We start from the raw sequence: 57,671 nt of genomic DNA, 5'->3' as shown, positions 1-57,671 counted from the left end.
TATGTAATCCGCCTCTATAGTCTATGTATTTGGATGTTAGGAGTATTAATTATTTAAACTTTTAAAATTATGAGAAAAATCATTATTGCAGCAGTTTGCGCATTTTGCGCTCTTACAACTTCAGCACAGCGTGCAAGTAGCTCATCTTCTTCTTTCTTCTCTACAGAGAAGGCTGAGAGCGGCGTTCAGTTTGGTATCCGTGCCGGTCTTAACGTTGCAGGTATGGACTATAAAGAGGACAATGTAACCGTTTCTACAGACAATAGAGCTAATTGGCATGTAGGCGTTATTGCTGATATTCCTTTGATGCAGAGTCTCTATGTTCAGACTGGTCTTTATCTCCAGAACAAGGGTTACAAGGAGAAAGAGGGAGACTATGAGTTGACAGCAAATCCAATGTACTTGGAAATTCCTGTATTGGCTTCTTATCGATACAACTTCGGCGATGCAGCACAGTTGCAGTTCAATGTTGGTCCTTACTTCGCTTATGGTGTAGGTGGTAAGATTAAGGAAACAGAGGATGGCGACGAGGACAAGTGGGATTGCTTCGGCGATAAAGGTGCAGATTGGAAACGTTTCGATTGTGGTCTTCAGATTGGTGCAGGTTTGACAGTTGCTAAGCACTATTACATTGGTGCTGCTTATGAGTTTGGTTTCTCTAATATTGCCAAGAATTCTGGCGATGGTAAGTTGAAGAACAGAAACTTGATGATTAGTGTAGGTTATAATTTCTAATAAAGTTTTTAAATACTATTTAAATTGCAAGGAGGCACAATTGACAAAGAGTCGTTGTGCCTTTCTTCGTGGTAGAATGTAAATCTATACCAAAAGATGCACTTTTTTGTTGGTAAGTTGTTTTTTTGGCAAGGGAAAATTGCATATTTGTGGCAAAATGCTTATTTTTGCAGTTGTGAGTATTAGCTATAGTGAAATATGAAGAAGAACTTGATTTTGTTTTGTCTGTTAGTTGGATTGATAGTAGCTTGTCAGCGTCCGTCGAACACCCAAAAAACGGAAGAGGAACTAAAAGCCTTATCCTGCATCGATGATTCGGTGGAGGCCTTATCGCCCCATGCCTTTCACATGATAGAGAAAGGCATGAAATCGGCTCAAGACAGTCTGGCTTATTACGAATATTACATCAGAAAGGCAAAAGTATATGAGCTTTCTACCACTCCCGATTCTTCTGTTCCTATTGTGGCCAATACCATCGCTTTTGCCAATAGGCAACCTGCGTCGCCACGTCGCAATTCACTTCTGGCTTTCGCCTATAATCTAAAAGCGGTGGGTCTGCATAATTTCCGTCAGAACCCCGATGAGGTTATAAGGCTCTACAAAGAGGCCACCGTCTTGTTGGCCAACAGCGATGCTAAAGATCAGTTGCCTAAAGTTTGTGCCAATCTTGGTGATGCTTACATCTTCAAGAGTCAGTTGCCGGAGGCGGCGGCATGGTATCGACGTGCCCTGTTCCTTGTTGACTCGCTCAAGTTGCCATCCCAGGAAAACATTACTCTCTACCTAGGACTTGCCACCATTTATCTGCAACTCAACGATTTCGATACTTCGTTGAAATATTATCAACAAACAGAGAAGTATTTCTCTCTGATGTCGGTGAGCATGCAGGCTTATTATCTAAATAATTATGGCAATTACTATTATTATACCAGGGACTACAAAGCTTCCCTCCAGAAGTTTTTAACCTTGAAGGCTTTTCTGGAAAAGCACCATAAAACGGAAACCTTCGACATGTATCTCTGCAAGCTCAACCTCGCAGATGTGTATCTCAATCTGGGCGATGTAGTTAGGTCGGAAAAATGCCTCGAAGAGATAGAGCCATGGTTTGCCAAGAATGGCAACGATGTGGCGATTTACTATGTCAACTCCATCCGTATCGGACAAGCTGTGAAACGAGGAAACATGGCAAAGGTAAAAGATATATTGCAACATGAGAAGAAACTGGACAATATGGAGTTCAATCTTCGCCAAATTCGCAATCGTTATCTTCGCAAGTATTATGAGTCAATAGGCGACTATCGGGGAGCGTATGAAAATCTTAGGTCGGATGCACAAATGGATGATTCTCTGGCACATAACCGACTTAATATGCGTGCCTCTGAAATCATGAACCGTTTTGCGCAAGATACCATTCGTTTACACCATAGACTGGAAATGGAGCATAAAAATGCAGTTGTCCAAAGTGCCAACACCATCACGGTGGCCGCTGTGTTGCTGGTCGTGGTCATCATTCTGATGTTTGCACTTCTTTTCATGCGCTCTCGCAAGCAATATGCACAAGATAAGATGCGCATCATGCAACTGAGGTTAGCAAGTGTGCGCAACCGCATCTCCCCACACTTTGTATTTAACGTCCTCAATGGTAAAATCTTGAAGTCGAATGAGCAGGATGCCAATGAATTGCTCGACTTGACAAAATTGATAAGGGCGAACCTTGACTTGTCGTGCCGCCTGGATGTGACGTTACGAGAAGAGTTGGATTTTGTGGAGCGGTACGTCCATGTGGAGAAACAAATGGTGGGCGATGACTTCGAGTTCCGCATCGACCAGGCCAAAGCGGTGGATGCCGATAGGGTGCGCATTCCTTCCATGTTTGTTCAGATACTTGTGGAGAATGCCTTCGTGCATGGGCTGAAGGGATGGGATGGTCATAAGTCTATTCACATCGAGATAGACAAGAAAGAAAAAGCAACCAGCATCAAGGTCAAGGACAATGGTCCTGGATTTGATATCCGTAGCGTAGGAAAGAAGCGTACAGGACTGAGTGTTGTCACCCAAACCATAGCCATCGTCAACGAGCGAAACAAAAGCAAAATGACTTTCTCGCTCAGTAATGAGCAAAAGTGCGGAAAAAACGTAGGATGCGTTGCTACGATAGTTATTCCTGATAATATCAAACTTTTTATTTGACAGAAGAACCGCAAGATGAAGACAATCATTATAGATGACAATAAGCAGGCTGCCGAAAATCTGAAAGAAAAGTTGGGCAGATACCCTGAGATAGAAGTGGTCGCCATAGAGCACTCTGGATTAGATGGGCTGGCGAGCGTGAGTGAGTTTCAACCAGACTTGCTCTTTCTCGACGTGCAGTTGCCAGACATTTCGGGAATAGATTTCCTGGAACGAGTCGATTCTTTTACTTATGGTCGCAGTAGAGTAGTGATGTATACTGCTTACGATGAGTTTGTGTTGCCAGCTTTCAGGAAGAAAGCCTTTGACGTGCTATTGAAACCTATCGATGACAAGGAATTGGACATCATCATGCAGCGACTAACCGAACAGCCCCTTTTGCCAACCCTGCAATCAGATGGACGGGATCAGGAAGAAATAGTGTCGGACAATGGTAAGTTTCTCCTCTATACAAATACTATAGACTTCAAACTGGTGGACAAGCGTGACATCGTTCTCTTCCAGTATAATCATGAAGTGCGTTGTTGGGAGGCTGTGGTGGCTGGTAGCAAGGCGCCTGTTCGCCTGAAGCGGACCATCAAGAGTAATGACCTGTTGGGAGTGGACAAGCAATTTATGCAAGTAAACCAGAAATTTATTATCAATATGAATTATCTGATAGAGGTGATCGATAATGTTTGCCACTTCTATCCGCCGTTTGATGGCATAAGCTATGTCAAAGTGGGACGCCTGTATCGTAAAAAACTGGTGGAACGCTTTTATTGTCTATAATTTCTATGCCATAAAAGCGATTTTTCTGTTAAAATCCGTATAAATACTATCAAAAAGCACGAAAATTGCAAAATAATCGTGCTTTTTGTTGTTTATATCAATAGTTTTTCCTAATTTTGCTATCTGGTATAAGATGATACCATCAAAGATACAATAACATAAAACAACAGAAATGGAGAAAATAGACAATCTTGACAGAAAGATATTGGGTATCTTGTCTAAGAATGCCCGCATTCCTTTCAAGGATGTTGCGGCAGAGTGTGGCGTATCCCGTGCAGCTATCCACCAGCGTGTGCAGCATTTGATGGAAGCAGGATTTATCACGGGTAGTGGATTCGACGTAAACCCTAAGAGTTTGGGATATTCTACCTGTACATACGTGGGTCTGAATCTGGAACGTGGTAATATGTATAAGAAGGTGGTAGAACGCCTTCAGAATATACCGGAAATCGTGGAGTGCCACTTTACTACTGGTTCTTACACCATGCTTCTTAAACTTTATGCGCGCGACAATGAGCAGCTGATGGATTTGCTCAACAATAAGTTGCAGGCTATTCCAGGTGTGGTTTCTACGGAGACCCTGATTTCTCTTGAGCAGAGTATCAAGCGAGAAATTCCTGTTATTTTGGAAGAAGAATAAGTATTCAACGTAAATATGAATGGTAAGGTTGTTTCACATGGGTGTTGCAACTTATGACCGGGGAGAGGCATAGGTTAAGACTTAAGTCGGTCGTGAGTGGTTCCTTTGTGAAACATCCTTTTTTTATGTAAATAAGCAGATGGAAACATTTGATTTGGATTCACACTTGCAAGGTGTATATTCTGTTTTTCCCGAGGCTCCTCATCAGCCGGTAATTGGTATTACTGCCAACTACGAGGGCATAGATGCTACGCTTCGTGACCGATATTATAAACAAGTGATAGCTGCGGGCGGTACTCCTGTTATCATTCCTCCTGTTGCCGATACAGATGTTATCGTCAATACGCTCCAGCATCTGGACGGATTGATTCTTACTGGTGGCGGCGACCACAACCCTCTCTGGATGGGTGAGGAGCCTTCTCCTAAGCTCCATCATATCAATCGGGAGCGTGATCTTGCTGAGTTCCTCCTGGTTCGCCTGGCTTATAATCGACAGATTCCGATGTTGGGTATCTGTCGTGGCATTCAGACTTTGGCTATAGCTTTGGGGGGAAAGGTGGAGCAGGACATCAGACAGGGAGTGAAGCATTCGCAGGATGCAGAGCGTGAGGAACCTACCCATAGTGTGCAGATAGTGAAGGATTCCACCTTATTTAATATATATAATAGTGAGAAGATTTTTGTCAACTCCTTCCATCATCAGGCTGTGAGTGTGCCGGGAAATAAACTGCGCTGCATCGCCAAATCTACTGATGGCATCATAGAGGCTGTGGAAAGTAGCGAGTACAAGTCTATCCTCGGTGTGCAATGGCATCCGGAATGGTTGGAGAAAGACGGACTGAAGATTTTCCAATGGCTTACTGCTCAGGCTGCCGAGTTTTATCAGGCAAAGCAGTTGCATCAGCGCATCCTTATTCTTGATACACATTGCGATACGCCGATGTTCTTCCCGCAGGGTATCTGTTTCGACCATCGCGACTCCCGTATTCTGGTAGATTTGCATAAAATGACCGACGGTCATCAGGATGCAACGACGATGGTGGCTTACCTGCCGCAGCCTAAGTTGGGTGAGACCTTCAGCAGCAAGGTAGATTTTGATGTGGCAGGTCCTACCCAGTATGCCGACTTGATCTTTGACAAGATAGAGGCTATTGTGAGCAAGAACAGCAATTACCTGAGTATCGCCCGTACGCCTGCCGACCTCTATAGCGACAAGCGGAAGGGAAGAAAGAGTATCATGCTCGGTATAGAGAACGGACTGGCGCTTGGACACGACCTTGCCAACGTGAAGCATTTTGCCCAGCGTGGCATCGTCTATATTACGCTCTGCCATAATGGGGATAATGATATTTGCGATAGTGCCCGTGGCTGCAATACTCACAATGGTGTGAGCAGTTTTGGCGAGAAGGTCATCCAGGAGATGAACCGCCTGGGCATCATGGTAGATTTGAGTCATGCTGGCGAGAAGAGCTTCTATGATGCTTTGGAAATCAGCAAGATGCCTATCGTCTGCAGTCATAGTAGCAGTAAGGCGCTCTGTGATGTGCCTCGCAATCTGACCGATGACCAGATGCGTGCGCTTGCTGCCAGAGGAGGTGTAGCCCATACCACACTTTATCATGGTTTCCTTCGCAAAGAGGGTGAGGCTGACATCATGGATGCTATTGCCCATCTGGAACATGCTATCGACATCATGGGTATCGATCATGTGGGTCTTGGTACTGATTTTGATGGTGATGGTGGAATCTGCGGATTAGCCGACTCTTCTGAACTCATCAACTTTACCATCCAGTTGCTCCGTCGCAGGTATAGCGAACAGGATATCGCCAAGATATGGGGTGGCAACTGGCTCAGAGTAATGGCGCAGGTACAGGCTGTTAGGTAAGTGAAGAATTCAAATATTACCGGTGAGTTGAAAGGTATTTCTATAGAGAAAAGATAATCATAAAGTTCAAATCTGAAAGTTCAAAATAAACAAGATGACGAAGAAAATGAAAATCATATTGGGTGTTGTGGCTGCTGCGGCTATTGTGGCAGGTGCATATACTTACAAATCTACTCATGGCACAAGTTCGCCTGAGGCACAGGAAGTGGAAGAAGCAGAGAAACTGAATCCAGTAGGTCCAGCTTTCAATGCGGATTCAGCCTTTGCTTATTGTCAGGCTCAATGCGACTTCGGTCCTCGCACGATGAATAGCGAGGCGCACGATCTGTGTGGCGAATGGATTGTAAGGAAGTTCAAGCAGTTCGGATGTGAGGTAGAGGAGCAGAAAGCAGACCTTAAGGGATATGATGGCACGATATTGAAGAATACCAATATCATCGCTCATTATAATCCGAAGGCTACCACCCGTATCCTGCTCTGTGCCCATTGGGACAGTCGTCCTTGGGCAGATAATGATCCCGACAGTACCAACTGGCGCAAGCCTGTGATGGCAGCCAATGATGGTGCAAGTGGTGTGGCAGTCATGCTGGAAATCGCCCGCCAGTTGCAGGCTGACAAAAAGTTGAATCCTGCTATCGGAGTAGATTTTGTATGTTTCGATACAGAGGATTGGGGAACTCCTCAATGGGCTGATGTTCAGGATAGTGGAGATACCTGGGCTTTGGGCGCTCAGTATTGGAGTGAGAATAAGCCAGACGGTTATTCCCCTCGTTATGGAATCCTTCTCGACATGGTAGGTGGACAGGGTGCCAAGTTCTATCGTGAGGGAATGTCTATGCAGTATGCTTCTGCCATTGTCAAGAAGGTTTGGGCAGCAGCCCGTCAGGCTGGTTATGGCAGTTTCTTCCCTAAGAGTGATGGCGGTATGATAACAGATGATCATATCCCGGTAAATGAAAAGGCGAAGATTCCTACGATTGATGTAATAGCCTATTATCCTGACTGCCAGCAGAGCAGTTTTGGGCCTACCTGGCATACGGTAAGTGATGATATGGCTCATTTGGATAAAAATGTTCTGAAGGCTGTGGGTCAGACGATGATTCAGGTGCTTTATACAGAGGAATAGATAGACACCGCATTTGGGTATAAAAGGAAGTGTTCCTAAGGAAAGTTGTTGCTTTCTTTGGGAACACTTCTTTTTTAGCCCTGTTGAAATCTCCGTTCATAGTCGTTGAATGTCCGTTCGACGTCTTTGAACCGACATTCAACGTCTTTGAACCGCGGTTCAACGTCTTTGAACGGAAATTATATCTGCCCAGACTCAACTTGTCTTACCACTCTCTCTGTTAATCTATCTACTCCGTTCGGATCATACTTCTTGGTAAGGCTCGCACCGAAAGCCCAAGCGAAGGCCTGATAGAAGCCAGCTCTCACTGGACCCAGGAAAGCCTGTATCAGTTGGTAAGAGGAAGAATTGCATTCGCGGTAAACTAACTTGATGCAGAGTTTACCCTGTGCGTATGTCAGTTTTTTCATTCTTGGCGTGTATTCCTCCTTGATACCTTTCTCTACCAGTTTCATGTGTGCATCCTTTGCTCTCTTATTAGGCAGAGTTTCCAGATATTCACCGGTTTCGATGATGATTTTTCTTACCTCTTTTGCAATAGGCAGCACCTTCTTTACATTATATACCAGTCGGTTGTAAGCCATGCGCTGCTTAGCATCCTTGAATACAGGTTCTGGATATACATAGACATTGTTGACCTCCACATATTGTATGCTGTCCTTTCCCTGCAATACCTTGCCGACTTTCACCATCGGCTCGAAGGTAGGGCTGTCCATATCCACATCCCTGTTTTCCGGATGGGTCTCATCATTCTGTGCAGCCATTCTCAGAGTCGTACCTAACATCAGGCATATTAAAAAAAGTATTTTGTATTTCATCTTTCTGTCCTCATTTTAGTCTCTAAATTTTTTCTCATTTTAGTCTCTAAATCAATCAGATGGCAAAATTACACAAATAATTTGTATGCAGATATTTTTTTCGTCTTTTTTATGAAAAAGTGGATTGAAATACTTCAAAATACGGCTCAGATACCCTTAAATACGGATAATGTTACCCTTTTATTGTTAAAATAATAAATTTTAAAGCAATAACTTGTAATAAGTGAGAATTTATTAGTAATTTTGCACCGCTTTTAATCAAATAGCTATACTTACGTTTGTTATTTGTGAAAAATTGTACCGAGTGAGAGAACGGTGGGTTTGTCTGGCGTGCAACATATTTAATATATGCAACCGTTTATTCCAACGAGAAAAAAATAATTATTAATAATTTATAAACAACAATTGAAACAAACAAGAATGAGAAGAATTTCCCTATTGCTTGTCTCTCTGATTGTGTTGACTGTCCAAACAGCCTTGGCGCAAACCTTTAGCGTCAAGGGAACGGTTATGTCTGGTGATGACAATGAACCGCTGATTGGTGCAACCATCCTTCAAGAGGGTACAACGAATGGTGTCGTGACCGATGTGGACGGTAACTATACCATCGAGGTGAAGGATGCTTCTAAGGCTACGCTGGTGATTTCATACATCGGTATGGTGACTCAGAAACATCCTGTCAATGCACAGACGAAAACGCTGAACATTACGCTTACTTCTGATTCCAAAGTGATGGATGAAGTCGTGGTTGTGGCGTATGGTGTTCGTAAGAAAGGAACCATTGCGGGTTCCGTGTCTGCTGTGAAAGCTGAAAAAATTGAAAATGTCCCTGCGGCAAGCTTCGACCAGGCTTTGCAAGGACAGAGTACTGGTTTGCAGGTTATCAGCTCTTCTGGTGAACCAAGCAAGGCTGCTACTTTCCAAATCCGTGGTACTAACTCCATCAATTCAGGTAAGTCACCACTTTTTATCCTGGATGGTGTGCCAATCTCCAGTTCTGATTTCAATACCTTGAGTCCTAACGACATCGAAAGTATTTCTGTATTGAAAGATGCGTCTTCTACTTCTATCTATGGTGCCCGTGCTGCTAATGGTGTGGTTGTAATCACATCTAAGCGTGGTCTTTCTATGGATAAGGCAAAGGTTACCCTCCGTGCTCAGTATGGTTTCTCACAGTTGGCGCAGACCAACTGGTCTATGATGAATACTGATGAGCGTATCCAGTTTGAGAAAGAAGTAGGACTGGATGCTGGTAAGGATTACAATCTCCTCTCTAAGGTAAATGTCAACTGGCTTGATGAGGTGTTCAATGATGCGGCTCCTTTGCAGAGCTATGAACTTTCCGTGAATCGTGCTACTGACCGTTTGAACTACTATGTTTCTGGTGGTTTTTATGATCAGGACGGTATTGCGCAGAATTCTACCTTCCGCCGTTACAACATCCGTACCAATGCAGATGTGAAGGCGAGCAACTGGTTGAAGATCGGTACCAACACGATGGCAGCTTACGAGGAAGCCCAGCAGGCAGATGATGGTTCTTATACCACCGTTACCCCAATTTCAGCTTGCCGTTTCATGCTTCCATATTGGAATCCATATGCAAAGGATGGCAGCTTAGCTTCTCTTGCAGCAGGCAACTGGGCAGGTACGAGCGAGAACCCTATCGTATATATGGCAAAGAATCCTATCAAGAACAAGAAGTATAAGATTCTCTCTACTATGTATGCAGAGATTTATCCTATTGAGAATCTGACTATCCGCACGCAGTTTGGTGCAGATTTCTCTCACTCTACCGCATTCATGCAGTCTTTCCCAAGTCTCTCTTCTAACAACGGACAGGGTCTTGCGGCTCGCCAGAGCAGCGATATGCTCAATTTGACTGAGACTACAACAGCCAACTATCGTTTCACCTTGAAGGATATCCATTCTTTCAACGTGATGCTGGGTCAGGAGGCTGTCGATTATCATTCAGAGGGATTCAATGTTTATTCCAGAGGTCAGAACAATGACTTGCTGACCAATATTTCGTCTGGTACACGTGCCAGCCGCTGGTCTGACTCTTCTTCTGATTATTCTTACTTGTCATTCTTCATGCGTGGCGAGTACAACTATAAGGAACTTTATTATGCAGACTTCTCTCTCCGTACCGATGCTTCTTCCCGATTTGGTAAGGATCATCGCTGGGGTACTTTCTGGTCTGTAGGTTTCATGTGGAATGTGAAGCAGACTGAATGGCTCAAGAAGTATAACTGGCTGAGCAACGCACAGTTGGCTGTCAGCACAGGTACTTCCGGTAACTCAGAGATTCCTAATTATTATCACCTCGCATTGGTGAGCGGTGACGCCAACTATGACGATACAGCTGGTCTCTATCCTTCACAGAGTGGTAATGAGGAATTGGGTTGGGAGTCCACTTGGGCAAGCAACTTTGCTTTGCGTCTTGGTTTCTTCGACCGTATTAACTTCAGTTTTGAGGCTTATTACAAGCGCACTTCCAACATGCTGATGCGTGTGCCAGAGTCTTACACCGTAACTGGTGAGGGCTATCGCTGGAAGAACGTGGGTGTGATGGCTAATAAGGGTATTGAGTTGAGTGCTGACGGCGATGTAATCCGCACCAAGGACTTTACCTGGAATGTAAGTGCCAACGTATCTTACAATCAGAACCGATTGAAGGAACTCTATAATGGTGTGACTGAGTATGTGAACTCAACTACTGGTTTGAAATATGTAGTAGGTCACTCAGTAAGCGAGTTCTTCCTGAACCGTTATGCAGGTGTGAACCCAGCGAATGGTGAACAGCTCTGGTATGACAAGGATGGTAACGTGACCAACGAGTTCCGTGAGAGCGACAAGGTGATGATGGGCAAGACCTACGATGTACCTTGGATGGGCGGTTTCGGTACCAGCTTGCGCTGGAAGGGCTTGCAGTTGTCTGCTCAGTTCAGCTGGATCGGTACACGTTATGTTATCAATAACGACCGTTTCTTCGAGGAGAGTGGTGTAACCTTCGGTACAGCTTACAACCAGTCTAACCGCTTGTTGTATGACCGCTGGAAGAATCCAGGTGATATTACCGATATCCCTCGCTGGGGTGAGGTTAACCAGTTGGATGACCGTTACTTAGAGAACGCTTCTTTCTTGCGTATGAAGAACCTCAGTTTGTCATACTCTTTGCCACAGAGTCTGTTGAGCAAGACCAAGTTCTTCTCTTTGGTAAGAGTCTATGCTCAGGCACAGAACCTCTTCACCATCACAGGCTTCAATGGTCTTGACCCAGAGGTTTCATCCAATGTTTATCAGGCACAGTATCCAGCATCACGCCAGTTTACGCTTGGTGTAGAACTGTCATTCTAAACAAAGAAAGGAGATAATAATAATGAAGATTAAACATATTAAGACATATATACTGTCAGCTGTCCTGACCTTGTCTTTTTCTTCCTGTCTTGACAAGTATCCTGAGGATTCTATCCGCATGGATGAGGCTATCAATACAGTGGATGATGTAGATAAGCTGGTCTATGGAATCTATGACAGTTTTAAGAGCAGCGCATTGTACTCGGGCAAGTTGACACTCTTGCCAGACTTGCAGACAGACTTCGTGTATTGTGTGAAGGGCTACTCCAATACCTATGGCGATATCTATCGCTGGAAGGATATCAAGCCTACCAATACCGACATCGAGTCTGTATATGGTGCCCTTTATGGTGTTATCAATAGTGCCAATTTCCTGCTTGACAATGTAGAGAAAGTAAAGCTCAATACCACCAGTGATACAGAACTGGACAAGTTGGAGCAGTATCAGGGTGAGGCTTACTTCGCTCGTGCCTTGGCTTATTCTGAGTTGATCAAGATGTTCTGCAAGGCTTATGATAATGATGAGCAGGCAGAGAAAGACCTGGGTGTGGTACTCACAGAGCATTATTACGGCAATGAGCCACAGAAACGTGCCAGCCTGAAGGCTTCATACGAGTTCGTATTGAGAGACCTTGATAAGGCTACAGAGTATCTGAAGTTGGAAGATGACTTTACTGGAAGTCTCTACAACGAGATTTACTTCAATGAATATACTTGTCATGCTTTGCGTGCGCGCGTATCCTTATATATGCATCGCTGGGATGATGCCATCAAGTATGCTTCTAAGGTTATCGGCAGCAAATATTATACATTGGAGAAGGCGTCTTCTAAAACCTATTCCAGTCAGGTGAACGACTATAAGTACATCTGGACTTATGGTGATTCCCGTGAGGCTATCTGGAAGGTTGGTTTTACTGTAAACAGTTATGGTGGTGCCTTGGGTACTATCTTTGATAACTACAACTATGTAACTTATCGTCCAGACTATGTGCCAGAGACTTGGGTTATCAATTCATATGATGCCAATGATCTTCGTCCTGCAGCCATCTTCACTACCCGTGTCACAGGTTATGAGCACGGCTTGCAGTGGCCTTTGCTGAGCAAGTATTTTGGTGATGCAGAATTCCTGAACAGTAACATTCTGCATGTTCACCAGCCAATGGTGTTCCGTCTCTCAGAGCAGTATCTGATCCGTGCAGAGGCTTATGCCATGAAGGGTGAATATGGCAAGGCAGGTAGGGATATCTCTACCTTGCGTACAGCCCGTTACTCATCATATGGTGGTAACACATCCTTGAGCGAGAGCAATGCCATGAAGATTATCGAGGCAGAGCGTGTGAAGGAACTCTATATGGAAGGTTTCCGTCTGAACGACCTCAAGCGCTGGCACAAGGGATTCGAGCGTAAGGCTTCTGATCAGCCTGCTGCCAACTTCGTACAGAGCAGCTTGAAGGTAGAGAAGGATGATCCACTCTTTGTCTGGCCAATTCCACAGCATGAGCTGGAAGCACCAGGTTCAGAGATAGAGCCTAATGAAAGTAATAAATAACGGATTATTAATAAAGAGACGATCATGAAGAAAATAATGATGAGATGTTTGGCAGCAGTAGCTGTACTCATCGCTCTTGCGAGCTGTTCGCAGGATTTTACTACCTATTCTGGTCCGAGTCATATCATGTTCTCTGATACGCTTTATCAGTATCCTGTACAGGAAAACAATGAAATCTTCAATGTTCCTGTATCGGCTACAGAAAAAGTGGATTACGACCGCACCTTCGGTGTGGAAGTTGTTGACAAAGAGAGCAATGCCATCGAGGGTAAGCATTATCGTGTGCTCAACAATACTGTCACTATCAAGGCAGGCGAGATGGTAGGAAATGTGCAGGTTCAGGGTATCTATGATAATATCGGAAAGACGGACTCCTTAGGTTTCACGCTGAAACTGGTGATTCCTGAGAAGTACAACTGGACTGAACTCTACAAGGACTATACTCACGTGGTGATGCAGAAGGCTTGTCCTTTCGATATCCACAATTTCTCTGGTTGGTGTATGGTTACTTCTACTTTCTATAGCCAGTATCTGAACAACGTAACCAACCGTCTGATCAAGACTGAGGTGGTAGAAGGTGAGGAAAATACGGTACTCCTGAAGGATGTATATTATAAGGGATATGATCTGAAGTTGAAGTTTAAGACTGGCAACCTTCTGGAACCAAAGGTAGAGATGGACGACCAGATAGCCGGTGAGACCGGTGAGGCGTTCGGAACTATCTATGGAGATGGCAAGTTGCGCATCAGCCAGCCTTCTCTCTATACCTCTTATTATAATACCTGCCAGAACTATGTATTGCAGTATGTCAACATGAGTGTCAACAAGAAGGACGGATCATTATATGGTAATGTCGGTACTTTCATCACCATGTTTGAGTGGGTAAGCGATGCTGAGGCAGAGAAACTCAAAGAACAAGGTTATTAAGCCTTTCGGGTGCTTATATAACGCAGATATATTCAAGAAAATAATAACAGAATAACAATATGAAAAAGTTAATTTCAAGATATTGGCTCGTACTTGTGGCGCTGGTTTCAGTGACCTTGTTCACCGCTTGTTCCAGCGACGACGATGCCGTAAATCCTGTATTTCCACAGGTGCAGACTATTGCAGGTGCTGCTGGCGATGTGAAAGAGTTTACTTTCGATGCCAACCAGAACTGGAGTCTCTCTTCTAACAAAATCTGGTGTAAGATTTCTAAAGTTGAGGCTCAGAATGAGAATCAGGAAGAGGCGAAGGCTGCTGCAAAGCCTGGTTTCGTACTCAATGGTGCTGCCGGTAAGCAAACCATCCAGGTGACTATTACTGACGATGATGCCAGCAAGGATTTGAGCGTAGCTCAGTTGAACTTGAAGATGGGCGGTCAGGAAGTGACTGTTGCTGAGATTCAGCGTTCTGCTGAAGGATATGAACTCAAAGTTTATGATGAGTTGGGCAACGATATTACTGAGACCGGTATTACTGTAGGCTCCAAGAATGCCGCAGGTCAGCCTATCTACAATAAGTTTACTGTCAAATCGACTTATCGTTTTGCTGTGACCAATACTCCAGCTTGGGTAGAGTTGGAAGGCGGTTTCCTGATTGGTACACCAAACAAGGAAGTTGCAGGCGGTGCTGCCTTCAAAGAAGGTCAGGGCTTGAATGCGAAGTATGCTATTTCCAAGGAAGCTAACTACACCCTCACTTTTGCTTCAGAGGATGGTAAGGCTGCTGTGACCGTACCTGTTATCTATAATGGTATGACCACTCATACGATGGATATTACTTATCCTACCTCTTCACAGTGGGCAGTATGGAATGTTTCTCTGGATGGCAAGGTATTCACACAGACTGGTACAAGCCTGACTGGTGAGGCTGCCAATGCTTTCACTTTCCACAATTTTGTTCCATTCCAACTCAATACGTTTAATGATGCTTACCAGCTGGTAGTCTTCGAGAACAAGAAGAATGGTTTGTTCGAGGATGAATCTGGCGCCGTGAAATTGCAGGGTGAGAAAGGTGATGTCAAACTTACTGTTGATGCTTTGAGCAGCGGAAGCCGTGAGTTTCTGGTTTATGCATTGCCACAGAGCGTGTGCGATACGCTCAAGAATGGTTACGACGATATGTTGGAGAACAATTTCACTACTGTGAGAAGTGATTTCGACCGCTACTTCCTGATGAATATTGTACAGAAGGAGAACAACTCTTCTGCAGGTGATCAGTCTGCAGCACCAACTATCTTGGAGATGAACTACTTGCCAGTTGAGTGCAAGAAGGATAATTCCATGTATGGTTCTGTTGCGTCAGAAGTTTTTGGTTATAATGGTGATGAAATTTATGTTGCAAAGTCAAAAGTAGGCGCTTCACTTACTGTCAATCCTAACCTTAAGGATTGGGATCCTACCACAATGATGGAAACCGGTTATCTGACAGTAATGGATAGCAGCGGCAATGATATTTCTTCAAGTGCAGAGGCTTCACAAGACGAAAAGGAGAATTGGGTATTCTTTATACCAGTACCAGAAGCAACTCCGATATATATGGTCTTCAAGGACAATGGAACTCCTGTAAAGATTCTTGTTATCGAAGCTGGTGAAGAGGGAATGAGTAAGAAACATACTTCTATCAGAAAAATTAGAAAATAATGAATAGAATAAAAATATTTTCAAAGGCACTCTTGTTGCTCTTGGTCACGATGCTGACCTTTGCAGCAACAAGTTGCTCTGACGATGAAACTGAGGGCTGGGACGGCACATACGGATATGTGCAGTTCAAACTCAGCAAGAAGGTTTCTACAAGAGCTACCCGTGCTGCTGCCCTTGACAAACTTGAGAAATTGGATGATGCCAAGAAAATCAAGGTGGTCATGGAGCACAATGGTACGACTGTATCTCAGACTTTGGTGCTCAATTCTTATAATTCAGAGAATGCAGAGTATGGTCTGAGAAGTGAAAAACTGCAACTTGCCTCTGGTACCTACACCGTCATCGGTTTCTATCTCTATGATGCTGTAGATGAGGAGTTGTTGGCTTCTTCTGCCGGCGAGACATTCACTGTTGTTGGTGGCGGTCTGGAAGTACAGAACCTCATGGTGGAGACTGTGGAGCGCGGTAAGGTGAAGTTCAATCTTGTCAAGGAATGGGAGAAGACCCGTGCCGGTAATACCGAGTATCTCTTCTCTAATATCCGATTGATTGATATCAGCGTAACCAACCTCTTTACCCGTGAGACTTTCACTTTCCCTGGCGTTAAGGTGAAATACAAGGAGGCAAGTGAGGAGCATCAGAATCCTGATGATGAAAACGATAAGTATATGGAGGTGGGTACTGCCTACTGTGATTCTACTGTATGGCTTCCTGCTGGTACTTACCAGGTTACTTCTTATACGACTTACGGTCAGACCGGTGCGGTGAAGACCAAGTATGAAACCCAGCCTGTAAAGGGTGAGGCGTTTATCGTAGAGGATAATCAACTGAATGATAAGGCTCAGGTGCCTATCCTGCTCTCCAAGACCAAGGAATACATCAAGGATTATGAGGCTCTGAAGGCTATCTGGGAATCTCTCCAGGGTAAGGAGTGGAGCTTCTATGGCGATGCTACTTTCAAGGGTGCTAACTGGAACTTCAATAAGGAACTCGATATGTGGGGCGACCAACCTGGTGTTACACTCAACAGCAATGGTCGTGTCATCGGTCTCGTCATCGCTGGTTTCGGTGCCAAGGGTATCGTGCCAGATGCTATCGGACAGCTCACAGAACTTCAGGTACTCAACCTTGGCTCTCACGATGAGAAGATTGGTGCCAATATCTTCAATAATTACGATGCCAACAGTCTGAATGCAGCCAAGAAGAGCACCATGCGTCATGACTATGAGACCAAGTTCTTGAAGTATGACCCACGTGCCAATATGTCGGATATGATTGTAGAAAGCTACAACTCAGACCCTAAGGTAGCTCCTAAGAACAGAATCAAGAAGGACAGCCGTATCAACCTGAAAGACGCTCAGATCGGTACATTGACCAATAAAATTACAGGTGTATCTAAGGCCATCTATCGCCTGACTAAGTTGCAGCAGTTCTATATCGGTAACTCTTCTATCACATCCGACGAGGTTTGTGCGAAGTTTTACAATGCAGACGATGCCGTTTATGGTAAATTTGCTCAGGAGTTCAAGGAAGAGGATTGGGACAACATGACCAACCTTACCGATATCGAGCTTTACAACTGTCCAAAGATCAGTCGAATTCCAGACTTCTACTATAATCTCCCTAATTTGCAGGCGATGAACTTGGCTCGATGCAAGGGCATCTCTGCTAATCAGTTGAGAAATGATTGGACTCGCTTAGCTGAGGAGAAGACAGGTAAGACTCTCCAGATTCTCTATATGAGTTACAATAACCTGGAGGAGTTCCCTGAGTATTCTGCATTGAGAAAGATGGTAAATCTCGGTTTGCTCGATCTGGCTTACAATAATATCAAGAAGGTACATCCGTTTGGTTCTGAGGTAGCTCTCTCTTCTCTCTATCTGAACAACAACCAGATTGAAGAGATTCCTGCTAATCTCTGTGCCTTTACAGATGACGTGGAAAGTCTGACTTTCGCTCATAACAAGTTGAAGAAGATTCCTAATATCTTTGATGCAAGTTCGGTTCGTGAGATGGGTTCTGTAGATTTCTCTTACAATGAGATTACTGGTGTAGATACAAGTCATGGTACCTATAAGGGTATTAATGCAGCTTCAGTCAGCCTGTCAAACAATAAGATAGAGAAGTTCCCTTCTGAGTTGTTTACAGCAGGTTCGCCAATCACGACCATCGATTTGAGCGCTAACGAGTTGCGTACGATTCCTAAGGGTTCTATCAGCGGTAAGAAGGCTTATCTCCTGCAGGTGATTGACCTCCGATTCAACAAGCTGACATCACTCTCAGATGATTTCCGTGCAACTACATTGCCATATATTACCAATATGGACTTGAGTTACAACTGCTTCACAACGGTGCCAACCCAACCATTGAACAGTGCCGTGCTCCGTGCATTTGCCATCAATCATCAGCGTGATGAGCAGACCAAACAGCGTTGTCTGCGTACCTGGCCAACAGGTATCACCACCTGTCCAAGTCTGATTCAGTTCCAGATAGGTTCTAATGATATCCGCAAGGTAGATGAGACATTGACTTCTCACCTTTATATTCTGAACATCGCTGACAACCCTAACATCTCTATCGATGTAACCAGCGTCTGCGCATATATCAAGGCAGGTATGTATAAGCTGTTCTACGACAAGAATCAGGACATCCGCGGTTGCGATGCTTTGGATCTCGAAAATTAAACGAAAAGAAAGTAAGATAATATGAAATATATTAATAAACTTACATGGCTCCTCGTTCTGGGTGCTGGTCTGATGACCGCATCCTGCAGCGATAGCGATGATGTAGATATCCCAGGCGGACTCTCCATCGACAAGGAGCAGATAGAAATAGGAGCTCAGGGCGGTAGCGAACAGCTTGCCATTGCTGCCTCACAGAATTGGGTGGCTAACGTGGATGAGCCTTGGCTGATGCTCACTCCTGCCAATGGCGTGGGTTCTACTACTGCAACTGTGGTAGCAGATTCTACTCTGATGAACGGACGCCGTACTACCGATATCGCCTTTATCGGCGATAACGGTCAGCGCCGCACCGTTTCCGTGGTACAGTTTGGTTATGGTAAGCAGATTGACATCAAGGAACCAACTGTAGAAATCGAAAATTCAGAATCATACGATAAGCGTGCTTTTGAGAGTTTGATTTCTGCCAATGTAGAATGCAAAATCGGTAAGATAGAGTATTCTTTCGAAGGTGACATGACTGATGCCGAGAAGGCAGAGAATGAGAAAGAACGTGAAGGCTGGCTCCTGAATAGCAAGGATGAGGATAAACTGACTGGTACCAATATAGGAATCGTCCTTGATAGAAAGGCTCGTCCTCGTAGCGTCAAATTCAAGTTCCGCTGGGCGATGAATGTTGTTCCTGCTGTTCGTGTGGCAAAGGTTCACTTAGTACCGGTAAAAGCTGAAGACAAACTGGTGGATGCAGATGGTAATCCTACCGATGATGTCATCCTGACAGTTCGCCAGAAGGCAGCCTTGAAGATTGAGGATAATCGTGCTGGAGACTCTTTGTCTATCATCATGATCAATCAGAAATTAGGTTGTATGGCTACCTTCGATACCAGCGACAATATGCGTAACTGGTCGAACGTGACACTTTGGGAGGCTACTGATGCCTTCGTAAAGAGCCATCCTGAGGCTTTGGGTCGTGTGCGCTCTGTGAAGTTCAGCATGTTCAACCTGAAGAGTGGAGAGTCTCTTCCTAAGGAAGTTGGCAATCTGAAATACCTGGAGTCTTTCTCTCTGGCTGCCAATGAGAACAACCAGATTCGTGAGGTAGAGGTTGGTGAGGATATCTGTGAATTGAAGTATCTGAAGAACCTGACTATCCAGGCGTATGGTATGACCCACTTGCCAGCTAACTTCATCAAGTTGGGTAAGTCCTTGGAGTCACTCAATCTGGTAAGTAACAACTTCAATAAGTTGTCTGACATTACGAATGTAGTGAATGAGAAGAACTTCCCTAAGTTGCGTAATCTCATCTTCTATGCTCAGCGTCGTACAGATGTAGCTATTGATCTTTCAAAATTGGAAAAGAACGGAAATAGTGACTATATCTATAATACTTACCCTATCGGTATGTATGGAAAGGTCAGCAAAGGTACCAGCGATCGTCAGGCTCTTCTGAAACTCCTTACATGGGACAAACTGAATTCCCTGGAGTTGTCATACTGCTTCCTGGAGGGTGAACTTCCAACAGATGAAGAGATGACTGAAGCTTTGGAGGCTGCTGGCAAGGCTACCCGCTACAGCAGGGCAGACTTCTCTACCAATAAGGCTGATTATCTCGACAAACTGGTAGGTGATACCTGTAAATGGTTGCTCTCTGGCTGGGATAATCCAGTAACCTGCAAGCACAAGGATGGTTCTGTAGTTTATGAGGATGTTTATCCTCTTCAGGTGCCACGTGTATTGCCTAACTGCCGTCAGTTGTCGCTCAACCTTAACTTCCTGACTGGTGCGGTGCCAAAGTGGATTCTTTATCATCCACATCTGGTAGAATGGACTCCTTCTATCATGGTATTCAACCAGCAGTCTAAGGGAAAGAACAGCGATGGCGCTGCCGTTGGTTTCTCTAATATGACAGAGGATAGCTTCAGTTTCGATTACTTCTATGGAACCAGCGACCCTGGTAATAAATGGGAGGTTCCAGGGGTAGCTTATCCGCTCTATTATCGTACATACGTGGCTGCAGGTGATGTTGATGAGGCTTCCGTGCTTGCCAAGTACAAGAGAAACGTAACTTTGAAAAGATAATTTCTAACAATATAGAAGCAAACAATGAAGAAAAAGTTTTTCTATATAGCAATGGTCGCTTTGGCTTTGACAGGTTGTGCAGACAACCTGTCGGGCATCGACTCTTCTGATGGTAAGACCAACGAGGTTGTCATTCCTGCAGATGCTGAGAATGGTGAATTGTTGATTAAGTTCAGTCCTGAGATGAGCGATATTCTCGACCAAGCACAAAGCACAATGACGCGTGCTGGTGTAGCAGGTACCCGTTCGGGTATTCCTTCTACAGATGAGGTACTCGATATTCTGGGCAGCTACAGTTTCAAGCGTGTGTTCCCTGTGGATGAAAAGACAGAGGCTCGTACTCGCGAGGCAGGTCTTCACTTGTGGTACACCGTGAAGTTTGACAAGAATACGGATTTGAAGGTTGCTGCAGAGCGATTGAAGCAGCTTGGTGAGATTTCCAAGGTGCAGACCAATGGCCGTATCAAGCGTGCCTACAAGACTGACAGCAAGCGTATCTATCTGAATGAGAATGCACTCAAGGCTAAGGCTGCTACCCGTGCTGTAGCCGATGGTACACCCAATGACCCTGGTTACGCTTTCCAGTGGCACTATAACAACCTGGGTGCAGGCAATTATGCTTTCGAAAACCTGAATGATAATCATGCTGGTGCCAAAGCTGGCTGTGATGTCAATGCAGCTGAGGCTTGGAAGACTTGTACAGGTGATCCTTCCATTATCGTAGCCGTGCTTGATGAAGGCGTGATGTACACTCACCCTGATCTGGCTGCCAATATGTGGTGTAACCCTGGTGAGACTACTCAGGGAGCCAAGACTGATGGCGATGGTAATGGTTATGAGGGCGACCTTCACGGCTACAACTTCGTAACCGAGAGTGGCGATATTACCTGGACTGATGCCAACGATTCAGGTCATGGAACTCACGTAGCAGGTACAATTGCCGCAGTCAATGGTAACGGCATTGGTGTTTGTGGTGTAGCTGGTGGTGATGGTACTCCTAATTCTGGTGTGAAGATTATGTCATGCCAGGTGTTCTCTGGTCAGAATAGTGTAACTTTAGCAGGAGAGGCAAGAGCTATCAAATATGCAGCCGACAATGGTGCGGTGATTCTCCAGTGTAGTTGGGGTTACAACTCTTCTGAGTCAAGTATCATCAATGGTTATACTCCTGGACCAGCTACCGAAAAGGAGTGGGCTGAGACTTATCCTTTGGAGAAGGAGGCTTTGGATTATTTCATCCATAATGCCGGTTCTCCTAATGGTGTCATCGATGGTGGTATTCCTGTTTTTGCTGCTGGTAATGAGTATGCAGGCAATCCTGCGTTCCCTGGTGCTTATTCCAAGTGTGTATGTGTAGCTTCTGTTGCTGCCGACTATACGCCAGCTTGCTATACCGACTATGGTACGCTCGTTACCTTGAGTGCTCCTGGTGGTGACTTGGAATATTACGGCAAGATAGGTGAGGAAGAGGATGAGTATTGGGCAGAGACTGCTGAACAGAAGGGTGCTGTGCTCTCTACTTTGATTCAGAATGGTAAACCTGCATATGGTTATATGGAGGGAACTTCCATGGCTTGTCCTCATGTTTCTGGTGTGGCTGCTCTCGGTTTGGCATACGCAGTCAAGCAGCATCGTCATTATCGTGCTGCTGATTTCGTGAGTCTGATGAAGAAGGCTGTCAAGAACTTGGATGGCTATTATGGTAATGGTGCTACCAAGATTTATTATATGAACCATACTACAGTGGGTGCTTCTCCAGAAATCGTCAACCTGTCTAAGTATATCGGTAAGATGGGCGCTGGTCTGATTGATGCAGCTCAGCTCTTGAATCTTGTTAAGAACAAGGATTACAGTTCTGATATGAAGTTGCCTAATATCTATGTAGCGCTCGACAAGGTTTCTACCTTGAATCTGCCAAGTTACTTTGAAGGCGTAGAGAGTGGATACACCTGTGCTGTTGGTGATGCTAATGTGGCTTCTGCTACGATAGGAGGTACTACTCTCACCGTAAAGGGACTTGCTGTAGGAAGTACTACTCTGACAGTATCAGTTGGCGGCAAGCAGCAGACTGTGAGCATTATAGTTCGTAAGAATGCCAGCAACAACGGTTGGATGTAATCTAAAAGATAATTACTGAGATGGGAAAGAGATTCACGATGATCTTCATCGCTCTCAGCCTGATGAGCATGAGTCAGGTTTGGGCACAAATGCTCAAGTTTGACCAGCAGCTCATCGATGCCGGTACGATGACCGAGGATGATGCGCCACGAACCTATTCGTTTGTAGGTAGAAACGTGGGTGGGAAGATGCTGGAAATATCCCGTATTCAGACCACCTGTGGTTGCACCAAGTCGAGTGTCAGTCAGATGAGACTACAGCCAGGTGATAGCTGTAAGATAGAATTGACGTTTACTCCCCATGGTTATCCAGGTACTATAGACACCCGCGCTTTTGTCTATCTGAAGGATTCGGACAGAGAACCGGTCACGAAGATTGGACTCAGGGGGATGGTTCTTCCAAGTGCGGATGTCTGGTATCGCTTCAAGTATAAGATGGGCGACCTGAGACTGAAGCAGGCTAAGGTAACATTCAATGAGGTGACGGCAGGTATGAAGGCTGAGGCTCGCATTCTCTGTGGCAATAGCGGGAAGAAACCGCTGAAGATCAGCAGTCTGGTGCTTCCACAGTATGCACAAGTGAAAACTGAGCCGGAAATCATCCCTGCTGGTGATGAGGCAGACTTGGTGATTACGCTGGATGTGGATAAGATTCCGCCGATGATGAAGCCGAATTTCACCTTCCCGATTATTCTTGAGGGGGTGGACGCCAAGCCGAGTGACCGTACGATTATGGTCGTAGTGAATCGCAATCAGTAATGATAAATCATAAGAAAAGAAAGAATTAAAGAATATGAAACATTTAATCAAACTCTTCACCCTGTTGGTGGTTATGCTCCTTTCTGTGGGTTTCGTATCTTGTAGCAGCGATGATGATGAACCTGCAGAGCAGCCGATAGCTGTGACTCCTGCTAATCTTGATGGAGTATGGAAAATGACTGCCTGGAACAATGGTCAGCCAATGCCTGAGGGCACATATTGCTATGTGGTTTTCCATCGCCGTGATAATACTATGGAGATGTACGACAACATGAACAGTATGTATGCAGTTCATACTACCGGTTCCTTCTTTGTGAAGCAGGATCCATATTTGGGTTATATTGTTGGCGGTACCTACGATAATGGTGTTGGTGATTGGAACCAGCAGTATATCGTGAGCAATCTTTATAAGAGCGGTTCTATGATCTGGACTGCCAAGGATGATGCTAACGATGTTTGCCGCTATGAGCGCTGCAGCGAAGTGCCAGCTGAGATTATCAAAGAGGCAAGTGATTTGAAAGACTAATATAACCAGGCTCTTTAGTTTATTTGAAGACTGATCTTATTTTTTGAAAAACTATCATAGAGTTTTATATTAGCTCAGCATACCAATAAAAGAGACGTATGGGTGATTTCTTTCACTCGTACGTCTCTTTGTTTTTCCATTTTCCATTTCTCCTTTCCCATTTCTGTTTGTTTTATCTTTTTTGTTTTGCGGTTATGATAGTTTTGTTTAAAAATCTTTTGGTGTTTTGCGATAAATATTGTATTTTTGCGGCAGGATAAGGGTGATGCTTTTATTGCAACATCTTCTATCCAAATCGATATAGTACAAATTATAGGCGAAAACGAATGAGAAATGCAATCTATTATAGGAATACATTATATTATAGGTGTATGTTAGTGGTACTGTTTCTGGTGAATAGTATCCAGGTAAGTGATGCCCAATCTTGGCAGGAATACCTCGAACAACTCAGTGAACAGGAGGAATATGAGGATATGAATTGGGAAAGCTATGAAGATATTCTGGAGGGATATGCTGAAAATCCGATCAATCTCAATACCGCTACCAAGGAAGATCTGGAACAGTTTCCCTTCCTTTCTGCCCAACAGATAGAGGATATCCAGGCCTACATCTATCAATATGGTGAGATGAAAAGTCTGGGTGAACTGGCGATGATAGAAAGTATCAGTTGGTATGAGCGGCAGTTGCTTTGTTGTTTTGTCTATGCCGGGGAAGTGAAGAGGCGTTCTTTCCCTTCTTTTTCCCAAATAGCAAAATATGGAAAGCATGAAATGGTGGCTGCCGTAAAGGTTCCTCTTTATGAGCGAAAGGGAGACAAGGATGGGTATTGGGGTTATCCTTATAAGCATTGGTTGCGTTATCAGTTTCATTATAGTGACTATGTAAAGATGGGTTTTGTGGCTTCGCAGGATGCGGGAGAGCCGTTTTTTGGTGGTAAGAACAACTTGGGTTATGATTTTTATTCCTATTATCTGCAGATACGGAAATGGGGCAAGTTGAAAAATCTGACTTTGGGTAAGTATCGCCTTCGGGAAGGTATGGGACTGATATTAAATAATGATTTCGGTTTCGGAAAACTCTCCATGCTCTCGTCATTGGGGCGCATGGGAACTTCCATTCGCACACATTCTTCAAGATATGCTGCTAATTATCTGCAAGGAGTTGCAGCCACGCTGAATGTTTGCAAGGGATTGGATGTAAGTGCCTTTCTATCTTACCGCAAAATAGATGCTACGGTAAAGAAAGATTCTATTTCAACGATTGTAACTACAGGAATGCATCGCACGGAGAAGGAAATCGAGAAGCAAGGCATCGCTTCCGCTTTTCTGTTGGGCGGTAATCTGCATTATACTAAGAATGGCTTTCATATCGGTGCTACGGGCATCTGTTATTCTTATTCCTTGCCGCTTCATCCCAATAAATCCCAACTCTATAAGCGCTTTGCTCCCGAAGGCAAGAACTTTTGGAATGCAAGTATCGACTATGGTTATATTTCTCATCGGCTCACGCTGCAGGGAGAGGTGGCGACGGGAGATTGTGGAGTAGTGGCTACGGTCAATACGGCGAGTTATCTGCTTTCAGAACAGCTTTCGGTCTTGGCTCTTTATCGTTTTTATCCTTATCGTTATTATGCAATATACAGTAATAGCTATAGTGCAGGCAGCAGCGTTCAGGATGAAAGTGGCTGCTATGTGGGACTGCGATGGTCGCCTTCTTCTAAATGGGTATGTGATATTTATGGGGATGTGGCTTATTTTGCCTGGCCGAAATATCGAATGAAGGGAAGTTCTTATGCGATGGATTATCTGGCGAGCGTTATCTTCCAGCCTTCCCGCTCTCTCCGGCTTGGTGCCCGTTATCAGTATAAGCAGAAATATGATGTTACTACGCAGCGAGCCCGCCTGTATTGTGGAATCGAAAAAGGAGCATGGAGCAGTAAAACTCAGGTGGATGCCACCTTCCTGTCGCAAAACTACGGAATGATGGTCAATGAATCTATGGAATATCGCTTTCGGTGGCTGAGGCTGAATGCTTTCTTGGGCTATTTCCGTACCAAGGATTATGAGAGTCGTGTCTATGCTTTTGAACCGGGATTGCTTTATACGATGAGTTTCGGTAGTTATTTTGGTGAAGGTATCCGATGTGGACTGCGGGCGAAGGCTGAAATCGGAAAGCATTGGGTGCTGGTTTGCAAGGGAGCCATGACGAAATATTTCGACCGCAATCATATTTCGTCAGGATTACAACAAATCAAAGGCTCTGCTCAGACTGATTTGGAAATTCAGGTGAAATGGAAGTTCTGATGAATTACTGGTGAATGATTGTGTTGCGAAAAGCAGTTCTGAAAATCCAATAAATACTCTGTTGGGGAAATAATATTAGGTGGATTTCATAAAAGATGAGGTTTGGGCTTGGTTGTTTAAGATTTTTCTTGTATTTTTGCAGAAAAACAGATTGATATGAAAATAAACATCGTAATACCTTGCTATAATGAGCAGGAGGTTTTGCCTAAGACCCTGGAAGTTTTGGGGAATTTGGTGGCGAAAATCAAGGCAGAGACGGGTGCTGAAACCAATTTGCTATTGGTGGATGACGGCAGTCGCGATACTACCTGGCAACTCATCCGGGAAGGGGCAGAAAAACATTCGTACGTGAGAGGAATCAAACTTTCTCATAACCGAGGGCACCAGAATGCACTCTGGGCAGGTATGGAGGCTTCCATCGACCATTGTGATGCGATGGTGAGCATCGATGCGGATCTGCAGGATGATGAGAATGTAATCATCGATATGGTGAAACAGGTACAGGAAGGGAAGGATATTATCTACGGAGTACGCAAGGAGCGTAAGACAGATACTTTCTTTAAGCGTTTCACAGCTCAGGCCTTTTATAAACTGATGCAGAGTGTGGATAAGGAGACGGTTTATAATCATGCCGACTTCCGTATGATGACGAATCGCACGCTGAAGGCGCTGATGCAGTATCCAGAGCGCAATCTTTTCTTGCGTGCCATTGTTCGCCAACTCGGTTTCCAGGAGGGCTTTGTTTATTACGACCGCAAGGCGCGTGAGGCAGGCGAGAGTAAATATCCGCTTACCAAGATGCTGAGTTTCAGTATCGATGGCATCACTTCATTCTCTGTAGCTCCTTTGCGTTTCATCACCTTTGTAGGATTGCTGATGACATTGGTGTCTTTTATCATGATTATCTTTGCGCTGATAGAACATTTCCAGGGCAAGACGATACAGGGTTGGACTTCCTTGCTTGTTTCCCTCTGGTTCATCGGTGGCATTATCACTACTGGCGTGGGTGTTACAGGTGTCTATATCGGAAAAATCTATACCGAGGTAAAACGCAGACCGAGATATTTTATCGAGGAAAGAGTATAATTCATATTGAAATCATAAAAAATAAGAAGGGGTGTGTCGTGGATTTATGACACACCCCCTCTTTTGAAATATTTTTTTTAGTTGCAAGCCAAATTAGCGCTTGTTTTCACGAAACGGTAGAAACCTACGGGGCAGCGGGTTTCTGCAGTTCTCGGAATCTCCCATACCTTTTCGAAAGTATAATTCCTGCCATATTTCTCCGTGAAAATCTGGATATCATCATTTGATACCATCACGATGCCGTCTTGTGGAAGTGTCTTGTCGAACTGCTGGATCTTGTCGCCTAAATAGAAGTTGAGGCTGAAGAAGTGGAGCATATCGATTGATATGTAGGAATAGAGCTTGGATGTATCAAACTTCTTTTCTATTACTGGTGCCCAGCGCTTGTCGGCCTTGGTGTTGAGTACAGTTGGCTGAAGCGTAGAGTCCAGTATCAGGAAGAGGCTGATGATGGTAATCAACGTATGACCTACGATGCTGCCAGTATGATTCCTGCGGAGTGATTGGAACGTAGCATAAATGCCATAAATGCACAATATGAAGAACAGATATCCTATGCCTTCTGCGATACTCTGAGGTCCTTTTTCCAAAGCATGGAGCATGGCTGCGTTTTCTGCTGCATGTCTGCCGTGGAAGATAGTGTCAGGAATCAAACTGCATAAAACTGCGATTCTTGCTACGATAAGCAGGATGGCGAGTGACGCTATTACCCCTGCATACACCTTGAATGCTCCCATCTTCTCCTTCATCATCCAAACGATGTATTCAGCGATGAGATAAGCCATGAACGGATAGCAAGGTAGCAGGTAAACGCTTCGCTTGCTCTTCGGGATGCAATAGAAGAAGAGTACCAGGAGGAAAGCAAGCCAGGTGAACACCTGGAGCGGTGTAGCCTTTTTCGCATTCTCTACAAATTTACTCTTGGAGAATTTCTTCCAGGGCAGAATAAAGAGGGAGAACAATAATAATAAGGTATAAGGCAGCCAACCGCTGATAAGCGTAAGCAGATTATACCAGGCTGGATTTTCATGCGACTCGTAGGCCATCTTTCCCATAAAGCGGTCGATATTCTCTTCCTTTACCAGTTCCAGGAACTCGTTGCCACCCTGGAGATAGGCGGCATAGTACCAGCAGAATGGGATGATGAGAGAGAGTACGGCAGTTGCTGCCATTCGCCAGACGATGCCCCAGAAATTTTCTCTCTGTGTGAGCATGAAGACACCCATCACAAAACAAGGCAGGATGATGCCTACTGGTCCCTTGGTCAGCGTGGCGCCACTCATGCAGAGGATGGCAAGCCAGGGCAGTTGATGTTTTCCCTTTTCCCACCAACGGTAGAGCAGATACATGGCTCCCACCATGAAGGCGGTGTTCACCATATCCACACGGCAGTTGATTCCTGCACGATGCACTTCGAAAGCAGTCAGCGTGAGGATGGCTGTGATGAGGCTCGTCTGGGTATCCTTGCGCTTGGCAAAGAATATAAAGCCGCCGATGGTCATCAATATCAGCGATACAGCAGACGGCAGACGGGATGTGAATTCGCTTACGTGTCCGGCAAAGAGCGAGAAGAAGGCGATGCACCAGTGGAAGAATGGTGGCTTGTAAGGAATATCGCCTCCATTATTGATAGGCAATATCCAGTTGCCATGCTCCAGCATGGTGTAAGCAACTACAGCCTCGCGCGGCTCTCCCTTGGTATTGAAATCGGTGAGCCCGAGGAAAGGAATCAGCATCACGATAGCGAGGATGGTGACAATCCACAGGGCTTTGTTGTACTTGATGTTCATGTCTTATCGAAGTCTTATTTTATAATTTTGTCGTAGCGAATCAGAAAATCCGAGATGCGATGGGCTTGGGTGAGTCGCTTGATTTCCTTTTCCGGTACATTACCTGTCGTTTCTACGTTCATATTATCTGAACCTACAGCAGCAGGATATTTGCGAGGATCAAAGATGCTCTGTCCCATACCTTTCCATTTGTAGTGATCCAGATGCATCAGGTTGAGGATGGTAGGATATTGGTCAACCTGTCCCATCACCTTATTATATATTCCACCTACAGGAGCGTTTACAACTATGAAAGGAGTAAACTGCTTGTTGCTTACGATGCCTTTGGCGGCTGGCGATTCGCAGATAGGTTTGCGGTCGGCAGCAAGACCTTCGTGGTCGCCAATTATCACAATCATCATATCCTTGTAGTCCGGGCGACTCTTCAGATAGTCGAGGAGGATGCCCAAACCGTGGTCGGTATAGTTGGCCATGATCATGAAGTCGCGCATCTTTTCCGGATAATCGCCTTTAAAATGAATGCGCTTCAGGTTGTCGGGCAGAGGACGAATGGGTTGTGACCGGAGTAAGTTACAATCTGCAGATAATTACTTTTTCCCTTCTTCATGATTCCGCCTTTCTTGAGCTTTGCCACAATCTGCTTCATGAAGGATACATCGCCCAGTTTCTTGCGGCTGCCCACTTTCTCATCGTTCACCCACTGGTCGTTGAAGAACATCTGGCTGATGCCGAAGTTTTCTGCTACCACAGACTGGTTCCAGGTGATAGGCTTGTCCACCGTCATCAGATAAGAACTCAGGTCGGGATGCTCTTCCTTCATCGCCTTAACCAATGAAGGATAGTGGGTAAAAGGAAATTGCATGGCGTAGCATCCGCTCATCAGCGGCAACAGACCTGTGCTTACCAGAAGCTGTCCGTCTATGCTGCGTCCGCCTTTCACCTGAGTGAGAACGTGTGGAGCATAGAGAGTATGACTGTCGGCGATGTAACGGTTCAGGTTTGGAGTGATTTCCTTACCTTCTACCTTACGGTTGATTGCCCAACTTTCTAGCGATTCGCAGAAGATGACTACTAGGGTTTTCTTCCTGGCGATACTGTCAGCGAGTGGCTGATAGGCTGGTTGATGTTTCATCCAGTTATCAATTTCTGCTTTTATCTTAGGGGTAAATACCGTTTTTTGTTGGTTCGCTTCGTGTATCAAATTGCCAAAGATGGTGTACATTGGCACTTTGCAGGTGTACATGTTGGCATTATCCAAGTTATTGAATGCCTTTTCTGGTCCTCCTTTAGCAAAGATTAAAATAACAGAAAGCAGGAATGCTGCAAGTGTGGTTAAGGCGTATTGCTTGATTCGCAGGGCGTAAGCTCCTCGCTCTCTTCCAGACGCTTCTGCTCCTCGGTTCTTTCTCTTATGGAGAGAATAGATGCAGATAAGTGTAGATAGCGGGAGTAGGGCATCTATCCATCTCATCGAGTCAATCACACTCGCCGTAAAATCGCTCAGATTGCTAACCAGCAGATAACTTTCCAGAGGTATCATCGAGTTGTAGGTACGGCAATACATCAGGTTGCTGATGAGCAGTCCGTCTAGAATAAAGAGCACGAGATATTCTAACCATTTCTTACCGGTAAGCATAAATGGGAGGATGAACAGCAGAGCTGTCAATAGGGAATTGACATACACCTCTGGCAGGGAAAAAGAGGTGAAAGTAGTCTGCAGGCACCAGATGATATCGAATACGATAAATTTACTGGCTGCACATCCCAACAGAGAAGTTGTATCTCTGTTCCACAAAGTATGTGGAAATAATTTCTTCATAATCTGTTTCATGAGTACAAAGGTATTGATATTTTGTGAGATACTGGCTAATTTGCTTATTAATCTTTGCTAAAAAACAGAAATTCCCCATCACGCTTTGGCTGCGTGATGGGGAATTAATCGGTTTACATTGTTTCTCCTATATCTTATTGAGGCAAAATGTTGCAGTATTCCCGTTTGAACCACAGTTCGAAGACGGGGTCAACCATCTTGAAGCCATCGCCCGATTTCTCAATGAAGTCTCTTTCTACAAGAGTCTTTTTGTTCTTGGTGATGGTGCGTGGAGCACCGAGTCCATATTCTGCTACAACCTGCTGGGCATTGAAATGGGTCTCTCCCATGCAGACGGCACGCAGGAATGCTATCTGTGAGGCAGGCATACCATCAATATCGGTAATGAACATATCGGCATTGGTGTCCAGAAGTTTGGTAAGCTGTGACTGGTAGATTTCCTCTGTCACCTCTGTTGCCGTACGTGTCCAGATAAGAAAGCAGAATTGCTGCATATACCAGGAGTGGCATTGTACGGTATTGCAGATTCGCTCAATCATATCATCGCTGATAGTCTTGCCATGATTGTAGAAACTATCATGTATAAAAGGCTTCCAGTACTCCTTGGCAATCTTTTTCAATGCCATCATCTGTCCAAAACGATAGAATGGATTCTTCGAGTTGCCGAATATATCCATCATCATGTGGCGTTTACTGCCATAGAGACAATAGGTCGTACTATGTTGTCCCTGCCAGACCGAACGCATGGTTCCTTCTAGTCGTTTCCAGCCAGACAGATTCGCCAATTGTTGGAACTCATCAATGCACACGATGACATGGATGCCTTTTGCCTTGGCTATCTTTTCTGGAAGATTGAGAATTTCCTCGGCACTTTCTTTTAGGGGCTTGAAGTTTAGATTAACTTCTACGGCATTCACTGGGTCACTGTTGATGGTGAGGCTTGGAGATATGGATTGGATGAACTTTACGATGTCGGCCCATCTCTTTTCCATTGTGGAAGAAACTCCCTGGAGTACTGCACTTGCAAACTTGTTGTAGAACTCTTCCTCAGAGAAAATCTTGAAGGCATCCAGATAGCATACTCGCACATCCTTCTGTTCTTGCTTCAGCTCTTCCATTGCAGCTTTGACAAGGGAAGACTTACCCCATCTTCTTGGAGAGATTAGCATCACGTTGATGCCTCCTCCAAGGAAAGTCTTGAGGTCTTTTCTATCTTCGATTCTATCAATGAAATATTCATTTTCAGCGATAGAACCATATTCGAATGGTATCTTGTTCATATGCTTAAAGTCTTGATTTTCTGCAAATTTACGAAATTATACCCAAAGGTATTATACCCAAGGGTATAATTTAGGAAACTTTATCCTTTTATCTCCATTCTCATCTTTTTATCGAGTACTATTAATTACGAGAAGTTTTACATAAAAAGCGAAAGATATGATGAATTACTTGAACATAGCCAATGCTTTCTCTATGATTGGCGCCATGTCGTAATACTTATATTCGGCAAGGCGACCACCAAAGATAACATCCTTTTCCTGATCTGCCAGGTTCTTATATTGAGCGTATAGTTCGGAATTCTCCTTATCATTTACTGGATAATAAGGCTCCATGCCATCCTTCCATTCTGTGGAATATTCCTTGGAGATGACAGTCTTTGGACAATTGTAAACTTCTGCACCAAACATTTCGAAGTGCTTGTGTTCTATCACTCGGGTATATGGCACTTCTTGCTCAGTATAATTTACCACGGCATTTCCCTGATAATTAGGGCTGTCGATGATTTCCTGTTCGAAGCGTACGGTGCGATAGTTGAGTTTCCCGAACTGGTAGTCGTAGAACTGGTCTATTTTTCCTGTGAAAACTAGTTCCTCGGCGATTTCCTGCCAACAGTCTTTAATCAGTCCAGCTTTCTGGGAAGCCTCTTTGTTCTCTGCTAATTTTTGGATGTTGTCTGCAAAGAAATCCACGGAAGTCATGGTGTCGATACCTTCGAGCAAGCCGTCAATCAGTTTGTTGTAGCCACCTACCGGGATGCCCTGATACTTGTCGTTGAAGTAATTGTTGTCGAAGACGAGTCGTACTGGCAGGCGCTTGATGATGAAGGCAGGCAGGTCGGTACACTTACGCCCCCATTGCTTCTCGGTATAACCTTTGATGAGTCGCTCGTAGATATCTTTACCGATGAGTACCTGTGCCTGTTCCTCCAGATTGCGCGGCTCGCTTACGCCGTCAGCCTTCATTTTTGCTACAGCTTCCGCCTTCTGTTCATCTATTTTGGCTTGTGCTTCTTCAGGAGTGGTAACGCCCCACATCTGATAGAAGGTGTTCATATTGAAAGGCAGGTTGTAGAGCTTGCCTTTATAATTGGCCACAGGCGAGTTGGTGTAACGGTTGAACTCAACGATGGCATTGACGAAATCCCACACCTCCTTATTGGAAGTATGGAAGATATGCGCCCCATATTTATGCACATTGATGCCCTCAATATTCTCGCAATAGATATTTCCGCCCAGATGTGGTCGCTTATCTATTACCAGACAAGTTTTGCCTTGCTTATGGGCAAGGTGGGCGAATGTGGCTCCGAAGAGACCGGAACCAACGATGAGATAATCATACTTCTTCATAAGAGTTTTGCTTGCTTTTTTATTTATGTATCATTTTGCCGCAAAGGTAAGAAAAGATATGCGAATATGCAAACTTTTAGCAGGAAATATTAGGGCGGATATTTGAAGCGCAATTCATCTTTATGCTTATGATAGTAAGTGCAAAATATAAGCCTCTTCTGGAGAGAAGTTATTTTCTTAAATATCAGATGTTTAATTTATAAAAATGCTAAAATACAAAGGTATAAGACAAGTTTATTTGCTAAAACACAGGGACATAAATGGCAAGTTCTTGCTAAAATACAAAGAATTATCCTAAAAGAAACAAAACGAGCATATTCTTCCAGTGAAATAGTGAAGAATATGTTCGTTTTTGTACTTATTGCCTAATAACTTGCTTTTTTAATTCGTTGTGTGAGATAAGTCGGATGAGAGTCCTGCTCTATGAATGTCTTGTATTTCAAGTTGTTTGGACCTACATCTTTCTTGTAGTGTTTCATGAGATATGTATTCTCATTATTGATATTGTAACTATTTGTTGTGAAGACTTCTTGCTTGCCGTAATACATGGCAATAGCTTGGTTTACCCAATATCCAGGATCAGGCAAAGCATCGTAATGGGTATCAGAAGGAAGTTTTGTTTTTAAAGGCTTCAATTCGACAATAGAGTTGTTGTAAAGCCTCCCCAATAGTTCTTCCCTTTCTTTCATTTCTTTGTCGCTTGTTTGTATCTTTCCTTTGATAAGAAGGCTGAGTGTGCGATTGGTGGTGGATGGTTTAACGGCTATAGCCAATACAAATATAAGAATTGTATAAATGTATGAATATTTAATGGTATTCTTAAATTTCAATTTTGTAGCAGTCGCTACCTGACAAATGGCAGAACTCAGAGGCGCTTTGTTTTCTTCCTTTCTTGCCAACGCACCTGAAAGGTAATACATGTTGGTCAGAATAAGCCAGAATAGTGCATAGGTATAAACATTTTGCACTCTGAAAGGTCCTTCGTATCCCATGGCGTAGCAATGTGGGAAGAAGAAGCTGCAAAATAAGCCAAACGTGATGGCAATGCATAGCCATGGGTGAGAGAATTTAAAATTTGATTTGCGAGCCAATTTACTTACTGTTGGCACCAAAGTAACAAAGGTGAGTGACATGAAACTAATGATTCTGTCACCGATGAATCCAATACTTTTGCTTATGGTAATGCCAATAGCTTCTATAATGGTCGGGTGATACTCCTTTACGGCTAACTCACGAAAAGCATTACCTGGTGCTAAGATACTAAATGCAAAGGCTGCTAAGTAAACTGTCAAGACACCTGTAAGGAATTTGGGTAATTTCTTTTGCTCGATACAGATGATGGCAATGGTTGTGAATAATATAGCGGCACTTCCAAAGCCAGAGACAAAGTTGCCTCCGCCAAGGAATAGGGCGAGGATGATAGTAAGTGCACCAATAACCCATTTGGGTGTGCTTTGGGATTGGTAATATGCGATGAGTAAAGCCCCCAGACATAAGGAAAGACTAAAGTATAGAGTATAGTACATCGCTCCATTATACCAATAAAAGGCATCGTAGGCAGAACGGACGAATTGTATGTTGATGAGTGCAAAGATGGTAGATACGTATAAAAATTCCATCTTTGTGGTATGCAGTAACTTCCTCATTATCATGAATAATAGCGCATATGTTGATATGACGATACTTGACGCAAGAACAATGGGCACAATCCAATACATGCCAAAAGCTCCAGGCTGCAAAGCCATCAAAAAGCATGCAGAGTAGGTGCCTTGCCAAATATGGTACATGCTAACGGCTACATTCCATGCTCCTTGGAGGCATGCACTTACAGAATGGGTGGCATTCCATGTCTTGTATGCTTCTGCTCCAAAGACATAATCATCAGAAAATGGGTGCAAATATTGTCCGATCCAAAAGATGGGGAGGATGGACAAGATTAAAATCACAATTGCTACGCTTGTTACAATTTTTAATTGCTTTTTATTCATAACTGTTTTAATCCTATATTAATTCTGTGATAATACTAATTCTTTTTGTATTCTATAACATCGTTGCGTCTGTAACTTTGCATGTGAGATAAATAATAAATGTTAAAACTTGTGCCGCTTATGGCTGCAAAGGTACTCAATTTTATTGAATGCCACAAATAATCCTTGCTTTTTTTTGTTTTTTTGATAACTTTTCATACCTTTGCAGCAAAAATAATGATACCAAAACTCATTCATCTTTGTTGGTTTAGCAATGATCCTTATCCTGTAGAGATAAAGGTCTGCTTGGATTCGTGGAAGCGCATTATCCCCGATTATGAGATAAAATTATGGGGATATAAGGAAGCTAAGGCGATAGGGTGTCCGTTTATAGACGAAGCATTGGAGGCTCACAAATGGGCTTTTGCTGCGGATGCTGTCAGATTCTATGCTGTATATGTTCACGGAGGTGTTTATATGGATAGTGATATCTTCTTGTATAAGCGTTTTGATGAGTTTATGCAGAAGAATGTATTTACTACTTTTATGACAGAAGAAGGCGAAACCAAGACAGGATTGCAGGCAGCTTTCTTTATGGCTCCTCATGGTAATGCTTTCTGTCAAAAAGTTTGGGAGTATTACAAAAATCATCATTTTAAGAATGATGATGGCTCTTTTAATACCACAATCTCTCCAATTATTATGGAACGTATCGCAAAGCAATTACAGTTTGATATGAATATTCGGAGCACACAATTGTTGGAAGGTTTTCACGTATATCCAACTTCATATTTGTTGCCTCGTAAAAAGTATCCTCGTACAGAAAAAACTTTTGCCGAACATCGTATTTATGGGAGTTGGCGTAAGAGAAAGTTAAGCCGTCAGATAGATTTGATGATTTCTCATGTCGTCCATGTGGTAAAGTACGCTCTCTTCAAAAAATAGAAGAGAGCATATTGTTTTATGGACTTTATTTCAAATGAAGCAATTCTTTATACAAGGTAAGATATTGTTTCATGTATTTGTCATAATTGTAACTCATAGAGTATTCTTTTGCAGCAAGGGATAATTCCCCATTTCTGTCCCAATTGGCCAGTCCTTCATTTATAGTATTAGCCATTTCTTCTGGCTCAAAAGAGTCAAAGTAGGTTGCGTGGTTCTTGCAGATTTCTGGTAGGCTGGTGTATCGAGAAGAGAAAACTTTGCAATTGTAGCGCATCGCTTCTAAAACAGGAAGTCCAAAACCTTCTAATCGACTTGGGAACAAGAAAGCTTCGCTATGAGCATACATCCAGTTACGTTCTTCATTGGTGATTTCACCAGCTATGATGACGTTGTCTGCATGGCAATATTCTTTTATTTCCAGTAGTTCTTTGAGGTAGCTTGTACATTTTTTCCCACATATAAATAGTTTATATTTAGGAAAGTACTTCATCATAGGTATTAATGTATGAAAATTTTTTTTCTTTCTTGTTTGGCCTATTGTGAAAAAGAATTTGTCGTCTATATTCACAAAGTTAGGTCGCTTTTGTTCTTCTTTGGTTGTGTCTTGTATTCCGTTATAGATAACTCTTAGTGGCTTTTTCCCAAGGTTTACATGTTTGAGTAAATCTCGTTTTACATATTCGGAAATGACAGTAATGCAATCTGAACGTTTAACAAACCATTTGAGTTTCAGTAAGCGTTTGAGACGATGAATGCCTTTTTTCTCAAATAAAAAGTTCAAATCATGTACAGTGAGAAGATTTATCATGCCTTTGGCATGTCTGCGTTTGATGAACAGTTGGTCTGTGGTATGCCATAAGTCAATCTTGTGTCCTAAAGCCTTGAGATCTTTGTCCAGATGCTCTACGGTAACGTAATCAACGGCATCTCCTAAGACACCTTTATATTTTTCTAGTACAAGAACAGTAAAGTGAATATCATCAATGATACCGCCTTTGAGATGTTCGCCAACATTGTTGGCGATTTCTCCAAATCCACACTTATCTTGATAGCGTGTTAAGTCAATTAATACGTATTTCATAAATATAATGGTCTTTGAATATAAAACTAATCTTGGTGGTTTGTTAACACTATGATTTAACTTGCCTAACCATTACGGTCGTTTCCTATTCTTTCTATTATGTCATTATCTTTTAGCCATTTAATATTGTTGTCTATAGCTGTAGTACTTATGTCCAATATCTTTGCCATATCAGCTCTTCTTTTGTCATGCTTGCTTATGATATTTTTGCAAAGGTACTATTTTATATTGAATGTAGCAAATATATATTGTTTATTTTTCGTTCCGTTCTGTTTCAAGTTACTCCAGTAACCTGTTTCGTTAGTTTGAAATGTCCCAAATAGTCAGCGTTGCTGATGGGTAGAGAAATAAATGTCTAATGCTTGGCGAAGGAAGTGCCCATGGTTCAGTCTTTCGGCCAGGCGTTTTGCATTTTGCTTCAGATTTGCGATGTCGTCGAAGGTGAGATTGGCAAGCTTTTCATCCAACTCTTTCAGCGAATTGATGGCAATACCTGCTCCTGCTTCTTCGATGATAGGCGCTACGGCTGCCTCTTTCCAGATGATGAGTGGTAAACCGGCACGGAGATAGAAGGAAACCTTATGTGGAGAATTCCATTTTAGGTATTGACCATATTCGCCCGAACAGGTGTCGAGTGAATCGCCATCCCATACTAACCCGAAGTCGGCATCAATACTCTTGATGAAATCTTCTGAAGGCACAAATCCCTGATAAGTGATGAGCGGATTCTCTTTCAAGCCCTGTAGTCCTTCCTTGTTTCCGCAAACCAGCAGTTGCCAATTGGTCAGCGTCTTGGAAAGTTCTACCAGAAATGAATTCTTCTTCATGCTTAGAGCGCCGGCATAGACTACTTTTGGCTGCTTCCTGTCTGACGCTTTTTCCTGACATGGTGAAGCTGAGTGATAGTCAAATAAGCCGAGGGCACCCACTGGCTTCTGCATTCCGTGCTCCTTGAGCCATTTCTTCATGTTCTCGTTGGAAGCGATGATATAGTCGCTATGGGAGAGACGGCTGATTTCTTTCTCTACGGTCAGTTTCTTTCTGCGGAAAGAACCTAAATCGTGAATGAGGGAAACGGTCTTGGCTCCTTTCATTCTTGCTATTTTGCATAAGAAAGAAAAGTACTTTTTGACAGGATATTGCAAGAAAAGAGTGTCGCCTTTTTGAAGCAATAGGCAGGCACGGAGAATTCCTGCAAGATCAAGGAAAAATGCGATAATCTTGCTGTTTCTTACCGTTCGATGCAGACCCAGGTTGACGGCTCCCATTTCATCGAGTGTATCCTCGTTGTCCGTCTTAGCCTTGTTGCCAGCTGATGTAAGATTATAGTAGTTGCGACTTATGTAGCAAAGTCTGTTTTGTTTGTTCATGCTCTTAATGTCTTGATTTTCTGCAAAGTTACGAAATTATACCCAAAGTATTATACTCGAAGGTGTAATTTAGGAAACTTTATCTTTTATCGTAGGTAAACTTCTCCTCTTTCTGTTTTAGTTGGAGCCTTGATTATTTCATTATTACCAAGCTCCTTAATGCATAAAGAGGATAGATGTCTATTTTCCCATTGTCTTTAGTAAAACTCCCAAAGTTTTCTAATGAGGTTCGAATGGCATGATCGATGTGTTTTGTCTCCATAAAAGCATAAAGGCTCTTCATTCCGCCACGCACTTCGGCTTTTACCTCTATCGGAAGAATCTTCATATTTTTTGCCATAACGTAATCTACTTCAGCTAAAGAACTCTTTGCGCTGCGCATCCAAAAGAACAGAGAAGGAATGCTGTCTGGAGGCATGTTTTTGATGATTTCCAGTCCTGCTACCATCTCTGTAATATGTCCCTTGTTTACCAAGTCGGTGGCATTGCCTATGAGTATTTGCTCTGAAAGGGTTGTTATGCTACCTAAGTCCATGCCTAAGATGGATAGAAGAAGCCCGCTATCCAAGAAAAGGTATTTTGCGCAACTTTCATCTGCTTCTGCACCCAGCGGGAAACCATTGGCTGCAGTGTTATAGACTGGTATAAGTAATCCTGCCAAAGTTAGAAGGCTAAGAGCCTCTTTTATTTGGACAGATCTGAAATCGCGTGATACTTGGCTATATACGAACTTACTTCCTATTTGATGAGCTGCACTATGTAAGGTGAGCCGAAGCAATGTGGTGTTGGCGCGTTTCTTGTATTTCGCAAAGTCAACTTCATAGGTATATACTATTTCTTTTTGTACGGATTGGCACTCTTCGTAGCTATGAGCAGAGAGCCATGTAGAGACAACTTCAGGCATTCCGCCGACCATCAGATAAGTGCGGAAGAGAGCAGCTAATTGGTCGTGTAAGACAGGAAGTAAAGGTTGGGTAGGGTTGGCAATTTCTTTGGCTTGTAATAAGCTTTGCATACCAAGTGCTCCCAAGAATTCATCGAAAGACATTGGGTACATAAACATAGAATGAATCCTGCCCACGCCAAAAGTTGGAATTTCATTTAGTGCAAATTCCAACAGAGAACCTGCTGCAATAACATGTAATTCAGGTAAGTCTTCCCAAAAAAAACGAAGAGCAGAAATGGCCTCTTGGCACATTTGTATTTCGTCCAAGAAAAGTAAAGTTTTTCCTGGAATGATTGCCTCTCCTGTTATTGATTTTAATGTTTCAACTATATGACGGGCACTTAAGTCTCCTTGGAAAATTTGGGCAAACTGTGGCTTTCGCTCAAAGTTAACTTCAACGAAATTCTCGAATTGCTTGCCCAGATGGCGTACGGAGGAGGATTTGCCCACTTGTCTTGCGCCACGTAGTAACAAAGGCTTATGTCGTGGATTGTTTTTCCATGCTATCAAAGCCTTGTCTATTTGTCTGGTAATATATTGTCTTTGCTCCATTTTGTATTTCCTTTTTTTTGATTGCAAAATTACATGTTTTTTGCTTAATATCAAGCATTTAAATTGTAAAAATGCTAAAATGCAAAGATATAAACGTCAACTTTTTGCTAAAATACAAAGAAATAATCGCAGATTTTTTGCTAAAATACAAAGATTTCAGTATTCTTGTTGTAGCAGCTCCTCAAAGTGACTTGTATGCGCCAGATAGATTATAGTAATTCTGGCTTATGTAGCAAAGTCTGTTTTGTTTCATATTTCTTTTTTACAGTTGTTCTGATGATTATATTTTTTGGTATGTTTCATATAGGGAATGAAACAGCTTTTCGTCGGTAAAGCGTTTGGCATATTCTCTGCCCCGCATGATCATATTCTGACGTAATAGAGCGTCGGATGAAACGTTGAGGAGAGTTGCAGCCATGCTTTGAGCATCGTCTGGTGCGACATATATCGAATCGGGACCTCCTGCTTCTTCCAGACAAGAACCGGTACATCCGATAGCTGGAACTCCGCTGCTGATGGCTTCCAGAAGTGGAATTCCGAATCCCTCTATCTGGGAAGGATAAACGAAAATTTGTGCCAATTTGTAGAACGATGGCAAATCTTCGTAAGGTACTTTATGATAGAAATGAAACAGATGCTCTATGCCTTGTTCCTTCAGAAAGCTTTGTATTTCTTCTACATATGGAGTGTGGCGTCCTACTGCTACTACCTGTATTTCTTTTTTCCTCTGATTCTCTGCAAGACATTCTGCTCTGCATTCTCCTTTGGCAAGCAGAGCTATCGCTTTTGCCAACAATAGAAGATTCTTCCGTTCTTCAATGCTTCCTACATAGAGCACAAATTCTTCTGGTAGCGAATATTTTTCTCTTACCTCCTCCAGCTTTTCTTGAGCAATTTCTTGAGAGAATACAGGGTCACAACCCTGATAAACTACATCAATTTTTTCTTTTGGTGTATGGAAATAATCTATAATTTCCTGTTTGGTGTATTCACTGACGGCAATGATGCGGTCTGCGTTTTGGCAAGCCTTGCGAAATTTATATTGATAAATTTTGCGGTCTATCCAATGATAATACTGAGGTGTATGAAGAAAGATCAGGTCGTGGATAGTCACGATGTATTTGCATCGTTTTTCTCCATATTTCTTTTTTCTATCTTCCGGAGTACCAATGTTTAAAGGCAACTCGTTGCTCAAACCATGAAATAAGTCAATACCATTTTTCTGTATATCCCTGCTGATACCCCAGATTCTCCAAAGGGAACTTAGTTCTTTCCATATACCCTTGGATGGAAAATGAAGGAAAAGTTGGTTTAATGTGGGTATTTCCTTCAGATATGGTATGCGATGAGGCTTTGGTGTATATAGATGGTATTCGTTGTCGGGGCGTAGCTCCGACAATATTCTGATTATAAATCTACTATAATTGCCAAGACCAGTACGATTTTGTGCTGCTCTTTTTGCATCAAAGCCTATTTTCATGTTTTGTTATTTTGAAAAATCTTTATTCCATACAAAGTTACAATAAAATTCTGATTTTGCAAAATAATTATAGAAATATTTGCTCATTACATGTTTTTTTTCTATCTTTGTTCGCGATATAGCTGGAAAATGATAAGGAGGAAGATTTATGACTAATATGTATAATGATTAATAAACAGATAAATCAAATGAATGAAACTCTTTCACGCTTGAAGCAGTTCTTGAAGCGTCCTTTTTTTACCGACCCGCGCACATTACTTTGGCTTTGGCTCTTGCTGGCTTTGGGATCTGCGCTTATCAAGTTTCATAAGTGTAACAACTTTTTGATATTCAAATATGTTTTTTGGCATACGTGGAATCAGACGTCTCTTTACGCTCCTTATGCAGAGTATTTTGATACGAATCATTATGGTCCGTTCTTCAGTTTGATTATCGCTCCGTTTGCAGTTGTCCCTCTTCCTGTGGGGCTTATTTTGTGGCATGTGTTGATGGCTTTGCTTCTCTATGTGTGTATCCGAAAACTGCCTCTGAATCAAGGTAAACAAATATTTATCTATTGGTTCTGTGCTCATGAGTTGCTTACAGCTTTATTCATGGACCAGTTTAATATTGTGACGGTTGCTCTTATCGTGGCATCCTTTTATTGTGTGGAGAAACAGAAAGATATTTTGGCTGCGTGTTTTATCATGATTGGTACGTTTGTCAAACTTTATGGTGTTGTAGGATTGGCTTTCTTCTTCTTCTCCAAGCATAAGGTCAAATTTGTTGCTTCGTTGGTCGGGTGGGCTGTTTTGTTCTTTGTCTTGCCGATGTTGATTAGTAGTCCAGAATATATTATAGGTCAATATCAGGAATGGAAAATGAGTTTGGCAGGTAAGAATATGGAGAATATGTTTTCTACGATGCAAAATCAGTCTTTGTTAGGATTAGTGAGAAAAATATCGCATGTTTCCACTTATTCTGATTTATGGCTGATTGTTCCTGGAATATTGGCTTTTTGCGCTCCTTATCTGCGCTTTTCGCAATATAAAAATCTGTATTTCCGATATGCTTTCCTTGCTTCGGTTCTGATGTTTGTTGTACTCTTCAGTACGGGTAGCGAGTCGAGTACTTATATCATTGCTTTTGTGGGAGTAGCTCTTTGGTTTGTTGCTGTTCCGTGGAAGCGTTCTCGTTGGGACATTGCTTTGATGATTTTTGCTTTTATCCTGACGAGTTTGTCTCCTTCTGATCTTTTCCCGAAGTTTATACGCAAGACTTATGTGCAGCCTTATGCGCTGAAAGCCCTTCCGGTGGTACTGATTTGGTTTAAACTGATTTATGAAATGATGGTTAGAAATTATTCGGACAAATTGAAGGAATAGTCAGATTTCACGGATAAGAAAATACCATTCTTGCTTGATTACAGTTCAAGCAGGAATGGTATTTCATGTTTCTTCTGATAGCGTTTCCAGAATTTTGCCCGTTCTTTCATTACATAGTCAACGGCTTCTTCAGGATTAGCATTTCGTATCAATGCATATTCTGATGCGAGGGTTTTCATGAATTCTTTTGGACCCCAGAATTTACGCAGGTTATATAAACCTTTCTTTATGCTGACTGTGCCAAAGTTCATGCGGTTTATATCTACAATCATGAAATGATAGCCTTCATCATCCTTTTTCCATAGTACGTTGCCTGGTGTGAAGTCTTTGTGCAATACTTTATGGTTATGGATATTTGCTGCAAAATGAGCCAGAGCTTTGGCTATAGAGGTGTGGTCTGTAAAATTCTGGTCACCAGTTTCATACATGGTGTGTCCGTAATCACATTGTATCGTGATGAGGTAGGTGAATCCCAGCATATTCAGAAGACCTCTTTCTTCAATAAGTGCAATGACTTCTGGCGTTCCTATCCCCTTATCTTTTAAAATTCTGGCATATTCGTAAGCGCGTTTACCTTTAGGTACCCTGATTCCCCATGAATAGATCATCTGATTCAGTCCGTGAGGTATATGGTATCGCTTTACATTGATACTTAGGCCTTCAGGGGTATTCATTACCTTGATGGTATTGCGGCTTTTATAAATCTCACGTCCCTTCTCTTCGAAAACATCAGGAATGCTCTCGATGAAACTTCTCAGGTATTCATATTTTGGATTTATCTTTATCTTTCTCATTTCTTAGAATCGTTTTTGGAAATCGTTTCTTGTAATCCATTCTATTCTCTTGGTACAACTTTCCCCTTCACCACTTCGTATCGCTTGTCAAACTCCTCTTTGGTTCGCTTCCATCTGTTGTGTGTCCAGAGATAATAAGGAGGATTCTTACGGATGGTTTCTTCTAACATCTGGAAGAAGCGACGGGTGATCTCATGCTCCGGCAGAGCGTTCGGCTCGCGGGTGATAAGCTTGTAAGTGGCTGTGTAATAGCCCCTTTTCGGGCGCGACATCTCTACATAGAATACGGCATCGTTCATCTTTCTCATGATTCTTTCGCCTCCTGTAAACACAGGAGTTTCGGGATGGTTGAGGAAAGGAAGCCACAGGTGGATGTTCTCCCATTTAGGCCCCTGGTCGCTGATGTAGCCGAAGATGCTGCGGATATCCCTGCGCTTGTAATCTACCAGATAGCGGAGGATATCTTTCTTGGGAACTGGCACTCCATTTTCTTCGTGAGAACGGATGCGCTTGAAGAGTTCATCGAAGGCCTTGTTGTACAGAGGATGATAGATGAGACCCATCTTGCGGGATTTTGGCAGTTCGATGCCTACACATGAGAGCCACTCCCAGTTGCAGTAATGTCCGAGGATGGCTGCTACATCCTGACCCTCCTGAAAACATTTTTCCACTTCCTCGCTATTGTAAACATGGAAGCGGTGGCGGAGTTCCTTGTCGCTGATACTCAGCAACTTGACTGCTTCAAAGAAATAATCGCAGAACCAGCGGTAGAATTTCTTTTCGATAGCTGCGATTTCTTCGGCAGACTTTTCCGGAAAGGAAGTGGTGAGATTCTTACGCACAATGCCTCTGCGGTACTTGATGATGCGATACATCATGAAGTACTCGAAATCGGCAATGCAATAGAGCAACCTGAATGGCAGCAGCGATATTGCATAAAACAGCGCATAAACAATCTTTGTCATAAGTCCTATGATTTACACCTTATTATATATATAAGCAAGAATGCAACTTAACATTTAACATTCAACACTTAACATTGTTATTACACCTGCTGCATATCGTGCAATTTCTTATAATATCCGTCTTTGCCTATCAGTTCATCGTGAGTACCACGCTCCACGATTCTTCCCTCATGCATCACGCAGATTTCGTCTGCATGCTTGATAGTGCTCAGGCGGTGAGCCACGGCTACGGTAGTACGGGTCTTCATCAGTTTCTCCAAAGCATCCTGCACCAGGCGCTCGCTCTCTGTATCAAGAGCAGAAGTAGCCTCGTCGAGAATGAGGATAGGAGGATTCTTGAGGATGGCACGGGCGATGCTTACACGCTGGCGCTGACCACCGGAAAGTCTGCCTCCACGGTCACCGATTCCTGTATCAAATCCATGTTCCGACTTCATGATAAAGTCGTAGGCATTGGCTATCTTTGCTGCATTGGCGATTTCCTCGTCGGTAGCATCGGTTTTGCCGAAACGGATGTTGTCCTTGAAGCTGGCATTGAAGAGGATAGCCTCCTGGTTTACATTGCCTATCAGCTGGCGGAGATCATTTACGGCCAGGTCTTTCACGTTGATGCCATCGATGAGCACCTCGCCTTCCTGCACGTCATAGTAACGTGGAATCAGATCCACCATCGTACTCTTACCGCTACCGCTCTGACCTACGAGTGCCACGGTCTTGCCCTTCGGAATCACGAGGTTGATGTCTTTCAGCACGTATATCAGTTCGTCGCTCTTATTGTCTGTATAGGCGAATGATACGTGGCGGAACTCTATCTGATGTTCGAAGGAAGCGATATGCTCCGGGTTCTCCTTGTCCTTGATTTCCACTTCTGCCTGGAGAATCTTGTCGATACGCTCCATGCTGGCAAGTCCCTTGGGGATATTATAGCTTGCCTTGGAGAATTCCTTCAGCGGATTGATAATGCTGTAGAGCATCACCAGGTAGAAGATGATGGTTGGACCATCGATACGGCCGTAATCCAATACCAGAATGCCACCAAACCACAATACGACTACGATGAGGATGGTGCCTAAGAACTCACTCATAGGATGAGCCATCTGCTGGCGGATGTTCACGCGCATGATGTTGTCGCGATATTCGCTGTTTACCTTGTCAAAGCGCCAGTTCATCTTGCTTTCTGCACAGAAAGCCTTGATGATGCGGAGACCGCCCAATGTTTCTTCTACCATGCTCATGGTGTCGCTCCAGAGCGACTGTGCCTCTGTACTCTGTGCCTTCAGTTTCTTGCCCACCAAGCCCATGAACCAGCCGAAAGGTGGAACAAAAAGAATGGTGAAGAGAGTGAGCTGCCAACTGATGCAGATAAGGGTGATGAAGTAGAAGAGTATCAGAATCGGGTTCTTGAAAAGCATGTCGAGAGATGACATGATGCTGCTTTCTACTTCCTGTACGTCGCCGCTCATGCGGGCAATGATGTCGCCCTTGCGCTCCTCGCTGAAGAAACTCAGAGAGAGAGAATTAATCTTCTGGTAGAGCTGGTTGCGGATGTCACGCACGATACCAGTACGGATAGGTATGATGGTGGCGGAAGAAAGGAAATAGGCTCCCGTCTTCAGGAAGGTCATGAATGCCAGAAACAGACCGATCACCAGAAGGGCGGTCGATGCACTGTATTCCACGATAAATTCCTGGATGTAATAGTACAGGTTGTTGGTGGCCACTTCCTTGAGGGTGCCCCAGTCTCCGTTCCAGGTCATATAGTCGTTGGCACGGATGCCGCCATCTACCTGAAATAGGATTTGCAGGATTGGTATCAAGGCTGCGAATGAAAAGATATTCAATACCGCTGATAGGATATTGAATAATATGGATAGTCCCAGATATCTTTTGTATGGAGGGACAAATCGTTTTAAAACTTGCAAGAATTCCTTCATAGACTGCAAATATAGCGCTTTTAGAGAAAACTACAAAATGATTTTGTGTTTTTTCGCTAAAAGTATGAAGAAAAAGGCTACTTTTACCTGTTTTGGGTAGGTAAAAGTGCCATTTTCGGTTTATTTTGGGTTATTCTTTTATTTTGCGTTCTTCTTTGTTGAAAGTTATTCTTTCACTTCTTCGCCGAAGAGGGTAGCAGAGGTGGAACCGGTGATGCGAACCTTTACGAATTCGCCGATATGGTGGTTGCCCTTATCGATGACTACCGCCTTGTTCTGCTCTGTGCGACCCATCATCTGCTCACGGCTACGCTTGCTGAAGTTTTCGATGAGGATGGTGAATTCCTTACCCTCATCTTTCTTGTTCTGCTCTGCGCTCACCTCTGTCTGAAGCTTGATCAGTTCGTTGAGGCGGGCTATCTTGGTTTCTTCCGAAACATTGTCAGGCAGGTGCTTGGCAGCATAGGTACCCGGGCGCTCTGAATATTTGAACATGAAGGCGCTGTCGAAACCAACTTCTTTCACCAGCGAGAGGGTTTCCTGATGATCTTCCTCTGTTTCGTCATGATAACCCACGAAGATGTCGGTAGTGATGCCGCAGCCTGGGATGATGCGCTTGATGTCAGCGATGCGCTGCAGATATTCCTCGCGGGTGTATTTGCGGTTCATCAGCTTCAGTATCTTGTTGCTTCCGCTCTGTGCAGGGAAGTGGATGTGCTTGCAGAGGTTTGGCTCTTCGGCGATGGCGTGGAGGATGTCCTCGGTCATATCCTCTGGGTTAGAGGTGGTGAAGCGCACGCGCATATCTGGTACAGCCTGGGCTACCATGTGGAGGAGTTCTGCAAAGGAAAGACTGCCTTCCTCACGCTTTCCTGATGGTGAAAGACCGTAACTGTTTACATTCTGGCCAAGCAGGGTAACTTCCTTGAAACCACGCTGCTGCAAATCGCGAACCTCTCGCAGGATGCTCTCTGCATCACGGCTGCGCTCGCGTCCACGGGTATAAGGCACGATGCAGTAGTGGCAGAAATTGTTGCAGCCACGCATGATGCTTACGAAACCGCTCACTCTGTTGCCACCGATGCGCTGAGGTACGATGTCACGGTAAGTCTCGGTCTTGGAAAGTTCGATGTTGATGGCATTGGTGCCCATTTCGCATTGTGCGATCATATCTGGCAGGTTGAGATAGCTGTCCGGACCGCAAACCAGGTTGGCATAGTGGTTCTGGATGAGGTCATCCTTCACTCGCTCAGCCATACAGCCCAACACTCCGAGGATTACCTTTCTGCCCTTTTTCTGCTCAGCATGGAGGGTGTCGAGGCGATGATAAATCTTGTTTTCCGCATTCTCTCGGATACTGCATGTGTTAAGAAAAATAGCATCAGCCTCTTCTTCTTTTTCACAGATTTCATAACCAGCCATCTGCATCACAGAGGCTACTACTTCGCTGTCAGCCACGTTCATCTGGCAGCCGTAAGTTTCAATAAATAGTTTCTTCATTGTTCTAGATGAATTCTACTTTATTATATAATGTTATTGGATAATATACTTGATAATCACCATCTTTCTTGATGGTCATGTCTTTTTGTACTATTGTGAATTTTTATCTTATTCCAACTTTCTCTGTCATTCCTTTGGAAAGATACATCAGCAGGAAGTAGATGACGACGGCAGAAACAAAACCTGCCAGGGCATCGATGAGATAATGTGCCTGGATGTAAACGGTAGCCATGCAGAGGAACACATAGAATGGCAGGAGGATATATACCAACTTGCGATTTCCTGTATGCCATGCCATCAGCATGCAGATGGTGCTGATTCCGACGTGCGAACTTGGGAAAGCTGCCGTTGGTCGTTCGCCTGCAGCCTTGGCATCCTCTACCAGATGATAGAATATACCATCGGTGTAGCCTGGAGACGGCAGACAGTTGGTATGGGTGTTGAAATAATCGCCCATGGCTGGGAATATTCCCTTGGTGATTTCGCGTACGCCTACTGCATCAAAATAGAAGGTAGGACCGGCTACCGGCACGTAGATGAATATCACATAATAGATGAAGAATGAGGCGAGCATTACGAAGGAAATGCGCTCAAACTCCCTGTATCTGCAGAAGAAATAGAAGAATACGACGGCTGCTATCATCGGATAATACATGAAATAGCCCATATCCATCAGTTCGCTTACCACAGCCCAAGGAAGGGCTTTGGAGAAAAGGAGTGAAGGCTGGCAACCGAAAAGCTGCTGTTCCCATCCTGCGAACACGTGGTCGAGGTTGGGAAACATGCGGTTGATCTCGTAAGTATCTGGATACCACCATGCCAGCAGCGCCATCTGAGCCGCCACTCTCACAAGTTTAGTAGCCCTGCAAGGTACCATGCGATATACACCCCATAGCGCTCCCGTCATCACAAGCACTCTGATGCGACCCCAGATCATGGATTCGGGATTCACGAGTTTGGTGTAAGTGAAGAGCATGGTTGCTACCGTCAGAATCATATAGGCGAGCATCACCCATTCCAGCGCCAACAGCCCTTTTTTCGGGTTCTTCTCTATCTTAAAATAATCTTTTATCACGTTTTTCTTTGAACTTTATGAATATCTATTTCTTTATCTTGTCGGGTTTTCTGCCAAATCCTTTAGGCCTTCCTGTCAAATAATCCTTCTTTTTCGGATCCTTGATCAGAAATCAGAGCCAATGGTTTTTCTTGTACCATTTGATGGCGAGTTTTACGCCACGCTCCAGAGGATAATGTGGATGATAGCCCAACTCGTCCATGGCTGGCTCAATGTCACATCGCCAGTTGCGCTGTTTCAGGATGTTGTATTTGTCATTGTTGAGCGCCGACATCTTTCCGGTTATTCTGCCGATGTATTCGCCGAAGAATGTTACGATGCGCAAAACCCAGATAGGAGCTTTGATACGCAGCATCCAAGGATTGTCAAGTTCCTTTCTGATCAGGTCGCTGAATGCAGTAGATTGATAAACACCTCCGTCGCTGAGGAAGTATTTTCTGCCGTTCATACCATGATCGAGAGCGAGGAAGACGGCCTGCACCACGTCCTGTACATATACGAAGGTGATGTCCTGGCGCTTGTATCCCACGGCAAAGTCCACATGTTGCTTGATGCTTTTTGCCATCAGGAAATAGTCCTTCTCTCTTGGACCATATACGCCGGTAGGTCGCAGGATGATATAAGGGAACTGGATGCCGAGGCTATCCAGATATTTCTCTGCTTCCCATTTGCTCTTGCCGTAAGCTGTGTTAGGGTGGGGCGTATCATGTTCCGTGATTTCCTGATAAGGCTGTTCTTCTCTGATGGCACCGAAGATGCTGAGCGAGCTGACGAATACAAACCGCTTGATAGGTATCTTGAGGGCGATAAGTGCACCTACGAGATTTTTGGTACCCTCGGTGTTCACACGATAGAAATCTTCTGCATGCAGACACTTGGTAGCGCCTGCCGCATGAACCACATAGTCGAACTCCTGTCCGTCTAACTGGCTGATAAGTTCTTCCTTAGAAGAAAGATTGAGGTTGATGAAATGGATGCGCTCGTCTTGCAGGTATTTTCTGGAACTTGAAGGGCGTACTGCTGCCCATGTTTCCATGCCTTGTCGGAGAGCTTCCTCCACAATGTAGCTCCCGATAAAACCCGAAGCACCTGTTACTAAAATCTTCATTAATGATTATAAAATTGCAATTTCGCCTGCAAAAATACAACAAAAAATTGAGTTGTCGTCTATATTGAGCCAAAAAACTTCTAAATAGTCTCTTTTTCAGCGAAAAAGTAACTAAAAATACATAGTCCCACAGATTTCACAGATTTACATAGATTTTTGAAGTCAAAAACTTAAATCTGTGTAAATCTGTGAAATCTGTGGGACTTTTCTGATATCTTAAACAGTCTTATGCCTCATGCTGTCTTACACCCATGCGGGCCTCTACTACGTTTACTACGTAGTCGCCAAGCTTCTCGCACTCCTGGATGATGTCCATATACATCGTACCGATGGCATAGGTATAGAGATGGTTGTTCACATCGTTGATGTTCTGGCTCTTCAACTGGTTGCGGTAGTTGTTGATCTCATTCTCAATGTTGAATGAGAGGTTGGCATCGTTGTCTCCCTTATGACCTACAAGGGTGATGTTCATCTGGGTAAGGGCATTGTCGGTAAGCTCCATCATCTGATGCATGTGCTCATACTGAGAAGGGATGAAATCCTCCTTGCCACGGATGCGGCGGTTCAGGGTACGGGCAATATTGAAGCAACTGTCACCGATACTCTCTATCTCGGAAATTTCGCGGAGCATGGCGCGAATCTTAGCCTTGGTTTCATCAGAGAGATGGGAATCGCTCACCTGGTCAAGGTACTTGGCAATCTCAATCTCCATATTGTCTGAGATACCTTCATACTTCTCAATACGGGTATAGAGCTTGACAAACTTATCATCGTTGGTTTCGCCTAAGAGTTCCTTCACCATACCAAACATGCGCTGGATACGCACGGCGAAGCTGTGAATCTCCTTCTGCGCCTCCAGAACAGAGATTTCCGGAGTCTTCATGATACCGCTCTGGATAAAGCGCAGGCGGAAATCATCCTCATCAGCATTCTTCTTAGGACGGATAATCTTGCATACCAACTTCTCTATCTGAGGGATAAACCATACCAGGATAAAGGTGTTGGAGAGGTTGAAGGTGGTATGGAAGGCGGCAAGCACAAAGGAGAGCTTGGCTGCATTGGCTACGAAATGAGGATCGTTCTTTTCCATCACATCATCAAAACCCACCCAACCGCAAACGAGGTGGATGAACGGACGGAATACGCAGAGTATCCAGAGTACACCGAAGACATTGAACACCATGTGTGCCATCGCCGCCCTTCGGGCCTGTGTATTGGCTGTAAGCGCAGCCACATTGGAGGTGACGGTAGTACCGATATTCTCGCCCATCACGAGCGCAATACCCTGGTAAATTGGCAATACACCGGTGGAGCAGAGTATCATCGTAATCGCCATGACGGCTGCTGAACTCTGTACGCACATGGTGAGTACGCTACCTATCAGGAGGAAGGTGATGGTAGTGGTAAAACTGTGGGGATCAAAACTTGCAAAAAAATCCAGAACCGGCTGATTGTGAGCCAGATCCATGTCGATACCGGTTTGACGTAAAGTTCCCAAACCGAGGAACATAAAGGATATACCGAAGATGAAGTCGCCGACGATCTTGCGCTTCTTACTATAGATAAGGATGATGGCAAAGAAGAATGCCGGCCATACAAAGTCGGTGATGTTGAATGAGAAACCGGCACTCATAATCCATGCGGTGAGTGTGGTTCCAATGTTGGCACCCATGATGACCGAGATGGCCTGGGCAAGCGTGAGGAGACCTGCGTTGACGAACGATACCGTCATCACCGTCGTGGCTGTAGAAGACTGCACCGCAGCCGTGATGAGCGTACCAGTGAGGATGCCCGTCAAACGGTTGGTAGTCATGGTTCCTAACACATGGCGGAGCTGAGGTCCAGCCATCTTCTGCAAACTGTCGCTCATCGTCTTCATACCGAACATCAGTAGGGCGAGTGCACCGATAAGCCTGAAAAATATCCAAATCGACATATTTTAATTTAATTTATGTTTTCAAAATCACCGTAGTTGCTTTTTTATTCGTATCTTTACCGAACGTAAGTGATTACTCTTGGGAAGTATGAAAATACCTTCTTGGGAGCAGGATTATTGTCAAACATTGTAACATAAACGTAGTGCAAATGAAACAAGTAATACAAATCCGTTGCAAAAATAACAAAAAAACTCAGAAAGTAGCAATCGGTAGCACACTTTTTGATGTTTTTTCTGAAATTGGCCTTGAAATGAGCCATGGACCTATCTCCTGTAAGGTAAATAACAAGGTGGAAGGCATGCATTATCGTGTTTATAACAGCAAGGACCTTGAGTTCCTCGATATGACTTCTTCTTCAGGTTCCCGGGCCTATACCCGTACGCTTTTCTTTGTGCTCTGCAAGGCGGTGAAGGATATTTTTCCTGCCAGTCCTGATGTGATTATCGACATCCCTGTTTCCAATGGATTTTATGTGGATGTGCGTCTGGGTAAGGAACTTACCGAGGAGGAGGTGGGGAAGCTGCGTAATCGTATGCAGGAAATCATCGATGCCCACATGCCTATCCGCAGATATATGGTGCCTACCGAGGATGCTATTGCACTCTTCCAGGAAAAGGGAGATGTGGAGAAGGTGAAACTCCTGAAGACTTCCGGCTCTATCTATACTACCTATTATAAAATAGGTGATTACGTGGATTATTATTATGGTACACTCCTTACCAATACTTCTGAACTTTATCTTTTCGGGCTGGAGAAGTATTATGACGGTATGCTGCTGCGTATTCCTTCTCTTAAGAATCCGGATCAGTTGGGCGAAATCACCAGACAGGATAAGATGTTTGATATCTTCAAGGAGCATCATCGCTGGCAGGATATCATCGGTATCCGTACGATAGGCGATTTCAATCAGGCTGTTACTGCAGGATTTTCAACCGATATTATCAATATCAGTGAGGCTTTGCAAGAGAAGAAAATAGCCCAGATAGCTGAAGATATAGCCCAGCGTAAGGGGGTAAAGCTTGTTCTACTGGCTGGTCCTTCTTCCTCGGGTAAAACTACTTCCTGCAAGCGCCTGTCTATCCAGCTGGCTGTAAACGGCTTGAAACCTCTGCAGATTTCGCTCGATGATTACTTTGTAGATAGGGAGAAAACTCCGAAGGATGAGAGTGGCGAATATGATTACGAGAGCATCTATGCCCTGGATCTGAAACTCATCAATGAGCAGTTTAATGCCCTCTTCCGTGGCGAGGAGGTGGAATTGCCGAAATATGACTTCCAGAGCGGAAAGAGTAAGAGAAGCGGAAAGAAACTGAAGATGAACGATCATAATGTGCTGGTGGTGGAAGGTATTCATGCCTTGAATCCGGAACTGACATCGCAGATTCCTGATGAGCAGATTTATCGCGTCTATGCTTCGGCTTTAACCACCATTCTGCTTGATAATCACAATTATATTCCTACGACCGACAACCGTTTGTTGCGCCGTATCATCCGCGATAATAAATATAGAGGTGTGAGTGCGCAGGAGACCATCCATCGCTGGCCTTCAGTGCGTGCTGGAGAAAACAAGTGGATTTTCCCGTTCCAGGAAAATGCGGATGCAATGCTCAATACGGCGATGCTCTACGAATTGGCTGTCATCAAGATGCAGGCAGAACCGCTCTTGCAACTGGTGCCAGAGAATTGTGAAGAATATGCTGAGGCTTACCGCCTCCTGAAATTCCTGAAGTATTTCAAGGGAATACCTTATAATAATCTGCCTCCTACATCGCTGCTACGCGAGTTCTTGGGTGGGAGTTCGTTCCATTATTAAAGAAAATAAGGTTTCATTTTTTTGTCCCTGTACCCACTTTTATTTTTCCCTGCCCACGGAAAAATTCTTGCGTGGGCAGGGAGAAAAATATACCCGGGCAGAGACGGGAAATTAACAATTCTTGTTTTTATAACTTGTTTCCGTAACACAAGTCGCCAGCATCTCCGAAACCAGGAACGATGTATTTGTGCTCGTTCAATCCCTCGTCGATGGAAGCGCACCAGATGGTGGTCTTTCCTTCTGGGAAGGTGTTCTTGATGTGCTCAATGCCTTCTGGGGCAGCAAGGACACATGCCACGTGGATATGTTTCGGGTTACCCTTGGTGATGAAGGCCTTCATACCCATCTCCATGCTGATGCCGGTAGCGAGCATTGGGTCGGCGATGATGAGCGTCTTGTCTGTCAGGTCTGGAGTAGCAAGATATTCGATGTGGACACCGATCTCGGTATGCTCCTCGTTGGTATATTCGCGGTAAGCACTCACAAAGGCATTGCCAGAGTGGTCGAAGATGTTGAGAAAACCCTCATGGAAAGGGAGACCGGCACGGAAGATGGTTCCGATGACAACCTGGTCGGTAGGGAGGTTGACCCTTGCTACACCGAGCGGTGTAGTCACATCCTTTGCCTCGTAATCAAGTGTCTTTGAGATTTCAAAAGCCTCATACTCACCGATTCTCTTGATATTGTTGCGGAAGAGCAAACGGTTCTTCTGATAATCACAGTCGCGCATCTCAGCCAGGTAACGGTTGATGATGGAATTTTTCTCGCTTAGGTTGATGATTTTCATTGTTGTATATTTTTTTTGTTATTTTATGCTTGTTTTTGCTTCGATTTCAGCTTATTCTTCTGCCTAAATTTTTGCAAAGATAATGTAAATCCGAGAGATTACAAAATGTTTTGGCTGTTTTTTGTTTGTTTGTGTTCTCTTTGTTTCTCTTTTCTATTCTCAACCGTCTCTCCTTAGTCTTCTTCTTTCTCTTCAGTCCTTTCCGACTCTCATTCTCCTCTCTTTTTTCTTTCCCATTTCTTCTTTTCTCGTTTCTCTTCTTCCCACAATTACCTCTTGCTATATATATAAATAGGTGTACTTTCTTTCTCTTCCGTATTGATGTGTCTGTTTTTTGTAAAGTCAATATGGCAAATTATAGATGAATGGTTTGGATTTTAATTTCTTTAACCTAAAAAGCTTTTAAAATGTCTTATTTATAAACAAGAATCTTTGTTATCAAACAGATTTTTCGTAACTTTGCGGCGGTTTTGAAAGAAAATTAGTTTTAAGGATTCAGGTTAGAAGAATTAATTCACAACTTAAATACATTTAAATAAAATGGCAAAGTTTGATAAGTCTGTTTTAGCAAAGTACGGAATCACAGGTACAACTGAGGTTCTCTACAATCCTTCTTATGAGGTATTGTTCAATGAGGAGACTAAGGAAGGTCTCGAGGGTTTTGAGGTTGGTCAGGAGACTGAGCTCGGTGCAGTTAACGTAATGACTGGTATTTACACTGGTCGTTCTCCTAAAGACAAGTTCATCGTTGACGATGCTACATCTCACGACACTGTATGGTGGGATTCTGAGGAATATCACAACGATAACCACAAGGCTACTCCAGAGGCTTGGAATGCCGTTAAGGAGATCGCTAAGAAGGAGCTTTCTAACAAGAAGTTGTTCGTAGTAGATGGTTTCTGCGGTACACACAAGGATACACGTATGAAGGTACGTTTTATCGTTGAGGTAGCATGGCAGGCACACTTCGTAACAAATATGTTCATTCGTCCTCAGAACGAGGCTGAGTTCGATCAGGAGCCAGACTTCATCGTTTACAATGCTTCTAAGGCAAAGGTTGAGAACTGGAAGGAGTTGGGTCTCCACTCAGAGACAGCCGTTGTATTCAACGTAACTTCTAAGGAGCAGGTTATCATCAATACATGGTATGGTGGTGAGATGAAGAAGGGTATGTTCTCTATGATGAACTACTTCTTGCCATTGAAGGGTATGGCTTCTATGCACTGCTCTGCCAACACAGATATGAACGGTGAGAATACAGCTATCTTCTTCGGTCTTTCTGGTACAGGTAAGACTACATTGTCAACAGACCCTAAGCGTAAGTTGATCGGTGACGATGAGCACGGATGGGACGACGAGGGTGTGTTCAACTTCGAAGGTGGTTGCTACGCTAAGGTTATCAACCTCGACAAGGAGTCTGAGCCAGACATCTACGGTGCTATCACACGTGACGCTCTTCTCGAGAACGTAACTGTAGCTAAGGATGGTAAGATTGACTTCGCAGATAAGACTGTTACCGAGAATACTCGTGTATCTTATCCTATCTACCACATCAAGAACATCCAGCGTCCATTCTCTCAGGGTCCAGCTGCTAAGCAGGTTATCTTCCTCTCAGCAGATGCATTCGGTGTATTGCCACCAGTATCTATCTTGAACGCTGAGCAGACTAAGTATTACTTCCTCTCTGGCTTCACAGCTAAGTTGGCTGGTACAGAGCGCGGTATCACCGAGCCTACTCCAACATTCTCTGCTTGCTTCGGTCAGGCATTCTTGGAGTTGCACCCAACTAAGTACGCTGAGGAGTTGGTAAAGAAGATGCAGAAGTCTGGTGCTAAGGCATACTTGGTTAACACAGGTTGGAACGGTACAGGCAAGCGTATCTCTATCCGCGATACACGTGGTATCATCGACGCTATCCTCGACCACTCAATCGACGCAGCTCCTACAAAGACTATTCCATTCTTCAACTTCGTAGTTCCTACACAGTTGGAAGGCGTAGATCCTAAGATCCTCGATCCACGTGATACATACGCTGAGGCTTCTCAGTGGGAGGAGAAGGCTAAGGACTTGGCTGCTCGCTTCATCAAGAACTTCAAGAAGTATGAGACAAACGAGGCTGGTAAGGCTCTCGTTGCTGCTGGTCCACAGCTCTAATCATTCGAAACTTCGAATTATTAAGAATTATCATATTAGGGTCCTATCTCTCGAAAGAGGGATGGGACTCTTTTTTTAGTTTCCCATTTCTAATTTCTCATTTGTCATTTCTCATTTTTTTAAAGCTTTTCCTCTCAAAAATGCCTTGATTGTTGGGAATAATCACTAAACAAACTTAAAAATTACCGATAAAATCAATAATTTGCATAATAAACCGACAAAAAGGGGCTTTATTTGAAGAATTCTCTGTAAATTTGCAGCTAAAAATAAATAAACCTCAAATCCGCAACCTATAGGGTTTAGTGGGATTTTGCTTGCAAAGCGACAAAATTCATTTTATTGTACATATTTCTTGCACAACAGAAATGTCGCAGACACAAAATCCCCTTACCCCATAAAGCG

The 57,671-nt window shown here is 43.8% G+C and carries 41 protein-coding genes and 1 pseudogene (1 of these 42 running past the window's edge); 23 read left to right on the top strand and 19 right to left on the bottom strand.

Features of this window, described 5'->3' with window-relative positions:
- The 7 genes from EXN75_RS08750 to EXN75_RS08720 all read left to right on the top strand — a co-directional run.
- Positions 1 to 7: the final stretch of a PD40 domain-containing protein gene (locus tag EXN75_RS08750; RefSeq protein ID WP_134843504.1), read on the top strand. Its footprint begins 1,022 nt before the window's first position; the window shows 7 of its 1,029 coding nt (coding positions 1,023–1,029); its start codon lies beyond the left edge, outside the window; its stop codon occupies positions 5 to 7.
- Between the two features lie 62 nt (positions 8 to 69).
- Positions 70 to 735 (top strand): porin family protein, encoded by a 666-nt coding sequence (locus EXN75_RS08745; protein WP_134843503.1) that lies wholly within the window; start codon positions 70 to 72, stop codon positions 733 to 735.
- Positions 736 to 933: 198 nt separating this feature from the next.
- Positions 934 to 2,925, top strand: coding sequence for a histidine kinase (locus EXN75_RS08740; RefSeq protein WP_134843502.1), 1,992 nt, complete (start codon positions 934 to 936; stop codon positions 2,923 to 2,925).
- Positions 2,926 to 2,940: 15 nt separating this feature from the next.
- Complete coding sequence (locus EXN75_RS08735; protein WP_134843501.1) at positions 2,941 to 3,696, top strand: LytR/AlgR family response regulator transcription factor; 756 nt, start codon at positions 2,941 to 2,943, stop codon at positions 3,694 to 3,696.
- Positions 3,697 to 3,868: 172 nt separating this feature from the next.
- Entirely contained in the window at positions 3,869 to 4,336 is a 468-nt protein-coding gene (locus tag EXN75_RS08730) for an Lrp/AsnC family transcriptional regulator (RefSeq protein ID WP_022111472.1), read from the top strand.
- Positions 4,337 to 4,475: 139 nt separating this feature from the next.
- The gene (locus EXN75_RS08725) at positions 4,476 to 6,221 is read left to right on the top strand and encodes a membrane dipeptidase (RefSeq protein WP_134843500.1); all 1,746 of its coding nucleotides are present in this window, start codon (positions 4,476 to 4,478) and stop codon (positions 6,219 to 6,221) included.
- A 94-nt stretch (positions 6,222 to 6,315) separates the two neighbouring features.
- A complete protein-coding gene (locus tag EXN75_RS08720; protein ID WP_118116035.1) occupies positions 6,316 to 7,347 on the top strand; it encodes a M28 family peptidase in 1,032 nt (343 codons plus the stop codon).
- A 179-nt stretch (positions 7,348 to 7,526) separates the two neighbouring features.
- Here the strand turns inward: EXN75_RS08720 and EXN75_RS08715 are convergent, their stop codons facing one another.
- Positions 7,527 to 8,132, bottom strand: a complete 606-nt coding sequence (locus EXN75_RS08715) for a DUF4294 domain-containing protein (protein ID WP_408005943.1) — start codon at positions 8,130 to 8,132, stop codon at positions 7,527 to 7,529.
- Between the two features lie 453 nt (positions 8,133 to 8,585).
- Here EXN75_RS08715 and EXN75_RS08710 point away from each other — a divergent pair, with 453 nt between their 5' ends.
- From EXN75_RS08710 to EXN75_RS08660, 12 genes and pseudogenes are all read left to right on the top strand, one after another.
- Positions 8,586 to 11,522 carry a SusC/RagA family TonB-linked outer membrane protein gene (locus EXN75_RS08710; protein ID WP_134843498.1) on the top strand — a complete coding sequence of 979 codons (2,937 nt, stop codon included), beginning with the start codon at positions 8,586 to 8,588 and terminating at the stop codon, positions 11,520 to 11,522.
- A gap of 22 nt (positions 11,523 to 11,544) precedes the next feature.
- The gene (locus EXN75_RS08705; RefSeq protein ID WP_134843497.1) at positions 11,545 to 13,071 is read left to right on the top strand and encodes a RagB/SusD family nutrient uptake outer membrane protein; all 1,527 of its coding nucleotides are present in this window, start codon (positions 11,545 to 11,547) and stop codon (positions 13,069 to 13,071) included.
- Between the two features lie 24 nt (positions 13,072 to 13,095).
- The gene (locus tag EXN75_RS08700) at positions 13,096 to 13,998 is read left to right on the top strand and encodes a DUF4984 domain-containing protein (RefSeq protein WP_134843496.1); all 903 of its coding nucleotides are present in this window, start codon (positions 13,096 to 13,098) and stop codon (positions 13,996 to 13,998) included.
- A 59-nt stretch (positions 13,999 to 14,057) separates the two neighbouring features.
- On the top strand, positions 14,058 to 15,698 hold the full coding sequence (locus EXN75_RS08695) for a DUF5003 domain-containing protein (protein WP_134843495.1): 1,641 nt from the start codon (positions 14,058 to 14,060) through the stop codon (positions 15,696 to 15,698).
- Positions 15,698 to 18,382: a DUF4458 domain-containing protein gene (locus EXN75_RS08690; RefSeq protein WP_134843494.1), complete on the top strand. Its 2,685-nt coding sequence runs from the start codon at positions 15,698 to 15,700 to the stop codon at positions 18,380 to 18,382. The genes EXN75_RS08695 and EXN75_RS08690 overlap by 1 nt, the downstream gene beginning before the upstream one ends.
- 21 nt (positions 18,383 to 18,403) lie before the next feature.
- A complete protein-coding gene (locus tag EXN75_RS08685) occupies positions 18,404 to 20,458 on the top strand; it encodes a BACON domain-containing protein (RefSeq protein ID WP_134843493.1) in 2,055 nt (684 codons plus the stop codon).
- A 24-nt stretch (positions 20,459 to 20,482) separates the two neighbouring features.
- A pseudogene (locus EXN75_RS18640) lies at positions 20,483 to 21,052 on the top strand (subtilase family N-terminal domain-containing protein); the annotation flags it as partial.
- A 6-nt stretch (positions 21,053 to 21,058) separates the two neighbouring features.
- On the top strand, positions 21,059 to 22,576 hold the full coding sequence (locus tag EXN75_RS18490) for a S8 family serine peptidase (RefSeq protein ID WP_408005942.1): 1,518 nt from the start codon (positions 21,059 to 21,061) through the stop codon (positions 22,574 to 22,576).
- A gap of 20 nt (positions 22,577 to 22,596) precedes the next feature.
- Positions 22,597 to 23,334 carry a DUF1573 domain-containing protein gene (locus tag EXN75_RS08675; protein ID WP_134843491.1) on the top strand — a complete coding sequence of 246 codons (738 nt, stop codon included), beginning with the start codon at positions 22,597 to 22,599 and terminating at the stop codon, positions 23,332 to 23,334.
- Positions 23,335 to 23,368: 34 nt separating this feature from the next.
- Positions 23,369 to 23,860 carry a lipocalin family protein gene (locus EXN75_RS08670; protein WP_118116014.1) on the top strand — a complete coding sequence of 164 codons (492 nt, stop codon included), beginning with the start codon at positions 23,369 to 23,371 and terminating at the stop codon, positions 23,858 to 23,860.
- 371 nt (positions 23,861 to 24,231) lie between these two features.
- Entirely contained in the window at positions 24,232 to 26,163 is a 1,932-nt protein-coding gene (locus EXN75_RS08665) for a helix-hairpin-helix domain-containing protein (RefSeq protein WP_167639480.1), read from the top strand.
- Between the two features lie 156 nt (positions 26,164 to 26,319).
- On the top strand, positions 26,320 to 27,249 hold the full coding sequence (locus tag EXN75_RS08660) for a glycosyltransferase family 2 protein (RefSeq protein ID WP_134843489.1): 930 nt from the start codon (positions 26,320 to 26,322) through the stop codon (positions 27,247 to 27,249).
- Between the two features lie 77 nt (positions 27,250 to 27,326).
- Here EXN75_RS08660 and EXN75_RS08655 read toward each other — a convergent pair whose 3' ends face one another.
- From EXN75_RS08655 to EXN75_RS08635, 6 genes are all read right to left on the bottom strand, one after another.
- Positions 27,327 to 29,039, bottom strand: coding sequence for an ArnT family glycosyltransferase (locus EXN75_RS08655; protein WP_134843488.1), 1,713 nt, complete (start codon positions 29,037 to 29,039; stop codon positions 27,327 to 27,329).
- Between the two features lie 14 nt (positions 29,040 to 29,053).
- On the bottom strand, positions 29,054 to 29,530 hold the full coding sequence (locus EXN75_RS18205) for an LTA synthase family protein (protein ID WP_246031338.1): 477 nt from the start codon (positions 29,528 to 29,530) through the stop codon (positions 29,054 to 29,056).
- A 35-nt stretch (positions 29,531 to 29,565) separates the two neighbouring features.
- A complete protein-coding gene (locus EXN75_RS18200; RefSeq protein WP_246031337.1) occupies positions 29,566 to 30,858 on the bottom strand; it encodes an LTA synthase family protein in 1,293 nt (430 codons plus the stop codon).
- 146 nt (positions 30,859 to 31,004) lie between these two features.
- The gene (locus EXN75_RS08645; protein WP_134843487.1) at positions 31,005 to 32,150 is read right to left on the bottom strand and encodes an AAA family ATPase; all 1,146 of its coding nucleotides are present in this window, start codon (positions 32,148 to 32,150) and stop codon (positions 31,005 to 31,007) included.
- Positions 32,151 to 32,315: 165 nt separating this feature from the next.
- On the bottom strand, positions 32,316 to 33,497 hold the full coding sequence (gene glf / locus EXN75_RS08640) for a UDP-galactopyranose mutase (protein WP_134843486.1): 1,182 nt from the start codon (positions 33,495 to 33,497) through the stop codon (positions 32,316 to 32,318).
- A gap of 365 nt (positions 33,498 to 33,862) precedes the next feature.
- Positions 33,863 to 35,485 (bottom strand): DUF6056 family protein, encoded by a 1,623-nt coding sequence (locus tag EXN75_RS08635; RefSeq protein WP_134843485.1) that lies wholly within the window; start codon positions 35,483 to 35,485, stop codon positions 33,863 to 33,865.
- 216 nt (positions 35,486 to 35,701) lie between these two features.
- On the opposite strand from EXN75_RS08635, the gene EXN75_RS08630 reads away from it, so the two are divergent.
- Positions 35,702 to 36,409 carry a glycosyltransferase family 32 protein gene (locus tag EXN75_RS08630; RefSeq protein ID WP_134843484.1) on the top strand — a complete coding sequence of 236 codons (708 nt, stop codon included), beginning with the start codon at positions 35,702 to 35,704 and terminating at the stop codon, positions 36,407 to 36,409.
- A 25-nt stretch (positions 36,410 to 36,434) separates the two neighbouring features.
- On the opposite strand, the gene EXN75_RS08625 is transcribed toward EXN75_RS08630, so the two are convergent.
- The 4 genes from EXN75_RS08625 to EXN75_RS08610 all read right to left on the bottom strand — a co-directional run bounded on the left by EXN75_RS08625 (position 36,435) and on the right by EXN75_RS08610 (position 41,838).
- Positions 36,435 to 37,490: a glycosyltransferase family 4 protein gene (locus EXN75_RS08625; RefSeq protein WP_134843483.1), complete on the bottom strand. Its 1,056-nt coding sequence runs from the start codon at positions 37,488 to 37,490 to the stop codon at positions 36,435 to 36,437.
- A 323-nt stretch (positions 37,491 to 37,813) separates the two neighbouring features.
- Positions 37,814 to 38,860 carry a galactofuranosyltransferase gene (locus EXN75_RS08620; RefSeq protein ID WP_118115995.1) on the bottom strand — a complete coding sequence of 349 codons (1,047 nt, stop codon included), beginning with the start codon at positions 38,858 to 38,860 and terminating at the stop codon, positions 37,814 to 37,816.
- Between the two features lie 133 nt (positions 38,861 to 38,993).
- Positions 38,994 to 40,358 (bottom strand): ATP-binding protein, encoded by a 1,365-nt coding sequence (locus EXN75_RS08615; RefSeq protein ID WP_134843482.1) that lies wholly within the window; start codon positions 40,356 to 40,358, stop codon positions 38,994 to 38,996.
- A 280-nt stretch (positions 40,359 to 40,638) separates the two neighbouring features.
- Positions 40,639 to 41,838, bottom strand: a complete 1,200-nt coding sequence (locus EXN75_RS08610) for a glycosyltransferase family 4 protein (protein ID WP_134843481.1) — start codon at positions 41,836 to 41,838, stop codon at positions 40,639 to 40,641.
- A 188-nt stretch (positions 41,839 to 42,026) separates the two neighbouring features.
- Between EXN75_RS08610 and EXN75_RS08605 the strand changes: the two genes are divergently transcribed.
- Positions 42,027 to 43,202 (top strand): glycosyltransferase family 87 protein, encoded by a 1,176-nt coding sequence (locus EXN75_RS08605; RefSeq protein WP_134843480.1) that lies wholly within the window; start codon positions 42,027 to 42,029, stop codon positions 43,200 to 43,202.
- 38 nt (positions 43,203 to 43,240) lie between these two features.
- Here EXN75_RS08605 and EXN75_RS08600 read toward each other — a convergent pair whose 3' ends face one another.
- The 7 genes from EXN75_RS08600 to EXN75_RS08570 all read right to left on the bottom strand — a co-directional run bounded on the left by EXN75_RS08600 (position 43,241) and on the right by EXN75_RS08570 (position 52,514).
- A complete protein-coding gene (locus tag EXN75_RS08600) occupies positions 43,241 to 43,996 on the bottom strand; it encodes a lipopolysaccharide kinase InaA family protein (RefSeq protein WP_134843479.1) in 756 nt (251 codons plus the stop codon).
- A 41-nt stretch (positions 43,997 to 44,037) separates the two neighbouring features.
- Complete coding sequence (locus EXN75_RS08595) at positions 44,038 to 44,961, bottom strand: lysophospholipid acyltransferase family protein (RefSeq protein ID WP_134843478.1); 924 nt, start codon at positions 44,959 to 44,961, stop codon at positions 44,038 to 44,040.
- An 80-nt stretch (positions 44,962 to 45,041) separates the two neighbouring features.
- Positions 45,042 to 46,895, bottom strand: coding sequence for an ABC transporter ATP-binding protein (locus EXN75_RS08590; protein WP_134843477.1), 1,854 nt, complete (start codon positions 46,893 to 46,895; stop codon positions 45,042 to 45,044).
- A gap of 165 nt (positions 46,896 to 47,060) precedes the next feature.
- Positions 47,061 to 48,395 (bottom strand): tRNA (N6-isopentenyl adenosine(37)-C2)-methylthiotransferase MiaB, encoded by a 1,335-nt coding sequence (miaB, locus tag EXN75_RS08585; RefSeq protein WP_022110614.1) that lies wholly within the window; start codon positions 48,393 to 48,395, stop codon positions 47,061 to 47,063.
- A 103-nt stretch (positions 48,396 to 48,498) separates the two neighbouring features.
- Entirely contained in the window at positions 48,499 to 49,470 is a 972-nt protein-coding gene (locus EXN75_RS08580) for a phosphatase PAP2 family protein (protein WP_134843476.1), read from the bottom strand.
- A 112-nt stretch (positions 49,471 to 49,582) separates the two neighbouring features.
- Positions 49,583 to 50,578, bottom strand: a complete 996-nt coding sequence (locus EXN75_RS08575; protein ID WP_134843475.1) for an NAD-dependent epimerase/dehydratase family protein — start codon at positions 50,576 to 50,578, stop codon at positions 49,583 to 49,585.
- Positions 50,579 to 50,804: 226 nt separating this feature from the next.
- Positions 50,805 to 52,514 carry a Na/Pi cotransporter family protein gene (locus EXN75_RS08570; protein WP_134843474.1) on the bottom strand — a complete coding sequence of 570 codons (1,710 nt, stop codon included), beginning with the start codon at positions 52,512 to 52,514 and terminating at the stop codon, positions 50,805 to 50,807.
- A gap of 149 nt (positions 52,515 to 52,663) precedes the next feature.
- On the opposite strand from EXN75_RS08570, the gene EXN75_RS08565 reads away from it, so the two are divergent.
- Complete coding sequence (locus EXN75_RS08565) at positions 52,664 to 54,328, top strand: nucleoside kinase (RefSeq protein ID WP_134843473.1); 1,665 nt, start codon at positions 52,664 to 52,666, stop codon at positions 54,326 to 54,328.
- Positions 54,329 to 54,455: 127 nt separating this feature from the next.
- Here the strand turns inward: EXN75_RS08565 and upp are convergent, their stop codons facing one another.
- Positions 54,456 to 55,115 carry a uracil phosphoribosyltransferase gene (gene upp / locus EXN75_RS08560; RefSeq protein WP_118115974.1) on the bottom strand — a complete coding sequence of 220 codons (660 nt, stop codon included), beginning with the start codon at positions 55,113 to 55,115 and terminating at the stop codon, positions 54,456 to 54,458.
- A 540-nt stretch (positions 55,116 to 55,655) separates the two neighbouring features.
- On the opposite strand from upp, the gene pckA reads away from it, so the two are divergent.
- On the top strand, positions 55,656 to 57,269 hold the full coding sequence (gene pckA / locus EXN75_RS08555) for a phosphoenolpyruvate carboxykinase (ATP) (RefSeq protein ID WP_022121513.1): 1,614 nt from the start codon (positions 55,656 to 55,658) through the stop codon (positions 57,267 to 57,269).
- Positions 57,270 to 57,671 lie beyond the last annotated feature (402 nt).

The organism is Segatella hominis (assembly GCF_004535825.1).
In the GTDB taxonomy this organism is placed as follows: domain Bacteria; phylum Bacteroidota; class Bacteroidia; order Bacteroidales; family Bacteroidaceae; genus Prevotella; species Prevotella hominis.
This window is presented reverse-complemented; position numbering and strand designations above follow the sequence as displayed.

Excerpts from the sequence above, each read along its gene's own strand:
- EXN75_RS08565 (WP_134843473.1), top strand. The coding sequence starts at position 52,664 with ATGAAACAAGTAATACAAATCCGTTGCAAAAATAACAAAAAAACTCAG.
- EXN75_RS08660 (WP_134843489.1), top strand. The coding sequence starts at position 26,320 with ATGAAAATAAACATCGTAATACCTTGCTATAATGAGCAGGAGGTTTTG.
- EXN75_RS08685 (WP_134843493.1), top strand. The coding sequence starts at position 18,404 with ATGAAATATATTAATAAACTTACATGGCTCCTCGTTCTGGGTGCTGGT.
- EXN75_RS18205 (WP_246031338.1), bottom strand. The coding sequence starts at position 29,530 with ATGCGCGACTTCATGATCATGGCCAACTATACCGACCACGGTTTGGGC.
- EXN75_RS08710 (WP_134843498.1), top strand. The coding sequence starts at position 8,586 with ATGAGAAGAATTTCCCTATTGCTTGTCTCTCTGATTGTGTTGACTGTC.
- EXN75_RS08600 (WP_134843479.1), bottom strand. The coding sequence starts at position 43,996 with ATGAGAAAGATAAAGATAAATCCAAAATATGAATACCTGAGAAGTTTC.
- EXN75_RS08610 (WP_134843481.1), bottom strand. The coding sequence starts at position 41,838 with ATGAAAATAGGCTTTGATGCAAAAAGAGCAGCACAAAATCGTACTGGT.
- EXN75_RS08700 (WP_134843496.1), top strand. The coding sequence starts at position 13,096 with ATGAAGAAAATAATGATGAGATGTTTGGCAGCAGTAGCTGTACTCATC.
- EXN75_RS08670 (WP_118116014.1), top strand. The coding sequence starts at position 23,369 with ATGAAACATTTAATCAAACTCTTCACCCTGTTGGTGGTTATGCTCCTT.
- EXN75_RS08690 (WP_134843494.1), top strand. The coding sequence starts at position 15,698 with ATGAATAGAATAAAAATATTTTCAAAGGCACTCTTGTTGCTCTTGGTC.
- miaB (WP_022110614.1), bottom strand. The coding sequence starts at position 48,395 with ATGAAGAAACTATTTATTGAAACTTACGGCTGCCAGATGAACGTGGCT.
- EXN75_RS08630 (WP_134843484.1), top strand. The coding sequence starts at position 35,702 with ATGATACCAAAACTCATTCATCTTTGTTGGTTTAGCAATGATCCTTAT.
- pckA (WP_022121513.1), top strand. The coding sequence starts at position 55,656 with ATGGCAAAGTTTGATAAGTCTGTTTTAGCAAAGTACGGAATCACAGGT.
- EXN75_RS08635 (WP_134843485.1), bottom strand. The coding sequence starts at position 35,485 with ATGAATAAAAAGCAATTAAAAATTGTAACAAGCGTAGCAATTGTGATT.
- EXN75_RS08730 (WP_022111472.1), top strand. The coding sequence starts at position 3,869 with ATGGAGAAAATAGACAATCTTGACAGAAAGATATTGGGTATCTTGTCT.
- EXN75_RS08665 (WP_167639480.1), top strand. The coding sequence starts at position 24,232 with ATGTTAGTGGTACTGTTTCTGGTGAATAGTATCCAGGTAAGTGATGCC.
- EXN75_RS08675 (WP_134843491.1), top strand. The coding sequence starts at position 22,597 with ATGGGAAAGAGATTCACGATGATCTTCATCGCTCTCAGCCTGATGAGC.
- EXN75_RS08745 (WP_134843503.1), top strand. The coding sequence starts at position 70 with ATGAGAAAAATCATTATTGCAGCAGTTTGCGCATTTTGCGCTCTTACA.
- EXN75_RS08645 (WP_134843487.1), bottom strand. The coding sequence starts at position 32,150 with ATGAACAAGATACCATTCGAATATGGTTCTATCGCTGAAAATGAATAT.
- EXN75_RS08590 (WP_134843477.1), bottom strand. The coding sequence starts at position 46,895 with ATGAAGGAATTCTTGCAAGTTTTAAAACGATTTGTCCCTCCATACAAA.
- EXN75_RS08620 (WP_118115995.1), bottom strand. The coding sequence starts at position 38,860 with ATGAACAAACAAAACAGACTTTGCTACATAAGTCGCAACTACTATAAT.
- EXN75_RS08740 (WP_134843502.1), top strand. The coding sequence starts at position 934 with ATGAAGAAGAACTTGATTTTGTTTTGTCTGTTAGTTGGATTGATAGTA.
- EXN75_RS08655 (WP_134843488.1), bottom strand. The coding sequence starts at position 29,039 with ATGAACATCAAGTACAACAAAGCCCTGTGGATTGTCACCATCCTCGCT.
- EXN75_RS08725 (WP_134843500.1), top strand. The coding sequence starts at position 4,476 with ATGGAAACATTTGATTTGGATTCACACTTGCAAGGTGTATATTCTGTT.
- EXN75_RS08720 (WP_118116035.1), top strand. The coding sequence starts at position 6,316 with ATGACGAAGAAAATGAAAATCATATTGGGTGTTGTGGCTGCTGCGGCT.
- EXN75_RS08570 (WP_134843474.1), bottom strand. The coding sequence starts at position 52,514 with ATGTCGATTTGGATATTTTTCAGGCTTATCGGTGCACTCGCCCTACTG.
- EXN75_RS08595 (WP_134843478.1), bottom strand. The coding sequence starts at position 44,961 with ATGACAAAGATTGTTTATGCGCTGTTTTATGCAATATCGCTGCTGCCA.
- EXN75_RS08695 (WP_134843495.1), top strand. The coding sequence starts at position 14,058 with ATGAAAAAGTTAATTTCAAGATATTGGCTCGTACTTGTGGCGCTGGTT.
- EXN75_RS08705 (WP_134843497.1), top strand. The coding sequence starts at position 11,545 with ATGAAGATTAAACATATTAAGACATATATACTGTCAGCTGTCCTGACC.
- EXN75_RS08625 (WP_134843483.1), bottom strand. The coding sequence starts at position 37,490 with ATGAAATACGTATTAATTGACTTAACACGCTATCAAGATAAGTGTGGA.
- upp (WP_118115974.1), bottom strand. The coding sequence starts at position 55,115 with ATGAAAATCATCAACCTAAGCGAGAAAAATTCCATCATCAACCGTTAC.
- EXN75_RS08605 (WP_134843480.1), top strand. The coding sequence starts at position 42,027 with ATGAATGAAACTCTTTCACGCTTGAAGCAGTTCTTGAAGCGTCCTTTT.
- EXN75_RS08715 (WP_408005943.1), bottom strand. The coding sequence starts at position 8,132 with ATGTTAGGTACGACTCTGAGAATGGCTGCACAGAATGATGAGACCCAT.
- EXN75_RS08615 (WP_134843482.1), bottom strand. The coding sequence starts at position 40,358 with ATGGAGCAAAGACAATATATTACCAGACAAATAGACAAGGCTTTGATA.
- EXN75_RS08575 (WP_134843475.1), bottom strand. The coding sequence starts at position 50,578 with ATGAAGATTTTAGTAACAGGTGCTTCGGGTTTTATCGGGAGCTACATT.
- glf (WP_134843486.1), bottom strand. The coding sequence starts at position 33,497 with ATGAAGAAGTATGATTATCTCATCGTTGGTTCCGGTCTCTTCGGAGCC.
- EXN75_RS18200 (WP_246031337.1), bottom strand. The coding sequence starts at position 30,858 with ATGAAGAAATTATTTCCACATACTTTGTGGAACAGAGATACAACTTCT.
- EXN75_RS08735 (WP_134843501.1), top strand. The coding sequence starts at position 2,941 with ATGAAGACAATCATTATAGATGACAATAAGCAGGCTGCCGAAAATCTG.